Raw genomic sequence first — 57671 nt, 5'->3', positions numbered from 1 at the left:
TTGCCGTCGCCACCTCGACCTGCGTCATGATCGTCAACGCCCTGGTCGCCACCGGAAAACACCAGCGTGCCGGTCAACTGATTCGTCATTACCTGTGGCCGTTCGGCGTTTTCATTGCGCTGGGGGCGGTTTTCGGCGCAGCGGCCGCCACTTGGCTCAATGGCGAGATTATCCGCTACGCCTTCATGGCTTACCTGGGCCTGACCATCCTGGACTGCCTGCTGCGGCGAGGTTTTCTGACACGCGCCAGCGATGCCGTCCTACGACCTTTGGCGCCAATGGAGACCGCGTTGGGCGGCACAACCATCGGAATCATCGCCACAATGCTGGGCGTCGGCGGCAGCGTCATGACCGTGCCACTGCTGCGCCGTTGTGGCCTGAGCATGTCCCAGGCCACGTCGATGGCCAATCCACTGAGCGTGCCCGTCGCGTTGGCCGGCACCGTCACCTACATGGCCTTGGCCAGCTTCACCGGGACAGACTTCGGCCCGTGGTTTGTCGGTTACGTAGACTTGCTGGCCTTTGTTGTGCTCACACTCGGCGCGCTACTGGGCATCCGTCTGGCAACACCATGGATCGGGCGGATACCGGATCGGCTGCATGCGCGGGTGTATGTAGGGTTGTTGATGTTTGTGATGGTTGGGATGTGGCTGGGGTAGGGTAGCTATTGACCAGCCAACCCCGGCGCTTCCCGAATAATGAAGTGATCCAGGTTCTCGATATTGGCGCTGAACACCCCGAACGTCTGCTCGGGGTTTTTCTTGCTCGGCACTTGTTTCAGCTCCGGCGTCACGCCATAAAAGAAGCAATACAACGGCGCGTCACTCTCGATGGCGTGCTTGATCTCTTCCAGAAACGCTTTGCGTTTGCGGTAGTTGTCGATCAGCTTCTTGCTCAGGTAAACGTTCACCGAGTAAGGCTTCTTCTTCGCCTCGTCCGGTTGCTTGAACCAGACCTTTACTTCGAAGTCGATGCGAAAGCTCTGGGTGTAATCCTTGATCTGCTTGATCTTGCCCCAGTAAATCAGCCCCTTGTTGTCCAGCAGGTACTCGATCTTCTTGAAGAACGATCCATAGGGCGCCGTGTGCTCGCCAATTTTCAGCGGCATGCGCTTGAGCAGTTCCCTGTCCGCGAAGTTCGACACAAAACACTCCACCGGATGGGCGAAGACGCTGGTCTTGTCCGGCGCTGAATCACGGCTCGGGTGCTCGACATGGCTGGCGGCTGAAGGCTCTCGCTCATCGCGCAGAACGTCCGCCACCACCGTCGGGCTGGATGGCTTGCGCACATACTCACGCCGAGTCAGCAATAATTCCGACGGAAAATGCTCCTCCGGACCGTCATCCGTTTCCCCGCCCTCCGTCTCCAGGCCTGATGCCGGAGTCTTCAGGCTGACATAAGGACAACCCTCGATATGCCGCGTGCTGGGGATGTTCTTGAAGTGCGGCGTGCGCACGTAATTCACGTTCTTGGCGTTGAACGTCCCCAACACATTCGCCGCATCAAACGCCACCCGACAGGCATCGTTGGGGCACTGGAACTGTTCCTTCGCGGAATCGAATGCCACTGTCTCGTCGAAATTCAAATCGCGCACGTCATAGATCGACAGCTTGTCGTCGAGGCTGAGGCAGTAGGCGAGGTCGAATTTCATCGGGGCTCGGGTCCAGGAGGGGGAAATGTATTAATAGCGAAGGGCAGGGCCGGTTGCACTCAAAGTTTCAGCACACCACCAAAAACTGTGGGAGCGAGCCTGCTCGCGATGCCCAAAATCCCCCGGCCATCAAGCCTGCCGATAACCTGTGACCTGACACCAACCCGTGGCGAGGGAGCTTGCTCCCGCTGGCTGCGTAGCAGCCCCAATTCCATATCACCAACAAAAAACCGCCGCCTGAACAACGGACAACGGACGACGGCTTCTGATGGAATCTCAAAACCCTCGCAAAATCCGAGAAGCTTTCCGCCACCAATGCGCAACGATTCTGAGTTTTTCCTAGGGCAAAGGTTGCTTGGCTGCCCTGAGTTAAACTCGATATCGGCTCTTATAGAAAACAAAAAACCCCGTTTTCACGGGGTTTTTATTTAAGCGTGCAGCCTAAGATTTTTCTTTCGAATCAATCCCAGCTCAAAGCCCCACCCGTCTGATACTCAATCACCCGAGTCTCAAAGAAGTTCTTCTCTTTCTTCAAGTCCATGATCTCGCTCATCCAAGGGAACGGGTTCGTCGTCCCTGGATACTCTTCCTTCAGACCAATCTGCGACAGGCGACGGTTAGCGATGAACTTGAGGTAGTCCTCCATCATCGCCGCGTTCATGCCCAGCACGCCGCGAGGCATGGTGTCGCGCGCGTATTCGATCTCCAGCTGAGTCCCTTGCAGGATCATCTGGGTCGCTTCTTCCTTCATCTCGGCATCCCACAAGTGCGGGTTTTCGATTTTGATCTGGTTGATCACGTCGATGCCGAAGTTCAGGTGCATGGATTCGTCGCGCAGGATGTATTGGAACTGCTCGGCGACGCCGGTCATTTTGTTGCGGCGGCCCATGGAGAGGATCTGGGTGAAGCCGCAGTAGAAGAAGATGCCTTCCAGAACGCAGTAGTAGGCGATCAGGTTGCGCAGCAATTCCTTGTCGGTGTCCGGGGTGCCGGTTTCGAACTTCGGATCGGAGATCGAACGGGTGTATTTCAGGCCCCAGGCGGCTTTTTTCGCGACCGATGGGATCTCGTGGTACATGTTGAAGATTTCGCCTTCATCCATGGCCAGCGATTCGATGCAGTACTGGTAGGCGTGGGTGTGGATCGCCTCTTCGAACGCCTGGCGCAGGATGTACTGGCGGCATTCGGGGTTGGTGATCAGGCGGTACACGGCCAAGACCAGGTTGTTGGCAACCAGGGAGTCGGCGGTGGAGAAGAAGCCCAGGTTGCGCATCACGATGCGGCGCTCGTCGTCGGTCAGGCCTTCCGGGGTTTTCCAGAGGGCGATGTCGGCGGTCATGTTGACTTCTTGCGGCATCCAGTGGTTTGCGCAGCCGTCCAGGTACTTCTGCCAGGCCCAGTCGTATTTGAATGGCACGAGCTGGTTGAGGTCGGCGCGGCAGTTGATCATGCGCTTTTCATCGACGGCGACACGGGCGGAGGCGCCTTCGAGTTCGGCGAGGCCTTCGGCGACGTCGAGTTTGTCGAGGGCGGCCTTGGCGCGAATGATCGCGGCCGAGTCGCTGGCCGTCACGGCCCGGGCTTCGAGGGCGGCGGCACCGCCGGCGCTGTCGAGGCGGTCCATGTTGGCTTCAGAAGCGTGGCCGGCGTTGGCGCCTTTTACAGCGACTTCGCCGTCTTCTTTGTCGAATTCGTCCCAGCTCAGCATGACGTGTTGTCTCCTGCGTGAGGGCCAGATGCCCGTTGAAGGCCTACTGGCCGCGGTGGATCTTGGAAAATCGTTTGTTGCAGCAGCTGACGCAGGCAATAAACAGAAAAATGTACGGGTCGTTCTGAAGCGGCTGTGAGCGCGAGGAGGCAATGGGCCTCTGCGTGGGCTTCAGGCTGGTTTGACTCCCTGTAAGGGAATATTGCAGGCCCGTTTAAGGCGGCATTATAAGGACTTTTTTGCCTACGTGCTGCGGCGAAATAGCCCACGGAGGAGGTCGCGGGCGGTATATCCGCGTGGGAGCAAGGGTTTACAAGGCTTTGGCCGCTGAAGATTTTTTTTGCATGGGTCGGGTGACGGTATTTTTTGATCAAAAAAACGAGCGTTTTTTGAGGTTTTGCACTACATGTTGTGTTTGCAAGGGCTTTTTGATGGTTACAGACACAACCAAGCCCGATCAAAATCGGGCTATGGAAAATGCCATTTATGATCAACCGATATGTGCCGAACCGGTGTGGTCATAGCCATCTTCAGCGACAGTAGCGGAGCCGGTGCGGTCGTAGCCATCCTCGGCAACGGTGGCCGAACCGGTTCGGTCGTAACCGTCTTCAGCGACAGCGGAGCCGGTGCGGTCATAACCGTCGGCGGCAAAGGTCTGGGCGGCCAGGACGGACAGGGTCAAGGCAAGGATCAGTTTGGTTTTCATGGAGGTTGCTCCTGGTTCGTTTAAGTTGATCAGCCGTTGGAGCAGCCGGTGCCCATGACGCTGTAGCGCAGGATGTGGCGCTGGCCTTTGGAGTCGTCGTATTCCATCTTGGCCGGGACCACTTCGCAGACGTTCGGGATGTCGCTCATGGAGATGACTTTGGCGATGTCCAGGTGGGTGGAGTAGGTGTACTCCTCAATGGCTGGTTTTTGCTGTGCAACGTCGGTCGGGGCCTCATCTGCCATCGCGGTGACGCTAAGGCCAGCGAGGACCAGAACCCATAAAGCTTTCATCTGTTTCACCTTTTTTGAGGTCGAGTGGGGTCACGCAACCTTTTTGGGGCTGCGTGTGGAACAGGTTTTGGGAGTTGGATTAACGGCCTTCGTGGGGGCTGTGTTGCGTTAATCGTGTTTGCCGGTTGGCGAGGTGGATTTTAGGGGGTGGGGGTAATCGCAAAAAGACCGGGTTTTGATAAACACTGTTGGTTGATCTGGTAATAATCGTTGCAGAGTCCGGTGGCTGTCTGTGCCATCGATGTTGGATGTGCCGCCGCTATCGCGAGCAGGCTCGCTCCCACAGGGGAGCGGCGTTGGACACAAAGCAAGCGTTCAGTGGAGATCAATTGTGGGAGTGAGCCTGCTCGCGATGGCGGTGTGTCAGTCAATATCAATGCAAACTGATCCACCACCCTCAGGAGCAAGCCCACTCCCACACAGGAAAAGGCCTGCTGGCAGGGGGTTGCACGTTAGTACCGACATTTTGTAGGGACTTGTTACTACCATCGTCGAATGGTTCTATAGGCTCGCCCCGGCTACAACGGGTACATACAAAAACAACTATGTCACCGAGGTAAGAAAGATGAGTGCGGCTTCTCTGTATCCCGTTCGTCCCGAGGTAGCGGCTAACACGCTGACTGACGAGGCGACCTACAAGGCCATGTACCAGCAGTCGGTGGTCAACCCGGATGGTTTCTGGCGCGAGCAGGCCAAGCGCCTCGACTGGATCAAGCCTTTCACCACGGTGAAGCAGACGTCCTTCGACGATCACCATGTCGACATCAAGTGGTTTGCCGATGGCACCTTGAACGTTTCCTACAACTGCCTCGACCGTCATCTGGCCGAGCGCGGCGATCAGATTGCGATCATCTGGGAGGGCGATGACCCTGCCGAGAGCCGCAATATCACCTATCGCGAGCTGCATGAAGAAGTCTGCAAGTTCGCCAACGCCCTGCGCGGCCAGGACGTGCATCGCGGCGACGTGGTGACGATCTACATGCCGATGATCCCCGAAGCCGTGGTCGCCATGCTGGCCTGCACCCGGATCGGCGCGATTCACTCGGTAGTGTTCGGCGGTTTCTCGCCGGAAGCACTGGCCGGTCGGATTATCGACTGCAAATCCAAAGTGGTGATCACTGCTGACGAAGGTATTCGTGCAGGCAAGAAGATCCCGCTCAAGGCCAACGTCGATGATGCGTTGACCAACCCGGAAACCAGCAGCATCCAGAAAGTCATCGTGTGCAAGCGCACGGCTGGCAACATCAAGTGGAACCAGCACCGTGACATCTGGTACGAAGACCTGATGAAAGTGGCCGGTACCGTTTGTGCGCCGAAGGAAATGGGCGCTGAAGAGGCGCTGTTCATCCTCTACACCTCCGGTTCCACCGGTAAGCCAAAGGGCGTGCAGCACACCACCGCCGGTTACCTGCTCTATGCGGCCCTGACCCATGAGCGCGTGTTCGACTACAAGCCGGGCGAAGTCTACTGGTGCACCGCCGACGTCGGCTGGGTCACCGGCCACAGCTACATCGTCTACGGCCCGTTGGCCAATGGCGCGACCACGCTGCTGTTCGAAGGCGTGCCGAACTACCCGGACATCACCCGTGTGGCCCAGGTCATCGACAAGCACAAGGTCAATATTCTCTACACCGCGCCGACCGCCATCCGCGCGATGATGGCCTCGGGCACCGCCGCTGTCGAAGGTGCCGATGGCAGCAGCCTGCGCCTGCTGGGTTCGGTGGGCGAGCCGATCAACCCGGAAGCCTGGGACTGGTACTACAAGAATGTCGGCAAGGAACGTTGCCCGATCGTCGACACCTGGTGGCAGACCGAAACCGGTGGCGTGCTGATCAGCCCATTGCCGGGTGCCACGGCGTTGAAGCCGGGTTCGGCCACGCGTCCGTTCTTCGGCGTGGTGCCAGCGTTGGTGGACAACCTTGGCAACCTGGTGGAAGGCGCGGCCGAAGGCAACCTGGTGATCCTCGATTCGTGGCCAGGCCAGGCGCGCACGCTGTACGGCGACCACGACCGCTTTGTCGATACCTACTTCAAGACCTTCAGCGGCATGTACTTCACCGGCGACGGTGCGCGTCGTGACGAGGACGGCTACTACTGGATCACCGGTCGGGTGGATGACGTGCTTAACGTCTCCGGCCACCGCATGGGCACGGCCGAGATCGAAAGCGCCATGGTTGCCCACCCGAAAGTCGCCGAAGCGGCGGTGGTGGGTGTGCCGCACGACATCAAGGGGCAGGGCATTTATGTCTACGTGACCCTCAATGCCGGCGAAGAAACCAGCGAGGCCTTGCGTCTGGAACTGAAGAACTGGGTGCGCAAGGAGATCGGTCCGATTGCCTCGCCAGACGTGATCCAGTGGGCCCCGGGCCTGCCGAAAACCCGTTCCGGCAAGATCATGCGCCGCATCCTGCGCAAGATCGCCACGGCGGAATACGATGGGTTGGGTGATATCTCTACCTTGGCTGATCCGGGTGTGGTGGCGCATCTGATCGAGACGCACAAGACCATGAACGTCGCCTGACGGTAGCCCGTAACACCGAAAAGCCCCGCCCGGTTTTGCCGAGCGGGTTTTTTTTATGGTCGCTAACGCCAGAAGAGTTTGACGTGTGGTGCCTTTGTGGCGAGGGAGCTTGCTCCCGCTCGGCTGCGCAGCAGTCGTAAACCGGCCAATGCGGTATGACTGAACGACCGCTGTGCCTGGCTTTGGGGCTGCTGCGCAGCCCAGCGGGAGCAAGCTCCCTCGCCACGGGTTCGATGGATGAATAAATATCGGCGTTTAAAGTAGGAGGGGGCTGAACGTTACCGGTGTTTCGGAATGTGTAACCAAAGGCGCCACAACGGGGCGATGTGAAACGCGAAGCCCCGTTATAGGGCGGTTCCAGGCGTCTTGGAAAACAAGGCGACACGCTGTGCTTGCCGGATTAGAAGGGTTTGCGAATAATGGGCCCGCAATTTGCAGCATAGATCGGTTTCCTTTCTTTTGCTCTTGCATGAATTTGCGGGGCTGTCAATGCGCTCAGGTCGCGTTTTCTGTGCTTCTGTAATTTGTTGTCGCATTGAAGAAATATCGGCTTCGGGCCTGTCGTTAGAATGCCGATCACTCGCTCGTCGTGAGCTGCGTTGAATTGACGCACGCTTTCTTAGGACGCAGCACTAAAGTTCGTTCCACCCATTCGCATATTGGGCTGTTGCTCACTCTGCCGTTTTTGCCCTTTCCCGATGGAGTCCCAAGATGAAGAAACTTGTGCTGCTTGGCGCCCTGGCACTGTCCGTGCTGTCCCTGTCGACATTCGCCGCAGAAAAGCCCCTGAAAATCGGTATCGAAGCGGCTTACCCTCCGTTCGCCTCGAAGGCCCCGGACGGCAGTATCGTCGGTTTCGACTACGACATCGGCAATGCACTGTGCGAAGAGATGAAGGTCAAGTGCGTGTGGGTCGAGCAGGAATTCGACGGCCTGATCCCGGCGCTCAAGGTGCGCAAGATCGACGCGATTCTGTCGTCCATGTCGATCACTGAAGATCGCAAGAAGTCTGTTGATTTCACCAACAAGTATTACAACACCCCGGCTCGTCTGGTGATGAAGGCCGGCACTCAGATCAGCGAGGGCCTGACCGAGCTCAAGGGCAAGAACGTCGGCGTGCAGCGCGGTTCGATCCACGAGCGCTTCGCCCGTGAAGTCCTGGCCCCGCTGGGTGCCGAGATCAAGCCGTACGGTTCGCAGAATGAAATCTACCTGGACCTGTCCGCCGGCCGTCTCGACGGCACCGTGGCAGACGCTACCCTGTTGGATGACGGTTTCCTCAAGACCGACGCCGGCAAGGGCTTTGCGTTCGTGGGCCCGGCCTTCACCGACGTCAAATACTTCGGTGACGGCGTAGGCATCGCGGTTCGCAAGGGTGATGCCCTCAAGGACAAGATCAACGGCGCGATTGCCGCCATTCGCGAGAACGGCAAATACAAGCAAATCCAGGACAAGTACTTCGCCTTCGATATCTACGGCCAGTAACAACGTCCCGCCACTCGTGCGAAATGGCGCAAGCAACAGGATCTCTGCGGTTTGCGCCATTTTTTCATCCCACTCTCGAGGACCTGAATCATGTTGAAAGGCTACGGGGCTGTCATCCTCGATGGCGCATGGTTGACGCTTGAGCTCGCCTTGTCGTCCATGGCCCTGGCCATTGTCCTGGGGCTGATCGGCGTCGCGTTGCGCCTCTCGCCAGTGCGCTGGCTGGCGTGGCTGGGTGACCTGTATTCCACGGTCATTCGCGGCATTCCCGACCTTGTGCTGATCCTGCTGATTTTCTATGGCGGCCAGGACCTGCTCAATCGCGTGGCGCCGATGCTCGGTTATGACGATTACATCGACCTGAACCCGCTGGCGGCCGGCATCGGTACCCTGGGGTTTATTTTCGGTGCGTACCTGTCGGAAACCTTTCGCGGCGCGTTCATGGCCATCCCCAAGGGGCAGGCCGAGGCGGGCATGGCGTATGGCATGAGTGGGTTCCAGGTGTTTTTCCGGGTGATGGTGCCGCAGATGATTCGCCTGGCGATCCCGGGGTTCACCAACAACTGGCTGGTGTTGACCAAGGCCACGGCGCTGATTTCGGTGGTGGGCCTGCAAGACATGATGTTCAAGGCCAAGCAGGCGGCGGATGCCACCCGCGAGCCTTTCACCTTCTTCCTGGCAGTGGCGGCAATGTATCTGGTGATTACCAGTGTCTCGCTGCTGGCATTGCGTCAACTCGAGAAGCGCTACTCGGTAGGCATAAGGGCGGCTGATCTATGATCTTCGACTACAACGTCATCTACGAAGCCTTGCCGCTGTACTTCAGCGGCCTGCTGACCACCTTGAAGCTGCTGGCCCTGTCGCTGTTCTTCGGTCTGCTGGCGGCGTTGCCCCTGGGGCTGATGCGGGTGTCCAAGCAGCCGGTCATCAACATGACCGCCTGGCTCTATACCTATGTGATTCGCGGCACGCCGATGCTGGTGCAGCTGTTTTTGATCTACTACGGATTGGCGCAGTTCGAAGCCGTACGCGAGAGCTTCCTCTGGCCGTGGCTGTCCAGCGCGACCTTCTGTGCCTGCCTGGCCTTTGCCATCAATACCAGCGCCTACACCGCCGAAATCATCGCCGGCAGCCTGCGCGCCACGCCTAACGGTGAGATCGAGGCGGCCAAGGCCATGGGCATGTCACGCTACAAGTTGTATCGCCGGATCCTGCTGCCATCGGCCCTGCGCCGGGCACTGCCGCAGTACAGCAACGAAGTGATCATGATGTTGCAGACCACCAGCCTGGCCTCCATCGTGACCCTGATCGACATCACCGGTGCCGCGCGCACGGTGAATGCGCAGTACTACTTGCCGTTCGAGGCTTACATCACGGCCGGCGTTTTCTACCTGTGCCTGACTTTTATCCTGGTGCGCCTGTTCAAGCTGGCCGAGCGCCGCTGGCTGGGTTACCTGGCCCCGCGCAAGCACTGATAACGCATCGATCCGATCGACTGCTCAACGACTGACGTTTTGTGAGAACCGACCGCATGTACAAGCTCGAAGTCCAAGACCTGCATAAACGCTATGGCAGTCACGAAGTGCTCAAGGGTGTGTCCCTCAAGGCCGCCGCCGGCGATGTGATCAGCATCATCGGCTCCAGTGGTTCGGGCAAAAGTACCTTCCTGCGTTGCATCAACCTGCTTGAGCAGCCCCATGCCGGCAAGATTCTGCTCAACAACGAAGAGCTGAAACTGGTGGCTGGCAAGGATGGCGCCTTGAAGGCCGCCGACCCCAAGCAACTGCAGCGCATGCGTTCGCGGCTGTCGATGGTGTTCCAGCATTTCAACCTGTGGTCCCACATGACCGCGCTGGAAAACATCATGGAAGCGCCGGTGCATGTACTGGGCGTGGCCAAGGCCGAGGCGCGCGAAAAGGCCGAGCACTACCTGAACAAGGTCGGCGTGGCGCATCGCAAGGACGCCTACCCGGGCCATATGTCCGGCGGTGAACAGCAGCGCGTGGCGATTGCCCGGGCGCTGGCGATGGAACCGGAAGTCATGCTGTTCGACGAGCCGACTTCGGCCCTTGATCCGGAACTGGTGGGTGATGTGCTCAAAGTGATGCAGGCCCTGGCGCTGGAAGGCCGGACCATGGTGGTGGTGACCCACGAAATGGGCTTTGCCCGGGAAGTGTCGAACCAACTGATCTTCCTGCACAAAGGCATCGTTGAAGAAAGCGGCAACCCGCGCGAAGTGCTGGTCAATCCGCAATCGGAGCGGCTGCAACAATTTCTTTCGGGCAGCCTCAAGTAATCGCTCCCGTTACGCACCTGATTCAGGTCATGCTGCGCATCGCGCGCCAGATGGTCTAATTTGGTTGCAGCCGCTTTTGGCTTTAACACTGTTTTCGCTTCGGATTGCCCACCATGACTGCCCATCGAATTGGTTTCCTGATTTGGCCCAGCACTAAAGCCTTGACGCTGGCGCTGGCCGAGGAGGCCTTGCGTGTTGCTCAGCGGGTGCATCCGGATGTCGTCTACGAATTGTCGTTTTTGCAGGCCGAGCCGCAGACCGAAGGCGCCTGGCAGCTACCGGGCGAACCCTGGGCCGGCAAGCTTGAAGGTTTCCAGAAGCTGTTTCTGCTGGCTGACGAACCCCCGACCGCTCTTGCGCCACCCCTGAGCAGCGCGCTCAAACAGCTGGTGCGTGCCGGTTGTGTGATTGGCGGTTTGTCCGCCGGTGTCTACCCGTTGGCCCAACTGGGTCTTCTCGATGGTTTCCGCGCCGCCGTGCATTGGCGCTGGCAGGACGACTTTTCCGAGCGTTTCCCCAAGGTCATTGCCACCAGCCATCTGTTTGACTGGGACCGCGATCGCCTGACCGCTTGCGGTGGCATGTCGGTGCTCGATCTGCTGCTGGCTGTGTTGGCGCGCGATCACGGCGCGGAACTGGCCGGCGCGGTCTCGGAAGAACTGGTGGTCGAGCGCATCCGCGAGGGGGGCGAGCGCCAGCGCATCCCGTTGCAGAACCGTCTGGGCTCCAGCCATCCGAAGCTCACCCAGGCCGTACTGTTGATGGAAGCCAACATCGAAGAGCCGCTGACCACCGACGAAATTGCCCAGCATGTGTGCGTGTCCCGTCGCCAGTTGGAGCGGATTTTCAAGCAATACCTCAATCGCGTGCCGAGCCAGTACTACCTGGAACTGCGTCTGAACAAGGCGCGGCAGATGCTGATGCAGACCAGCAAATCGATCATTCAGATCGGCCTGTCCTGCGGCTTCTCCTCGGGGCCGCATTTTTCCAGCGCCTATCGCAACTTCTTCGGCGCCACGCCCCGGGAAGACCGCAACCAGCGGCGCAGCAGCAGCCCATTCGAATTGTCGTCGGTGCCGTCCGAACGGGGCTAGGGCCGGCGCCTCCTCTGTAAGGACGGGGGTATGTAACCCTGTGGCGAGGGGATTTATCCCCGTTGGGTTGCGAAGCAACCCCAAGACAGTCAACCCAATCTATCTGGCACACCGAATTGCCTGCTTTAGGGTTGTTTCGCAACCCAGCGGGGATAAATCCCCTCGCCACAAGGTTTTGCATGCCCAGGGAAATGTAGAAGCCAACGCCTAAAATCCCGCGACAACGTTTAAACTGCGCCTTTGCGACGCTATTTGTCGCATTGCCATAAACCCGCTAAAAACGGGGGTTGGCGCTATAAGAAGTTGTCGCTTGGCGACAAGGCCGGGCTGAAAACTGTCCTTACAATCCCCTCATCGCTCGCCAGTTCCAGGCGGGTGTTCCTCTTCAGGAGACTCCGATGTCCGTTGAGCAAGCCGCCGTACAACGCGCCGATTTCGATCAGGTTATGGTCCCCAACTATGCGCCTGCTGCTTTCATCCCTGTGCGTGGCGCCGGTTCCCACGTGTGGGACCAGTCCGGTCGCGAACTGATCGACTTCGCCGGCGGTATCGCGGTCAACGTATTGGGACACGCCCATCCGAAACTGGTCGCCGCCCTGACCGAACAAGCGAACAAGCTGTGGCATGTGTCCAACGTCTTTACCAATGAGCCGGCCCTGCGCCTGGCCCATAAACTGGTCAATGCAACCTTTGCCGAGCGGGCTTTCTTCTGCAACTCCGGCGCCGAAGCCAACGAGGCCGCCTTCAAGCTGGCCCGTCGCGTCGCGTTCGATCGTTTCGGGAGCGAGAAGTACGAAATCATTGCCGCGCTCAACAGCTTCCACGGCCGTACGCTGTTCACCGTGAACGTGGGCGGACAATCGAAGTATTCCGACGGTTTCGGTCCTAAAATCACCGGTATTACCCACGTCCCTTACAACGACCTGGCGGCTTTGAAAGCGGCCATTTCGGACAAGACGTGCGCCGTGGTGCTGGAGCCGATCCAGGGCGAGGGCGGCGTATTGCCGGCCGAGCTGGGTTACCTGCAAGGTGCCCGTGATTTGTGCGATGCCCACGACGCGCTGCTGGTATTCGACGAAGTGCAGACCGGCATGGGCCGTAGCGGCCACCTGTTCGCCTACATGCATTACGGCGTGGTCCCGGACATCCTCACCAGCGCCAAGAGCCTGGGCGGTGGTTTCCCGATCGCGGCAATGCTCACCACCGAAGCGTTGGCCAAGCATCTGGTGGTCGGCACCCACGGCACCACTTATGGCGGCAACCCGCTGGCGTGTGCGGTGGCCGAAGCGGTGATCGATACCGTCAATACGCCTGAAGTGCTCGAAGGCGTCAAAGCCAAGCACCGCAAGTTCAAGACCCGCTTGGAGCAGATTGGCGAGAAATACGGCCTGTTCACCCAGGTGCGTGGTTTGGGGCTGCTGATCGGCTGTGTGCTGAACGACGCCTGGAAAGGCAAGGCCAAGGACATTTTCAACGCCGCCGAACAGGAAGGCCTGATGATCCTGCAGGCAGGTCCGGACGTGATTCGTTTCGCGCCGAGCCTGGTGGTCGAAGATGCCGACATCGATGCCGGCCTGGACCGCTTCGAGCGGGCCGCGGCGAAGCTGACGCAAGCCTGATTTTTAAAGGCCGGACCTGATCCATTGTGGGAGCGAGCCTGCTCGCGATGCAGGCGACTCGATCTGCCTGATGGGCTGAGGCGATCCTGATCGCGAGCAGGCTCGCTCCCACAGCAAGACCGTTTTACACGTGCGTTGAAGCGCTTGCCGGTCCGGTATTTTTTCTTTGTGTCGACCAATGGGTCGAACCATTTATTTCAAGTAAAGGAGTGACACCATGCTGGTGATGCGCCCCGCACAAATGGCGGATCTGGGCGAGGTACAGCGTCTGGCTGCGGACAGTCCGATCGGTGTCACTTCCTTGCCGGATGACGTGGAACGCCTGAGCGACAAGATCGCCGCGAGCGAAGCCTCGTTTGCCGCCGAAGTCAGCTTCAACGGTGAAGAAAGCTATTTCTTCGTCCTTGAAGACACCGCGACCGGCAAGCTGGCGGGCTGTTCGGCCATCGTTGCCTCGGCCGGTTATTCCGAGCCGTTCTACAGTTTCCGCAACGAAACGTTTGTTCACGCCTCCCGTGAGCTGAAGATCCACAACAAGATCCACGTGCTTTCCCAGTGCCACGACCTGACCGGCAACAGCTTGCTGACCAGCTTCTATGTGGTGCCGGAATTGGTCGGTTCGCCCTGGTCGGAGCTCAATTCGCGTGGGCGCCTGCTGTTCGTCGCCAGCCATCCGGAGCGCTTTGCCGATTCGGTGGTGACCGAGATCGTCGGCTACAGCGATGAAAATGGCGACTCGCCGTTCTGGGACGCCATCGGTCGCAACTTTTTCGACCTCAACTACGCTGCCGCCGAGCGCCTGTGCGGGCTGAAGAGCCGCACCTTCCTCGCCGAGCTGATGCCGCATTACCCGATCTACGTGCCGCTGTTGCCGGACGCCGCCCAGGAAGCCATGGGCCAGGTCCATCCGCGTGCGCAGATCACTTTCGACATCCTCATGCGCGAGGGTTTCGAGACCGATCATTACATCGACATCTTTGACGGTGGCCCGACTCTGCATGCCCGTGTCTCGGGGATCCGCTCGATTGCCCAGAGCCGGGTGGTGCCGGTCAAGCTCGGCGAGCCCGTCAAGGGTGCCGGCCGGCAATACCTGGTGGCCAACGCCCAGTTGCAGGATTACCGCGCCGTTCTGTTGGAGCTTGACTACGCGCCCGGCAAACCGGTGACCCTGGATATGGAAGCGGCCGAAGCCTTGGGCGTCGGTGAGGGTGCCAGCGTGCGCCTGGTGGCGGTTTAACGCCTTACAGCGAAGTTTCGCGGGTGGCGCAAGCGGCCCGTTTGAGGAGATAGCATGATCGTTCGTCCCGTACGCAGCAGCGACTTACCCGCTCTGATTGCCCTGGCCCGCAGCACCGGCACCGGCCTGACCACCTTGCCGGCCAACGAGGAGCGCCTGGCTCATCGGGTCGGCTGGGCCGAGAAGACTTTTCGCGGCGAAGCCGGACGTGGCGATGCTGACTACCTGTTCGTGCTCGAAGACGACGACGGTCGTGTGGTGGGCATCTCAGCCATCGCCGGGGCCGTTGGGCTGCGCGAGCCCTGGTACAACTTCCGGGTCGGCCTGACGGTCAGCGCCTCCCAGGAGCTGAACATCTATCGGGAAATCCCGACGCTGTTTTTGGCCAACGACCTGACCGGCAACTCCGAGCTGTGTTCGCTGTTCCTGCATGCCGACTACCGCACTGGCCTCAATGGCCGCATGTTGGCCAAGGCGCGGCTGCTGTTCATCGCCGAATTCCCGAACCTGTTTGGCAACAAGATCATCGCCGAGATGCGTGGCATGTCCGATGACCGAGGCCGCTCGCCGTTCTGGGAAAGCCTGGGGCGACACTTTTTCAAGATGGAGTTCAGCCAGGCCGACTACCTGACCGGCGTGGGCAACAAGGCCTTCATCGCTGAGCTGATGCCCAAGTTCCCGCTGTACACCTGTTTCCTGTCGGAGGATGCCCGGGCGGTGATCGGCCAGGTTCATCCCGACACGGAGCCAGCGCTGTCGATGCTCAAGAGCGAAGGTTTCAGTTACCAGGGTTACGTCGACATCTTCGACGCCGGCCCGGCCGTTGAATGTGAAACCGGCAAGATCCGCGCGATCCGCGACAGCCAGGCACTGGTATTGGCCATCGGCACGCCGGGCGACGACGCCACGCCGTTCATCATGCATAACCGCAAACGCGAAGACTGCCGCATCACTGCTGCACCGGCGCGCTTGGCCGCGGGCACCCTGGTGGTTGATCCGCTGACTGCCAAACGTCTTCAACTCAACGCCGGCGATCAGGTGCGCGCCGTTGCGTTGTCCGCTGCTCGGGAGTCGAAATAATGAAGTCGCTGTACATCGCTGGAAGCTGGCTGGAAGGTCAGGGTGATCTCTTTGAGTCGTTGAACCCGGTGACCCAGCAAGTGCTGTGGTCTGGCAATGGCGCCACGGCGGCGCAGGTGGAGTCGGCGGTGCAGGCCGCGCGTCAGGCCTTCCCGGACTGGGCCCGCCGTTCGCTGGATGAGCGTATCCAGGTGCTGGAAGCGTTTGCCGCTGCCTTGAAGAGCCACGCCGATGAACTGGCCCACTGCATCGGTGAAGAAACCGGCAAGCCGTTGTGGGAAGCGACCACCGAAGTCACCAGCATGGTCAACAAGGTCGCCATTTCGATTCAGAGCTACCGTGAGCGGACCGGCGAAAAAAGCGGCCCCCTGGGTGACGCCATCGCTGTGCTGCGGCACAAGCCCCACGGTGTGGTGGCAGTGTTCGGCCCTTACAACTTCCCCGGCCATTTGCCCAACGGTCACATCGTACCGGCCTTGTTGGCGGGCAACACCGTGTTGTTCAAACCCAGCGAACTGACCCCGAAGGTCGCTGAGCTGACGGTCAAGTGCTGGGTCGAGGCCGGCCTGCCGGCGGGCGTGCTGAACCTGCTGCAAGGTGCGCGGGAAACCGGTATCGGCCTGGCGGCCAATCCGGGCATCGACGGGTTGTTTTTCACCGGCTCCAGCCGCACCGGCAACCTGTTGCATCAACAGTTTTCCGGGCGCCCGGATAAGATCCTGGCGCTGGAAATGGGCGGTAATAATCCGCTGGTGGTGGATGAGGTGGCGGACGTCGACGCGGCGGTCTACACCATCATTCAGTCGGCCTTCATTTCTGCCGGGCAGCGCTGTACCTGCGCGCGCCGCCTGTTGGTGCCCGAAGGGGCGTGGGGCGATGCCTTGCTGGCGCGCCTGGTGGCGGTCAGCTCGACGCTGGAAGTCGGCGCCTTTGATCAGCAACCGGCGCCATTCATGGGCTCGGTGATTTCCCTGGCCGCAGCGAAGGCGCTGATGGATGCGCAGAACCATTTGCTGGGCCTGGGCGCCGTGCCGCTGTTGACCATGACCCAACCGCAAGCCCAGGCGGCGTTGCTGACACCGGGCATCCTGGATGTGACGACGGTAGCCGAGCGTCCTGATGAAGAACTGTTCGGGCCGTTGTTGCAGGTGATTCGCTACGCGGATTTCGCTGCGGCAATCACCGAGGCCAACAACACCCAATATGGCTTGGCTGCGGGTCTGCTGTCGGATTCCCAGGAGCGCTACCAGCAGTTTTGGCTGCAGAGCCGTGCCGGCATCGTCAACTGGAACAAACAACTGACGGGAGCGGCCAGCAGCGCGCCGTTCGGCGGTGTTGGGGCCTCGGGCAACCACCGCGCCAGTGCCTATTACGCAGCCGACTATTGTGCGTATCCGGTGGCGTCTCTGGAAACCCCAAGCCTTGTCATGCCGGCTGCCCTCACTCCCGGCGTGAGCATGGTGTGAACCCCAATCGCGAGCAAGCTCGCTCCCACAAAGGATTGCGCAAAACCCTGTGGGAGCGAGCTTGCTCGCGATGGCCGCGCTGCGGTTGTTACTTGATGCCTATAAAAAACAGATTCTCGTGGAGCCTCGCTGATGAAATCCTATGAAGTCAACTTTGACGGTCTAGTGGGGCCGACCCACAACTACGGCGGGCTCTCGTACGGCAACGTCGCGTCCCAGAGCAATAGCCAGCAGTCTTCCAACCCCAAGGAAGCGGCGTTGCAGGGGCTGGCGAAAATGAAAGCGCTGATGGACATGGGCTTCCAGCAAGGTGTGCTGGCGCCACAGGAACGTCCCGACGTGGCGGCCCTGCGTCGGTTGGGTTTTGCCGGCAGCGATGCCCAGGTCATTCAGCAGGCTGCCAAAGAAGCGATGCCGCTGCTGGTCGCCAGTTGCTCGGCCTCCAGCATGTGGGTGGCCAACGCCGCCACTGTCAGCCCAAGCGCCGACACGGCTGACGGCCGCGTGCATTTCACTGCCGCCAACCTGAACTGCAAATACCACCGCAGCATTGAACACCCGACCACCAGTCGCGTACTGGGGGCGATGTTTGCCGATCAGCAGCACTTCGCCCACCACGCCGCGCTGCCGGCGGTGGCGCAGTTCGGCGACGAAGGCGCGGCCAACCACACGCGTTTCTGCCGGACCTACGGCGAGGCCGGTGTTGAATTCTTCGTGTTCGGCCGCAGCGCCTTCGATACCCGTTTTCCCGCGCCGCAGAAGTACCCTGCGCGCCAGACCCTGGAAGCTTCTCAAGCGGTCGCTCGTCTGCATGGTCTGAGGGAGGAGGGCGTGGTCTACGCCCAACAGAACCCATCGGTGATCGACCAGGGCGTGTTCCACAATGATGTGATCGCGGTGGGCAACGGCGAAGTGTTGTTCTATCACGAGGATGCGTTTCTCGAGACCGACCGGATGCTGGCCGAGCTGAGCAGCAAACTCGCCAAGGTCGGTGGGAAATTTCAGTCGGTGTGCGTGCCGCGTTCGGCGGTTACCGTCGATGACGCGGTACGTTCCTACCTGTTCAATAGCCAGTTGCTGTCGCGTCCCGACGGCTCGATGCTGTTGATCGTGCCGGAGGAGTGCCGCGGCAACGAACGCGTCTGGCAGTACCTGCAAGGCCTGACGGGCTCTGGCGGGGTGATCGGCGAAGTGAAGGTCTTCGACCTCAAGCAAAGCATGCAGAACGGCGGTGGCCCGGCTTGCCTGAGGCTGCGCGTGGCCCTCAATGAAACCGAACTGGCCGCCGTCAACCCAGGGGTTATCATGACCGCGCCGTTGTACGATTCGCTGACCCAATGGGTCGAGCGTCACTACCGCGATCGCATGACCGAAAACGACCTGGCGGACCCGCAGTTGCTGCTCGAATGCCGGGCGGCACTGGATGAGCTGACACAAATCCTTAAACTTGGCGCGGTTTATCCTTTCCAGATCAATTGAAAGCGCGCGCGACCTGACTACAGTCAAAGCAGGGCGCGTTGCCTTTTTCCCCCGACGAGAACGTAAAAACATGAGCGATACCTTGCAACTGATCCTTGAAGACACCGACGGCACCCAACTGGAAACCTCCTGCACCCGCGTTGCGGTCATGTGGCAGGGCAAAGAGCTGTGGATCCAGCAGGACGGCCGCGGTCAGTTGCTGATCGGTGTCGATGTCGAAGAAGGCGATGAGGAATACGCCAACCTGTTGTTGCGCCCATTGGCGACCAACCTGGTGAGCCTGCAACTGGAAATGGAACCGGCCGACATGGGCGACGATGATCATGTCCATGGCCCGGATTGCGGCCACGACCATTAAGGAGCCGCGCTATGCTCGCCCTCGGCAAATTGCTTGAACTGACCCTCGCCGGCCGTGAACCGGCGGAGAAGACTCAACTGACTGTCGAGGGCGTACGGATGCGCTGGCTGAGCGAGGGCGCGCTGGAGGTCAAGCCGCCCCAGGCCCGGGACAATGGCCAGGACCTGTTGCTGTCAGCCGGTATCCACGGCAACGAAACCGCACCGATCGAATTGCTTGATCGGTTGCTGCACGACATCGCCCGTGGGGATCTCAAGCCACGGGCACGCATTCTGTTTCTGTTCGGCAATCCCGAGGCCATTCGTCGCGGAGAGCGTTTTGTCGAGCAGGACGTCAATCGGTTGTTCAATGGTCGCCATGAGTTGAGCGGCGGCGCCGAGGCGTTGCGGGCGTGCGAATTGGAGCGGTTGGCCGCCAGTTTCTTCAGCGTGCCGGACCGCAGTCGCTTGCATTACGACCTGCACACCGCCATCCGGGGTTCGAAGATTGAGCAATTCGCCCTGTATCCGTGGAAGGAAGGTCGCCAGCATTCACGCCGTGAACTGGCGCGGCTGCGCGCCGCCGGCATGGAAGCGGTGCTGCTGCAGAACAAACCGTCCATTGTGTTCAGCGCCTACACCTATGACCAGTTGGGTGCCGAGTCTTTCACCCTGGAACTGGGCAAGGCCCGGCCGTTCGGGGAAAACGACGGTGTCAACGTCAGCCTGCTGGAAACCCGTCTGCAACAGATCATCGAAGGCAGCGAACCCGAATCGGACGAAAGTCTGGACGGCCTGCAACTGTTCAGCGTCGCGCGGGAAATCATCAAGCACAGCGACAGTTTCCGCCTGAACCTGCCGGCGGACATCGAGAACTTCTCGGAACTTGGAAAAGGTTATGTGCTGGCCGAAGACATTGCCCAGACCCGCTGGGTGATCGAAGAAGAGGGCGCCCGGATCATCTTCCCCAACCCCAAGGTGAAGAATGGTTTGCGGGCCGGGATCCTGATTGTGCCGGCGACGGACGAAAACCTGGCCTGACCTGAATCCCAAACTGATACAAGCCTTTTGTGGGAGCGAGCTTGCTCGCGATGACGGAGTGCCAGTCGCCATTGCTGTCGACTGCTACATTGCTATCGCGAGCAGGCTCGCTCCCACATTTGGATCTGTGTCTGGATTTAGACCGCTACCGCCCGCTGCTCACTGCGCCGCAACGCCCGGGTCTTGTGCAGGGTATCGGCACAGGTCTTCGCCGCTTCCTGGCCCTTGTGCACGAAATGCTCAAAGAAGAACTTCTGATGTTCTTCCCCAGCGTGGAAGTGATGGGGAGTGAGTACGACCGAGAACACCGGCACCTCGGTTTCCAGCTGAACCTGCATCAGGCCGCTGATCACCGATTGGGCGACGAATTCGTGACGGTAGATGCCACCGTCCACCACCAGGCCAGCGGCGACGATGCCGGCGTAGCGGCCAGATTTGGCCAGCAGCTTGGCATGCAGCGGGATCTCGAAGGCGCCGCCGACTTCGAAGAAGTCGATATCGCTTTCCTGATAACCCTGATTGATCATTTCGGCGACGAAGCCTTTACGGCTCTGGTCGACGATTTCCTTGTGCCAGCAGGCCTGGATGAACGCGACGCGCTCGCCCGGATGATGTTTGCTTTTGCTGTCGATTGCGGTGGGTTGCATGTTCTGGTTCCTGTTTGTGTAAAAAACAGGGCGTCATGAATCGAAGGGGATTCGAGGGTGCGTCGCGCGCAGACAGTCGCAGACGGCCCCTGGGTGCCGATCCCGTTCTCTCTTCATCCGGACTATGACCGTCGGCCCCGGAATCACACCGGGTCTGCTGACCTTGACGCTACACCGCAAAAGCCGTGTATCGCCAAGCGCTCGCGGGCTATGCACCTTGCGTGCAATTACCGCCGGTGGGGAATTGCACCCCGCCCTGAGAACGTTTCGCCGCCATGGTTTTTGGCGGCGCAGGATTTTTAACACATAACCCCGGTGGGAGCGAGCTTGCTCGCGATAGCGGTGGTTCAGATTGCATTGATGTTGGATGCGCTGGCGCCATCGCGAGCAAGCTCGCTCCCACAGGTGTTCTGAGTGATCTTCAGGTGCAGGTGATCTTTTCCTTCGACTGGTCTTGATTAATCGTCGCCATGACCGCAGTAATTGACCTTCGAAAGGGAATTCCCCCCACCCGCACCCGAGGCCAGATTCATGAGCGTTATCGATCTTCGCAGCGACACCGTCACCCAACCTTCCGCCGCCATGCTGGATGCGATGGCCAGCGCGCCGACCGGCGACGATGTGTATGGCGAAGATCCGACCATCAATCGCCTCGAGGCCGAACTGGCCGGGCGCCTGGGCTTTGTCGCGGCGCTGTTCGTACCCACCGGCACCATGAGCAACTTGCTGGGGCTGATGGCCCATTGCGAGCGTGGTGATGAATACATCGTTGGCCAGCAGGCTCACACCTATAAATACGAAGGCGGCGGGGCGGCGGTACTGGGTTCAATCCAGCCGCAACCCCTTGACGTGCAAGCGGACGGCTCTCTGGACCTGGAGCAAGTTGCTGCCGCGATCAAAGCCGATGACTTCCACTTCGCCCGTACTCGCCTGCTGGCGCTGGAAAACACCATGCAAGGCAAGGTCCTGCCGCTGGACTATCTGGCCCGGGCCCGGCGTTTCACGCGCGAGCACGGCCTGGCGTTGCACCTTGACGGCGCGCGGCTGTACAACGCCGCGGTCAAGTTGAACGTCGATGCCCGGGAGATCACCCAACATTTCGATTCGGTGTCGGTGTGCCTGTCCAAGGGCCTTGGCGCTCCCGTTGGCTCGGTCCTCTGCGGCAGCGCCGAACTGATCGGCAAGGCGCGCCGGCTGCGCAAGATGGTGGGCGGGGGTATGCGCCAGGCCGGGATCCTGGCTGCGGCGGGGTTGTATGCCCTGGATCATCAGGTCCAGCGCCTGGCCGATGACCACGCCAATGCCCAGCGGCTTGCCGAGGGCTTGCGTGGGGCGGGTTACGAGGTCGAGCCGGTGCAGACCAACATGGTCTACGTGCAGATGGGCGAGCGGGCCGAGGCCATCAGGGCGTTTGCCGCCGAGCGTGGTATCAAGCTCAGCGCCGCGCCGCGCCTGCGAATGGTGACCCACATGGATGTCAGCGCCGCGCAAATCGACGAAGTGATCCGCTCTTTCGTCGACTTTTCCCGTAACTGACCCGCCAAGCGGCCCAATTGACAGTTTCTATCGCATAAACACGCTGTACCCCACGCGAAGGGCCGATATAATGCGGCCCTTTGCCGTTGCTTCGTCTGTTGACGTTTTGCACAGGCCTTTGGCCGCAGCCTCCGTGGAAGAACCTAATGAAAAGCGCAGAAATCCGTGAAGCCTTCCTTCGCTTCTTCGAAGAGCAAGGCCACACCCGAGTAGCCTCCAGCTCTTTGATTCCGGGCAACGACCCGACCCTGCTGTTCACCAACGCGGGGATGAACCAGTTCAAGGACTGCTTCCTGGGCCAGGAAAAACGTGCCTACACCCGTGCCGTCAGCAGCCAGAAATGCGTGCGCGCCGGCGGCAAGCACAACGACCTGGAAAACGTCGGCTATACCGCTCGTCACCACACCTTCTTCGAAATGCTGGGTAACTTCAGCTTCGGTGATTATTTCAAGCGCGACGCCATCACCTTTGCCTGGACCTTCCTGACCTCCGACAAGTGGCTGAACCTGCCCAAGGAGAAGCTCTGGGTAACGGTCTACGCCAGCGATGACGAGGCTTATGACATCTGGACCAAAGAGGTCGGTGTCCCGGCTGAACGCATGGTGCGCATTGGCGACAACAAGGGCGCGCCATACGCTTCCGATAACTTCTGGACCATGGGCGACACCGGCCCGTGCGGCCCTTGCACCGAGATTTTCTACGATCACGGCGCCGACATCTGGGGCGGCCCACCCGGCTCGCCGGAAGAAGATGGCGACCGCTACATCGAGATCTGGAACAACGTCTTCATGCAGTTCAACCGCACCGCCGATGGCGTGTTGCATCCGTTGCCAGCGCCGTCGGTCGACACCGGCATGGGCCTGGAGCGGATCAGTGCGGTGTTGCAGCACGTTCACTCCAACTACGAAATCGACCTGTTCCAGAGCCTGTTGAGTGCTTCGGCCAAGGCCATCGGTTGCAGTAACGACAACCAGGCTTCGCTCAAAGTGGTGGCCGACCATATCCGTTCCTGCGGCTTCCTGATTGCCGATGGTGTGTTGCCGTCCAACGAAGGCCGCGGCTATGTGTTGCGTCGGATCATTCGTCGCGCCTGCCGTCACGGCAACAAGCTGGGCGCCAAGGGCAGCTTCTTCTATCAGATCGTCGCGGCCCTGGTGGCCGAAATGGGCGAGGCCTTCCCGGAACTCAAATCCCAGCAGGCCCACATCGAGCGCGTGCTCAAGGGTGAGGAAGAGCAGTTCGCCAAAACCCTGGAGCAGGGGTTGAAGATCCTCGAGCAGGATTTGGCCGAGCTCAAGGGCAGCGTGGTACCGGGCGATGTCGTGTTCAAGTTGTACGACACATACGGTTTCCCGATGGACCTGACGGGCGACATCGCCCGCGAACGCAACCTGACCCTCGACGAGGAAGGTTTCGAGCGCGAGATGGAAGCCCAGCGAGTGCGCGCGCGTTCCGCCAGCTCCTTCGGCATGGACTACAACAGCCTGGTCAAGGTTGACGTGGCCACCGAATTCACCGGCTACGCCGCCACGACCGGTTCGGCCAAGATCGTGGCTATCTATAAGGACGGGCAGTCGGTCGACATCCTGAGCGAAGGCCAGGAAGGGGTGATCGTGCTGGACCAGACGCCGTTCTACGCCGAATCCGGCGGACAGATCGGTGACAGCGGTTACCTGCAGGCCGGCAACTCGCGTTTCGATGTGCGAGACACCACCAAGACCGGCGGCGCATTCCTGCACCACGGCGTATTGGCCTCGGGCAGCCTGATGATTGCCGCTCCGGTAGCCGCGCATGTCGACGCCGAGGTTCGTCACGCCACCTCGCTGAACCACTCGGCTACGCACTTGCTGCATGCCGCGTTGCGTCAGGTACTGGGCGAGCATGTTCAGCAGAAAGGCTCTTTGGTGGACAGTCAGCGCTTGCGCTTTGACTTCAGCCATTTCGAGGCTATCAAGCCTGAGCAACTCAAGGCGCTGGAAGACATCGTCAACGCCGAGATCCGCAAGAACTCACCGGTCGAGACCGAAGAAACCGACATCGAGACCGCCAAGCGCAAGGGCGCCATGGCGCTGTTTGGCGAGAAGTACGGCGACAGCGTCCGTGTGCTGAGCATGGGCGGCGATTTCTCCGTGGAGCTGTGCGGTGGTATCCATGCCAACCGGACCGGTGACATCGGCCTACTGAAGATCATCAGCGAAGGCGGTGTGGCTTCTGGTGTGCGTCGCATCGAAGCGGTCACCGGCGCGGCGGCCCTGGCGTACCTCAACGCCGCCGAAGAACAACTCAAGGAAGCGGCGAACCTGATCAAGGGCAGCCGTGACAACCTGATCGACAAGCTCTCGGCTGTGCTGGAGCGCAACCGTCAGCTGGAAAAGCAACTCGAGCAGTTGCAGGCCAAGGCTGCCAGCGCCGCGGGCGACGATCTGTCGGCCCAGGCCGTGGACGTCAAGGGCGTGAAAGTGCTGGCCGCGCGCCTGGATGGCCAGGACGGCAAGGCACTGTTGGCGCTGGTCGATCAACTGAAAAACAAACTCGGCCGCGCAGTGATCCTGCTCGGCAGTGTCCATGAGGAAAAGGTCGTTCTCGTCGCAGGCGTGACCAAAGACCTGACTGGCCAACTCAAAGCCGGTGATTTGATGAAGCAGGCCGCTGCGGCAGTGGGCGGCAAGGGTGGTGGTCGTCCGGACATGGCGCAAGGCGGCGGCACCGACGCCGGCGCGCTGGACGCAGCACTGGCCCAAACCGTTGCATTTGTAGAGCAGGGTATTTAAGGCAGTGCTCCGGGGTCGTCGTCTAGTGACGACTCCGGTCGCTGTTGAGTGATTATTGGGCGCCCTTCATGGGCAGAGGCGGCTTTGAAATGGCTTTGATCGTACAGAAATTTGGAGGCACCTCGGTCGGTACTGTCGAGAGAATCGAACAAGTCGCCGACAAGGTTAAGAAATTCCGTGAAGCGGGCGATGACCTGGTGGTTGTGCTGTCGGCAATGAGCGGCGAGACCAACCGTCTGATCGATCTGGCCAAGCAAATCAGCGGCGACCAACAGCCGGTTCCGCGCGAACTGGATGTGATCGTTTCCACTGGCGAGCAGGTGACCATCGCCTTGCTGGCCATGGCGCTGATCAAGCGGGGTGTGCCGGCGGTGTCCTACACCGGCAACCAGGTTCGTATCCTGACGGACAGCGCGCACAATAAAGCGCGTATTCTGCAGATCGACGATCAGAAAATTCGCGGCGACCTGAAGGCCGGTCGCGTCGTGGTGGTCGCCGGTTTCCAGGGTGTGGACGAGCACGGCAATATCACCACTCTCGGCCGTGGCGGTTCCGATACCACGGGCGTGGCGCTGGCGGCGGCACTCAAGGCTGACGAATGCCAGATCTACACCGATGTGGATGGTGTCTACACCACCGACCCACGGGTGGTGCCTGTGGCTCAGCGCCTGGACAAGATCACCTTCGAAGAGATGCTGGAAATGGCCAGCCTCGGTTCCAAGGTGCTGCAGATCCGGGCCGTCGAATTCGCTGGCAAGTACAACGTTCCGCTGCGCGTTCTGCACAGCTTCAAAGAGGGTCCGGGCACCCTCATTACTATTGATGAAGAGGAATCCATGGAACAGCCGATCATTTCCGGCATCGCTTTCAACCGCGATGAAGCCAAGCTGACCATCCGTGGCGTGCCAGACACCCCCGGCGTGGCGTTCAAGATTCTCGGCCCGATCAGTGCCGCGAACATCGAAGTCGACATGATCGTGCAGAACGTCGCGCACGATAACACCACCGACTTCACCTTCACCGTGCACCGCAACGACTACCAGGCCGCTGAAGCGGTGCTGAAAAAGACTGCTGACGAGATTGGTGCCCGGGAAGTGGTGGGTGATACCAAGATCGCCAAGGTCTCGATCGTCGGTGTCGGCATGCGCTCTCACGCAGGCGTGGCCAGCCGTATGTTCGAATCCCTGGCCAAGGAAAGCATCAACATCCAGATGATCTCTACTTCGGAAATCAAGGTTTCCGTGGTCATCGAAGAGAAGTACCTGGAGCTGGCCGTGCGCGCCCTGCACACGGCTTTCGAACTCGACGCTGCTGCCCGACAGGGCGAGTAAGGCGTTGTCTTGGGGCGCGGTTTACCGCGCCCTTTGTTTTTCTGAAAGGCGCGCTCCAAAACTGTTCTTTTGCTCGCGCTGGTCAATACTAGGCTTGTAGGCTGCGACCGTTTCGGTTCGTAGGGCCTACGCCTTTTTTTGCAGACTGTTGTCCCTGAACTGAATTGCGTGAGGAGAAAGGTATGCTGATTCTGACTCGTCGGTGCGCAGAGAGCCTGATTATTGGCGATGGCGAAATCACCGTGACCGTGCTCGGCGTCAAAGGAAATCAAGTGCGTATTGGCGTCAACGCCCCGAAAGAGGTCGCGGTGCACCGAGAGGAAATTTACCTGCGTATCAAGAAAGAGAAGGACGACGAACCAAGCCATTAATTTTTATCGTTTTTTATGTTTGCAAACGGGGATGAAGGTGGTTAATATACGCCCCGTGTTGCGGAGAGCTGGCCGAGTGGCCGAAGGCGCTCCCCTGCTAAGGGAGTACACCTCAAAAGGGTGTCGGGGGTTCGAATCCCCCGTTCTCCGCCATTATTTATTTAGTGCGACGTAATCTGGCTTTATCGGTAAGTTATTGAAATTACTGAAAAAAAGCGCTTTACAAAAAGATTCGGCGACCTATAATGCGCGGCAACAAATGCACTCGTAGCTCAGCTGGATAGAGTACTCGGCTACGAACCGAGCGGTCACAGGTTCGAATCCTGTCGAGTGCACCATTTAAGAGTTTTTTGCAGTGATGCAAATAACTTGGCTTCAACCAGTTGTGATCTGGTATAAAACCACAACTTGCACTCGTAGCTCAGCTGGATAGAGTACTCGGCTACGAACCGAGCGGTCACAGGTTCGAATCCTGTCGAGTGCACCAAACACCAAAAAGCCCGCGTTTAACGCGGGCTTTTTGCTGTCTACGATTTGCCTTTCACGCACCCTTTCTCATCGAACACGATCTCTGCGCTGCGACCTTTTTTCGCTTTGTAGGTATATCGCGTGCTCGAATTCCTGATTTTGACCGAGTCGGGTCTGCCCAGGGCGCTTTCCACGTCCTGCTGGCTCATGCCACTGACGACTCGCTGGTTCATGATCGCTTCGCGGCGTTGCCTGGCATTGAGCAGGTTGCCACAGCGGTCTTCGAGTTGGCCGACAACAGTCGGTTCCTTGCGGTTGGCTTTGTTGCCGAATGTTTGCCGAAACTCTGCTTCGGGCAGCATGGCCTCTGTCATTGGCTCGGCCCTGCCCGGGCTGGTCGGATGGATCTGCTGAAGTGACAGGGTTTCTTCCTGTCGGCAACTCAGGGTGGTAAAGGTCACGTGCCCGGCGGTATTTTCGCAGCGATGCACGCTTTGCCCGGCAGCCCCCAAAGGCAGGCAGGGCAGGGCAGCGAGTAAAAACAGGTAGCGACTGACGAGCATCCTGACGTCCTCCTTGACGGTGAAGAAAAGAAGGTTAGCCGCTACATTTTTACCGGGGCGTGTGTTTTCTTTTCAGGATAAGTCGTCGTAGGCATAGAGGTTCAATCTGCGTTCAGGTATGTCTCGCAAGCGCTTGTTCTTGCCATGATTTTTTAACGTTTTAAAGCGTCAAGCGGTGTATGATTGCGCCCGTCAGCCCCGCCGGGGCTTGTGGAATATCCCATGGACTTACCCAGTAGTTACTCAATATCTCGTTTTACCAATCATGAACTGACTGATTGATCCTTCCGGCGTGCTCCACTGCTGGGAGTGGAGTTCGCCTATGACCGAAATAGAAGTAAAGAAAACGCAGGAAAGCCTTCAGGATCGCCTTGCTCAAGTCGTTGAGCTGCTGCATCGCCAGCGGGTGGTCGAAGACCTGACGCATCGCCAGGAAGGCCCGCATCACGACCTGGTCGAGAACCTGGTCCACCGGCAGAATCTCGTCGAGCTGCAACGCAAGCTCGATGACCTGCACTCCGCCGACGTCGCCTACATCCTTGAAGCCTTGCCGCTGGAAGAGCGTCTGACGGTCTGGCAGTTGGTCCAGGCGGATCGTGACGGTGACATCCTGCTTGAAGTGTCCGACTCGGTTCGTGAAACCCTGATCGCTGACATGGATGATCACGAGCTGCTGGCAGCGGCCAAGGAAATGGACGCCGACGAACTTGCCGACCTTGCGCCCGAACTGCCACGGGACGTTATCCACGAACTGATGGAAACCCTCGACGGCCAACAGCGCGAGCGCGTGCGTTCGGCGTTGTCCTATGACGAGGAGCAGGTCGGTGCGCTGATGGACTTCGAGATGGTGACCATCCGTGAGGATGTCAGTCTTGAAGTGGTATTGCGTTATCTGCGCCGTCTCAAGGAGTTGCCGGGGCATACCGACAAGCTCTTTGTGGTGGACTACGACGGTGTGCTTAAGGGCGTGCTGCCTATCAAGCGATTGCTCGTCAATGATCCGGAAAAGCAGGTAGCCGAGGTCATGGCCAGTGATCCGGTGAGTTTTCATCCGGACGAAGATGCCTACGATGCGGCCCAGGCGTTCGAACGTTACGATTTGATTTCTGCGCCCGTTGTCGACAAGAACGGCAAGTTGATCGGCCGTCTGACCATCGACGAAATGGTCGACCTGATTCGTGAGGAGAGCGAAAGCGAAGTCCTCAACATGGCCGGTCTGCGCGAAGAGGAAGACATCTTCGCCTCGGTCTGGAAGTCCCTGCGTAACCGTTGGGCCTGGCTGGCGGTCAATTTGATCACGGCTTTCATCGCGTCCCGGGTGATCGGCTTGTTCGAAGGCTCCATCGAAAAACTGGTGGCCCTTGCGGCGCTGATGCCTATCGTTGCGGGGATTGGCGGCAACTCCGGCAACCAGACCATTACCATGATCGTCCGCGCCATGGCGCTGGACCAGGTCAGTACCGGCAATACATCGCGATTGATGCGCAAGGAACTGGCCGTGGGCTTGATCAACGGTCTGGTCTGGGGTGGGGTGATCGGCGTGGTGGCGTACTTGCTATACGGCAGTTGGTCGCTGGGAGTGGTGATGACCGCCGCCATGACGCTCAACTTGTTGTTGGCGGCCTTGATGGGGGTATTGATTCCCATGACCCTGGCTCGAATGGGGCGTGACCCCGCCATGGGGGCCAGCGTGATGATTACCGCCATGACCGACAGCGGCGGATTTTTCATCTTCCTGGGGTTGGCGACGATTTTCCTGCTCTGATTCGCGCTTCAAGAAAGCCCGCCAATTTGGCGGGCTTTTTCGTGGGCGCCGGAAATCTCTGTCACCAAATGCCAGGCAAAAAAAAGCCAGCACAAGGCTGGCTTCAATATCTTGGATGCTATCAGGACGCGTCTGCGGTCATTTCTGCGTCATGGGCAATCAGCGAAACGAGAGCGTTTTGCTGGCGATGAGAGAGTTGTCGGAATCGTTGAAGCAGCTCGCGTTCATGCAGTGACAGCTCTGGGCTGTCCAGTCGCATGCTGAGCTCTTCACCCAACGCACCTTCCTGAATAAGGCTTTGCTCAAGGCGCGCGATGATTTCGGAGTTCATGCTGCGGTGATGATTGCGAGCCACCTCGGCAATGCGTTCCCGCATTCCGTCTGGCAGACGTACGACGAACTTGTCAGCCGTACGGCTGGAATAAATTGCCTGTTTCATTGGGCGCATATATTTAACCGGTTAGTTCAGGGGAGCGGTTCTCGGGATTGGCCGCAGGATGTCGATAGGACAAGCCCCTTAGCCAAATGTTCAACCTGAATTGTTAAGAGGCCCGCATCATGCCTCAAAATTGCCAGATCATTGGCGCCAATTCTGTGACAAATATTGATCCGCGTAAAGGCGTTATGCCAGTACCCTTCGTCAAAAATGCGGACTGGTTGGAAAAATTTCCAGGTCCGCATCTTGTGACCACTGCATCGTGTCGATGTGCCATACCGTCTGGCGGATAACCATGACGCAGGCGGCGGCGCGATGCTGTCCTTGTATTGTATAGGATAGTGGCGATTTGCCGATTTACTAGAATGAGCAGGGTGGGGCCAGATGAGCGGCGGTCCGGTCCGGGGGCTACGATGGGAGACTTGGCGAGCGGTACATTTGCCTACACTTAAAAAGCCATGGACGACATGACAAACGCCAGGCTGACCGTTAACATGCACGCCGTCCAACGCACCGCGTTTCTCGTGGTCGACTTGTGTCTCAGTAGCTCAATTGGATAGAGCATCCCCCTCCTAAGGGGAAGGTTGGCAGTTCGAACCTGCCCTGGGACACCACCTTCCAATCCCATGATTCAGCGAAATCAAGGCTTCCTCTCTTGCAGGCCTTTGCGCAAATTATCAATGGCTTGAACTCGCAGGTCAGGCCTTAGGTGGCCGCCTCAACCAATCCCATTTCCTCATTGTTGTGACTGATTCCCCATTTTTCTACGAATCTGTATCAACTAATCCGGCAGTGTGAAACTTATCCCCCCCTTTGCTATCTGACCGTCTCGGTAGTTTGTAGGACTTTTCCTTCGCTACGAGCGGGACGCGTATCTCTTTTTTATTTGAGTCAGTGCACTGCTGTCCCGGCGGGCTGACCCACCGTGCCTTTTATTCCGGCCACAAGGATGTGACATGCACCCAGCAGCATTCTGTCGAACGCTTAAGCCGAGCGCTGCTCGCCGTCTTGAGGGCGCGCCCCGTTCGTTTCCATGTAACCCCAGGAATCTCTCGTTGTTTTTCCTGGCGGCGTGGATGTTGGGGGCGGGGGGCGTTGCACAGGCGGCAGGGCCTGAAGAGGAGTTGCTGCGCCAGCGCGAGCGCGAGCGCGTTCTGCGTGACCAATTGGAGTCTCGGCCGGACGTACGCCTTCAGGCGGCGCCGGTGACCGAGGGGGCCGAACGTTTGCCGGACAAGGAAAGCCCTTGCTTTGCCATCGACGATATCCGTCTGATAGGCGAGGCGTCGGAAAAATTTCAGTGGGCGCTGCGCGCCGCCAACCCCAAGCATGATCCCGCCCTGGGTCGGTGTTTGGGCGGCGCCGGGATCAATCTGACGATGAAGCGCATGCAGAATGCGATCATCGAAGCCGGCTACGTCACCACCCGTGTGCTTGCTGAAGCCCAGGATCTGAACAGTGGAGTTCTGGTACTGACCCTGGTGCCGGGGCGCATTCGCGAGATTCGTTTTGACGAGGGCACCAGCTCCCGCGCCAATGCCTGGAACGCGATGCCCGCCCGCCCCGGTGATCTGCTCAACCTGCGCGATATCGAACAGGCACTGGAGAACTTCAAGCGCGTACCCACCGCCGAGGCCGACATCCAGATCGCACCTGCCCGCGCTGCCGACGCCAAGCCTGGTGAAAGCGACGTAGTGATCGCTTGGAGTCAGCGGTTTCCGGCTCGCGTGAGCTTGTCGGTGGATAACTCGGGCAGCAAGACCACCGGCAAGTACCAAGGTAACGTCTCGTTGTCCCTCGACAATCTGCTGTCGCTCAACGACCTGTTCTACGCCAGCGTCAACCATGACCTGGGCGGTGGCGAGTCCGGGCAGCGCGGCTCCGACGGCAATACCCTGCATTACTCGCTGCCGTTCGGTTATTGGCAGCTGGGTTTTACCACGAGTGAATATGACTACGAACAGTCTGTCGCCGGTGCCACCCAGACCTATCTGTACCGTGGCGAAAGTCGCAACAACGAGTTGCGCCTGTCACGTCTGCTTTACCGCGATGCCGTTCGCAAGACCTCCGCCTGGGGCAGTCTGTGGACGCGTTCGTCGGAGAACTTCATCGACGACACCCAAATCGGCAACCAGAAACGGCGCATGGCCGGCTGGCAGTTCGGGCTGAACCATCGCGAGTTTATCGGCGCCTCGACCCTTGACCTGGGGGCCGCCTATCGTCGCGGCACGGGTGCCCATAACGCGCTCAAGGCCCCTGAGGAAGATTTTGATGCCGGCACTTCGCGCTCGCAGATCATCACCGCCGATGCTCAATTGCAAGTGCCGTTCGTGGCGGGTAACCAGCGCCTGCGCTACATCGGCGGCTGGCGTGCGCAGTGGAATCGTACGTCCCTGGTGCCCCAGGACCGTTTCTCGATCGGTGGGCGCTACAGCGTGCGCGGCTTCGATGGTGAAAACATTCTTTCCGCCGACCGTGGCTGGACATTACGCAACGAAGTCGGCCTGTCGTTGGGGCAGACCGGCCAGGAGCTTTATGCCGGTATCGACTACGGCGAGGTCAGCGGTCAAGCCAGTGAGTTCCTGATTGGCCAGCGCCTGGCGGGGGCCGTGGTGGGCATCCGTGGCGGCTACAAAGGCCTGTCATACGACTGGTCATTCGGCACACCGCTGAAAAAGCCCGATGGCTTCGAGACAGCAAACGTGACCAGTGCCTTCAATGTCATCTGGTCATTCTGAGGTGATCCCATGCAGTTCGAGACGCTAGACATCACGGCCCCCGGCCTGATCGATGAACCCTGGAACGAAGCCGCGGTGTTCGGCTCGGCCACATGGCTGTGGATGCACTCCAAAGCCCATCGCGATGCACCATTACACACTTTGCCAACGCTGTTGTTGCCAGCTCTCAAGCATCGCCAGTTCGTGCTCGGCAGTGAACAGGGCAAACCGGTGTTCTACCTGTCCTGGCTCAACTTCGACGAGGCCGCCGAACAGCGCTATTTGCAGCAGTCGCCGCTGGCGCTGACCGAAGCGGACTGGAATAGCGGCGAGCGTCTCTGGTTGAACGACTGGGTTGCTCCTTTTGGCCATACCGCTGCATTGAGCCGGTTGCTGCAGCGTCATTTGTTCCCCAATCGTTGCGCGCGCGCCCTCTATCACCGAGGTGAAGAGCGCGGCCTGCAGGTCAAGACCTTCCAAGGGATCGGCGTCATCCCTGAACAGGCCAAGGCCTGGTTTGCCGCTCATCCGCTGGCAATTGCACCGTAACCCCAACCTCAGGACTTGCGGGCAGTCACCGCAAATGGAATTGCAATGAACAAGCATCTGTACCGAATCGTATTCAACAAGGCCCGCGGACTGCTGATGGTGGTTGCGGAAAATGTCACGAGCCAGGTCAAGGCACCGGGAACCCGTTCCGGCCCGATCGCAGGCGCGCCGGTGTGCACGGCGACGCTCGGGGCATTGCGCTTTGCGCTGATGACGGCGCTCGGGCTGGTGTCCTTGAGCGTAGCGCCGGCCTGGGCCGGCACCATCGTCGCCGACCCCGGTGCTCCGGCCGGTCAACGCCCTATGGTGATAGAAAGCGCCAACGGCACCCCGCAGGTGAACATCCGCGCGCCTAGCGCGGCTGGTGTTTCGCGTAACACCTACAACCAGTTCGACGTCGACAACCGTGGCGTGATCCTCAACAACGCTGCAGCCAACAGTCAGACGAAGCTGGGCGGCTGGATTGAAGGCAATCCCATGTTGGGCAATGGTGGTGCACGGGTGATCCTCAACGAGGTCAACGCCAGCAATCCCAGTCAGTTGCGTGGCTACGTTGAAGTCGCAGGCCAACGCGCCGAAGTGGTGATCGCCAACCCGTCCGGCATCACCTGCAACGGTTGCGGCTTCATCAACGCCGATCGTACGACCCTCAGCACGGGGCGGGCGCAACTGGAGAATGGTCGTATCACCGGTTATACCGTGCAGGGCGGGACCATCAACATTGAAGGCAAAGGCCTGGATGCCCGAGAGGCTGACTATACGGATCTGATCGCCCGCACCGTGCAGGTCAACGCCGGTGTCTGGGCCAACGACCTGAAGGTCACCGCTGGACGTAATCAGGTCAATGCCGACAACACCCAGGCCACGCCGCTGCCAGGCACCGAGGAAGACAAACCCACCGTTGCCATCGACGTTGCCAAGCTCGGCGGCATGTATGCCGGGAAGATCATGCTGGTGGGCACCGAATCCGGTGTCGGTGTGCGCAACGCCGGGCAGATCGGCGCCATGGCTGGCGAGGTGGTGATCAGCGCCGACGGAAAGTTGCAAAACCAGGGCGCGATCAGCAGCGCAACGGCGACCCGAATCAATGCCACCAGCGTTGACAACAGCGGCACGCTCTACGCCAAGGGCGACCTGAAGCTCGACAGCACCGGTGACATCGACAACAGCGGCACCGTTGCCAGCCAGAACCACACCACGCTCACCGCCAAGACCATTCGCAGCACCACCGCCTCGAGCCTGGCGGCGGGCGTCGGGGCGGACGGCAAGCTGCGCAGCAGTGGCAACCTCGCGCTACGGGCCGCTACGGTCAAGGCGCAAGGCCAGAACCTTGCTGGCGGCGATGTCAGCGTCGAGGCCGCTGACCTGGACTTGAGCAGCAGCCAGACCCTGGGCCGCAACGTTACCCTGACGGCCAGCACTGGCGATGCCAATCTCAGTGGCAGTCAAGTCGATGCGACCCAGGTACTGAATGCCAAAGCGGCCAAGACCCTGCGCACCGATGCGGCCAAGGTCACCGCTGGCAACCTGCGGGTAGGCGCCCGCGATGTTTCCAATGCCGGCGGCGAGCTGGTGCAGACCGGCACCGCCGACACGTCGATCACTGCCGTCGCCACGCTCGACAACAGCGGTGGCCGTATTGCCTCCAACGCCAACAACCTGAAGCTTGGCGCCAATCGTCTCGACAATAGCAAGGGCAAGGTCGAGCACGCCGGCAAAGGCACCCTGGACATCCAGGTCACCCAGTTGGCCGGCAGCAAAGGCACCCTGGCAAGCAATGGCGCGCTGAGCGTCAAGGGCCGTGAGGTGGTGGTCGATGATGGCCTGACCCAAGGCCAACAGATCACGCTCGACACCACGACCCTGTCCAACCAGCGTGGACGCATTCTCCAGACCGGCGCACAACCCCTGCAGGTCACCGCCCGTGAACGCTTCGACAATCAGGCCGGGCAAGTCAGCAGTCCTGGTGCGGTGAACTTGAAGGTCGGCACGTTGAACAACCAGGGCGGCAAAGTCCTCGCCACCGATAACGGTGCGTTGACCGTCACGGCCGACACAGAGGTCAATAACGGCGGTGGGACGCTAGCCGCCAGCGGTACGACTAAGGTCAGCGGCGAGGCACTGGATAACACCCAAGGCACGGTGAGTGCCGGCGGTGAGCTGCACGCAACGTTCGATCGCTTGAACAATATCGGTGGCACACTCGCGGCCACCCAGCGTATGGAGATCATCGCTGGGCAGTTGAACAACACCAATGGCGTGCTGGGTTCGGTGAAGTCCGGCTTGCTGGTCAGTGTCTCGGCCGATGCATTGAACAACAGCGGCGGGCGCCTTGAAGCGCTGGGCGATATCGATCTGTCGGCCCAGGGCCTGAATAACCAGGGCGGGGTGATCAGTGGCCAGGCCCTGGACCTGGACAGCCACGGCCTGCTGATGGACAACAGCCAAGGCACGTTGAATGCCGGTGCGACCCTCGACCTGCGCAGCGGTGAACTGCGCAACGCGGCGGGCCTGATCCAGGCCAAGGGCAAGCTGTTCATCGACACCGGCAGCCAGGCGCTGAACAACCTTCAGTCCGGCACCACCCAAGGCATCAGCGGCCAGGGTGCGGTGGAAATCCACAGCGCCCATTTCAACAACAATGCCGGCTTCCTCGGCGCCAAAGGCGCGCTGGTGCTCAAGGCCACCAACCTTACCAACGGCAGCGGCGGCCAGATCATTGGCGAGAAAACCGTACAGGTCGAAGGCGCCCGGGTGGATAACCGCGGTGGTCAGTTGCAGGGCCTAGGCGATGTCCAGTTGGTGCTGGGGGATACGCTCAACAACCAGGGCGGACTGGTGCGCAGCGCGGGAACGCTGGGCGTGATTGCCGGCGTGCTCGACAACAGCGCCACCCAAGGTGCCAACCAGGGCCTTGAAGGGCGTGCCATGAGCCTGGCGCTCGACACCTTCGGCAACCAGGCCGGTGCCGTGCGCGCCGACCAAGGATTGTCCATCGGTGTCAGCCAAACGCTGGATAACCAGGGCGGCCTGATTTCCGCGGGGGCCGGCCTGACCATCACTGATCGCGATCCGGCGCAACGTCGCCAGGCGGTGCACAACCTCGACGGAACCTTGCTCGCCGGCAGCCTGTTGTCCCTCAACGCCGCCTATTACGCGGGCACCGGCCGGGCGCTGAGCCTGGGCGACCTGACGTTCAGCCTGCAAAGTGGCCTGGACCTGAGTGGCCAGATCCAAGCCAATAACAAGGTGGACCTGAGCACCGAGGGGGCATTCAACAACAGCGGAAAACTACTGGCAGGCAATCTCCTGCTGGTGCGCTCGCAGACCCTGGACAACGCCGTCAACGGCGAGATCAGCGCCGGCCAGGTTCGCCTGACCGTCAACGACAGCTTGACCAACCGTGGCCTGATTGACGGCCAGCAAGTGCGTGTGCAAGCGCTATCGCTCAACAACCTGGGCACCGGGCGTTTGTACGGTGATCGATTGGCGATTGCCACTTCGACACTGAGCAACCACGATGAAAACGGTTTCGCCGCCACCATCGCCGCCCGCGAGTCGCTGGACATCGGCGCTGGCACCCTGGACAACCGCGAACAGGCGCTGATCTTCAGCGCCGGCAACCTGGCCATCGGCGGCGCGCTGGATGCCAATGACAAAGCCCAGAATCGCGCCCAGTTGTTGACCAACGCCAGTGCGACCATCGAGGCCCTTGGCAATCTGTCCCTGAACGTACAGAGCGTGCGCAACACCAATGAACACTTCAGTACCCAGGAGGTGGAAGTCAGCCGCACCGCCCAACAGGAGTTCCAACTCACCGGTTCGACGAACCGTTATCAGGGCGATCAGATATCCCTGAGCCGCGACGAGGTGCTTTACCTGAACACCCCCGAGGGCAGGCGGGACAACTGGAACCGCTACGACTACACCCGCGTGGTGCGCGAAACCCAGATCGCCTCCTCGGCGCCGGCACAGATCCTGTCTGGCGGGACGATGCAGATCAGTGCAGGCGATGTCCTCAACGACAAGAGCCGCATCATTGCCGGTGGACTGTTGCAGGCCGACATCGCCAGCCTGACCAATACCGAATTGTCGGGCCAGCGCACCACTTCCGACAGCGGCACCGCCAGCCACTTCTATCGCATGCAGCGCAAGGGCCGCGACAGGCAGGGAACGACCGTCACGGCCTACACGCCTGCACCTTTGATTCAGGACATCTCCCTGCTGCCCACCGTGTTTGCCCAGAACGCCGCCGGCAACGGTAGCGGCACTCAGATCAGCGCGCGCGCCACTCAGAGCGTCAGTGAGCAGATCGCCGCAACGGGCGCAGTCAGCGCCCCTGTCGGCAGAACCCATCAAGTGGCGCCCATCGTTCAGGTCGCCGCGCAAACCACACTGAACACCAAAGGCGTGGCCGAGCAAATCCGCAGCGGCGGGCCGTCCCTTGAATTGCCGAACAACAGCCTGTTCAGCACCACGCCTAAGAACAGCAACGGCTACCTGATCGAAACCGACCCGCGTTTCGCCAGTTATCGCACCTGGTTGTCTTCGGACTACATGTTGCAACGCTTGCAAGTCGACCCGGCACTGACCCAGCAACGTCTGGGCGACGGGTTCTACGAGCAGAAGCTGATTCGTGAACAGATCGCGCAACTCACCGGTCGCCGCTTCCTCGACGGCTACGCTAACGACGAAATGCAGTACCGGGCGCTGATCGACAACGCTGTCACCGTCGCCAGCCAGTGGCAATTGGTGCCGGGCGTGGCCCTGACCTCCGAGCAGATGGCGCAGTTGACCAGCGACATCGTCTGGCTGGTGCAAAAGCAGGTCACCCTCGCCAACGGTGAAACCCGCAACGTGCTGGTGCCGCAAGTGTACGTACGGGTTCAGGAAGGCGACCTCAATGGTTCCGGCGCTCTGATTGCCGGGCAACAACTGAACCTGAACATCGCCGGCGACCTGATCAACAGCGGCAGCCTGGCCGGGCGCAGCGTCATGGCGATCACGGCGCAGAACATCGAGAACCTCGGCGGACGCATCCAGGCCGACAAGGTATCGCTCGCCGCGCGGGAAAATCTCAACAACCTCGGTGGCCTGATCGGTGCCGTGGACAGCCTGTCGGTCAAGGCCGGGCAGGACATCAACGTCATCTCCAGCAGCCGGGACAGCAGCAGCGCCCAAGGCACCCGCACCAACCTGTCGCGGGTGGCGGGGCTGTTCGTCAGCGGCGCCCAGGGCACGATGGGCGTGAGCGCCGGCAACGACCTCAACCTCACCGGGGCCCAGGTGGTCAATGCCGGCAAGGGCGGCAGTACGTTGCTGGAGGCAGGCAAGAACATCAACCTGGCCACCGTCGGCGAAGCCCACGAGCAAGCGCTGACCTGGAACAGCAGCAACTGGCGCAAGGACGCCAGCCAGACCGAAGTCGGCTCCCTGATTCAAGGGCAGGGCGACGTGCGCTTGAGCGCGGGCCAGGACCTCAACGCTCGCGCCGCCCATGTCACCAGCGAGCAAGGCGCGGTATTTGCCGAGGCCCGTCGTGACGTCAACCTGACCACTGGCCAGAACTACCAATTCGCCGATGAAGCGCACAAGGTCAAAGGCAGCAGCGGGTGGCTCTCCAGCAAAACCACGACGACCCGCGACACCGTCAGCCAGACCCAGGCCGAAGGCACCACGCTGAGTGGCGAGCAGACCTACGTGCAGGCCGGTCGCGACATCAACTTGAAAGGCAGCAATGTCGTATCCACCACCCAGACCGTTCTGGTGGCGGACAACAACGTCAACATTGAAGCGGCCACCGACAGCAGCAACGAACGCCACGACAAGTCGGTGAAGAAAAGCGGCCTGTTCAGCGGCGGTGGTATCGCCGTCACCATGGGCAGCCAGCAACAAAGCGTCAAGGACCTCACCACGCAACACACGGCGGTGGCGAGCACCATCGGCTCGACCACTGGCGATGTACTGATCGAAGCCGGCAAGGGCTATCGTCAGGTCGGCAGTCAGGTGTCGGCCCCGCAAGGTGACATCGACATCACGGCGCAGACCCTCGACATTGTTGAAGCGCGCAACACCAGCCAGCGCGAGCGTGAAACCCTGTTCAAACAAACCGGGTTCACCCTGACCGTGACCAACCCGGTGATCAGCGCCATCCAGACCAACCAGCAAATGAAACAGGCGTCGGAGAAAACCGACGACGGGCGAATGAAGGCCCTGGCTGCCGCCACCGCCGTGCTGGCGACCCACAACGCCGCCACCGCCGTGGCGATGGACCCCGGTGCGGCGGGCGGTATCAATATCAGCCTGTCGCTGGGCACCAAGAAGAACGAAAGCACCACCACCTACACCAGCGATAACGCCGCCAGCTCGACCCTGACCGCCGGCAACGACATCCGTCTGCGCGCGACGGGCGCCGGCGCCGCCAGTGACATCACCGTACAAGGCAGCGATATCAAGGCCGGACGTAACGCCAGCCTGCTTGCGGACGGTGACATCAACCTGCTCGCCGCCCGCAACACCGACAAGCAGGACACCGACAGCAAAGGCAGCAGCGCCAGCATTGGTATCGGCTTTTCCCTCGGTGCTCGCAATGGTTTCACCCTGGACCTGGGCGCGTCCGGCAGCCGTGGCCAGGCGGACGGCGATGGACTCACCCACACCAACACCCACGTCGAGGCGGGCAACCAGTTGCTGTTGTCCTCGGGCGGCGACACCAACCTCAAAGGCGCGGTGGCCAGCGGCAAACAGGTCTTGGCTGATATCGGCGGTGACCTGAACATCGAAAGCCTGCAAGACACCAACACCTACGAGGTCGATGAACAGAGCCTGGGTGTCGGCATCAGCCTGTGCATTCCGCCGTTCTGCTATGGCCTGAGTACGATCAGTGGCGCCAGCGGCAGCTTCGGCGCCACGGATATCGATTCCAACTACGCCAGCGTCACCGAGCAATCGGGCATCAAGGCCGGGGACGATGGTTTCGATATTCGTGTCGGTGGCAACACCGACCTGGTCGGCGGCGTCATCGCCAGCAGCGACAAGGCCGTGCAGGACGGCAAAAATCGCCTGGTCACCGCCAGCCTCACCAGTCGCGACATCAAGAACAAAGCCGAGTACGACGCCAGCACTGTCAGCGTCGGCGGCGGTTATCGCGAAGTCGGCAAGGACCAGCAGGGCAACGCCACCAGCGGCGGCACGCAAACCCCTGGCACCGACCTGCCGAAGAATGAAAATGAGTTCGGCGCCACGATGCCGATCGCCATCAGCGCCAGCGATGACGCCAGCAGCGTCACCCGCAGCGGTATCAGTGGCGGCACGCTTGTCATCACCAACGACGCCGAGCAGCAGAAGCGCACCGACAAGAATGGCGAGCAAACCGTCGCCAGCCTCAATCGCGATGTCTCCAGCGACCGCGACACCAGCAACACGCTCAAGCCGATCTTCGACGAAGACGAAATCCGTGCCGGTTTCGAGATCGTCGGGGCGTTCTCCAACGAAGCCAGCACCTTGCTTGCCAACAAGGCCAAGGAAGTCGATCTCAAGCGCAAACAGGCTGAAGCCGCCGAGGCCAAGGCTCTGGACCCCAACGCCCAGCTCACTGACACCGAACGCCTGGCGCTGATCAACAGCTCCCAGCAGTTGAAGGCTCAAGCCCGCGACATCGCCGACAACTGGGGCGCGGGCGGCACCTACCGGCAGATCACCACCGCGCTGGTGGGGGCGGCCAGCGGCAACATCAGCGGCAGCAATGGCGCCTTCGTTCAGGGGCTGGTCGTCAATTACGTGCAACAGCGGGGCGCCGGTTACATCGGCGACCTGGTGGCGGAGGGCAAACTCACCGAAGGCTCGCCGCTGCACGCCGCCTTGCACGGCATCGTCGCCTGCGCGGGTGCCGCGGCCAGCAGCCAGAGCTGCGGCAGCGGTGCCGCGGGCGCGGCAGCGTCGAGCCTGCTCACCGGCCTATTCTCCGAAGCCAGCCCCGATGAAAGCGAATCCCAGCGCGAAGCCAAGCGCAACCTGATCGTCAGTATCGTCACTGGGCTGGCCGCCAACAGCGCTTCAGTGGACGCCACTACCGCCAACACCGCAGCGGGCGCAGCGGTGGACAACAACTGGCTGGCGACCCAGCAGTTGGTCCAGGCGGAGAAGGAGTACAGCGAGGCTGACCTGGGGGGCAAAGTTCAGGTGGTTGCCAAGTGGGCGTACGTTTACCAAAAACAAGAAGTACTGACCCGATTCGGCATCGGCAAGGGTTTGGCGCAGGCGGGTTGGAGCGATGTCGAAGGCTTGGCGCAATTCCTCCTTAATCCGGTTGAAGGGATCAAAGGTATCAAAGCCTTGATCGACAACCCCGAGGCCCGCCAGAAACTGGGCGACGCCCTGGTCAATGACGCCAACGCCAAAATCGAGCGCATCCAAGACGCCCTGGAACACGGCGGCGACGACCGTGCCGTGCAACTGGGCCAGGATATTGGCGAACTGGTCTGGCAAGTCGGCACCATCGCCACGGGCGTGGGTACGGCGGCCAAGGGCGGCGTGACCCTGGCGAAAGCCGGGATCAGGGTGGGGGCGGAAAGGCTTGAAAAGATGGCCGATATGGCCAAAATTGCCAAAGCTGAAGCGTCGGCTGGTAAGCCGATGGACTGGACCAGCGTGGAGGGGGCGTATAGCAAAAAACTTGAGGGGGGGTATGGCCCTGGGACGACGATCGTTAATGGGAAGGTTGTCGAGAATCCAGCGGATTATAGTGCTGGGATAAAAAAACCTAGTAAAGTGCTACGCGAAGTAGAAATTAACTCCGGTGGTAAGGGCGCATGGTCCAAAGAGCTCAATAAACCTGAACCCAATACAATTTATAGAGTGGATGGGAACAAAATTTATCAAACAGATAGTTTGGGTCGCGTTGAAAAGGTTGAATCTGAACTTTTGCTTGTGAAAAATGACAGGAATACATATCAGCAGTGTGTCGCTGGTAAGTGCGGAGTTGCTGGTGATGAGGGGGGGCATCTAATTGCAAGCATTTTTAACGGTCCTGGTGAAAAGTTAAATTTACTTCCCATGAATGGGAATTTAAACAAAGGTGAGTGGAAGGTGATGGAGAATACATGGGCTTCTGCACTCAAGGAGGGTAAGAGCGTCAGCGTGAAAATCGAGCCTGTCTATACAGATGCTGGCCTCAGACCGGATAGATTCAATGTTAGATACTCGATTGATGGTGGGCGTCCTGTGATTGTTGATTTTAAAAATACACCTAAAGGTGGGAACTGATGAGCGAGCAGGGGCTGTATCAAAAAATTGGCCAGCTTCTATTGGATGCTGGTCCCTCGGAGGCTCAGAAAATAGTTGTTAGAGCTAGGCTTTTTGCCGAGGGCGATGGCGGAAGCTATGAGTTTGATTATTTCGATAAAACAAACCGCTCAAGCTGGTTTGATCCAGACAGCAGGGCTGTGGGAGATTTGACAGAGTTATTGGTTGAGCTCCGGCGCTACTATGTTGAAAATGGATTGTGCCAAAATGGAAAATCTTGGTCTTCGTGTGCAGTTACTTTGGATGTAGAGAAGATGAAAATTAGTATTGACTACAATTATGATGATTAATTTTTTTGCGGGGGTAGGGCTAGGATGTTGCGTCTTAGGAAAAAAGGGGGTTATTTAATTGCTCTGTTCTTAAATAAATCTGTCCCTTTTTCTCGTCAAGCACGCCATTGGAACTGAATACAGTGATCCCGTGGAGATGACGGTTGATCTGGTTGGTGGTCGTACCTATGGTCTTTATGGCACGTCTTCGATGAAGTGGTGGTACTACGAGGTTCGGGATCTTGAGACAGGGCGTTCTGCGAAGGTTATGGATCCGGCTGCTACGGCTGCGCCCAACTAGGCCACTCGGTTTTCAGGATAGCGAAAAAGGGGACAGATTTATTTGTTTGCTCAGTTCTTTAGGGGAAAGGGGGGCGATTTATTTAAATGCTCTGTGCTTAAATAAATCTGTCCCCTTTTCTTTTCTTTTGTCCCTTTTCTTTTTTTCTACTGATTTATTGCCGTCTCTACCAAAAGCTGGAGGGAAGTAAGTATGAGGTCTTTATTGTTCGACTGGTGTGCCTTCTGTGAAGGCAGCGCAGTTTTCGATAAATCTCATTTTTTGGGATTGTTGAAGGTGCACAGTGGTTCCGAGGAGATTCGACGTATACTCAGCTATTTTCCGTTTTCGGATGAGCTGGTTGATAGAACTGAACGCGTTCTTGCTTCTGGAGATATGGAGAGGTCTCTGTATCTCTTGCCAAGACTTAAAGTCGGAGAGGGCGAATTAATTCAGCTAGGCCGCGAGTGGCTCAAGGAGCAAGAAAGAGTATGTGGGGTGCTCGGTGATTCTGAAGTTCTAAAAATTTGTGAAGATGCTCGAGTGCTTTTTGTTGATAGTCACGATATGGATTACTGGTTTCAGCAAGATATTCCTCATTATTGGTTGTTTGATGAGGTTGGGGATGCGATCAGGGGGGGCAAAACTTCTGATAGCGACCAAACTTATGCTCTGTTTGAGGCGTTTTATGGGTTGGCTGCGGATTATTATCTTGCTTGGTACGTTGGGCGGCCATTGTTTGAATTTGATATTGATTTGGAGTCTTATTTCAGGTTCTGGCGAGCTGGAGGGAGGTGTGCTCTCACCGAGAGTGGGTTCTTAGTGGCTAACTAAAGCAGAGCGGAAAAGTGGGGCGGATTTATTTAATTGATCTGTTCTTAACTAAATCTGTCCCCTTTTCTCCAGGTTGTTGGAGGTATTAAATGATTCGGGCACCACTGGGAGACTCCCGCTATTGGTCGGAATGGGTGGAGTATGGTGATGAACGTATCGTAAAAGCGTTCGAGACCGCGCGTACACCTGCAGGCGATCCCGACTACGCACCACAGTACGTCTTTATCATCGCCCAGAACCACTGGCACCAGATGCTAAGTCGCTACTCTGCCGGATGTCCTATTGCCGACCTGTCGCGTTATTTCCCTGGGTTACTCGATGCCTGGGAGGAGGCTGAGCGTCTCGGCGCGTCAGTCTGGACTCCGGAGCAGCAAATCACCCGTCACAGTTGGCGCGTCAACTACGATCATTACATTGTCTGTTTTTGGTTGGTCGGCTTGGGGTTGGCGCTGGAAATACCCGATGATCAATGGCAAAGGCTGCTAGTCCTTATCGGCAACGAAGGAGAGGACGTGCTGCTCGACCGAATAATCGCGAGTCGCAGCCCTGAGCGCAAACTGGGTTCCGTGCTTCTTTACCCAAAACCCTACGCTCGGTTGCTGGCGGCGGTAGACGCTCCGGCGGATTCGCAAGCATCGCTGTCGAATGCATTCGTCAAACATTGGTACACGGAGGTGCGTACCGGTGCCAAGTCTGGCTCTGATCCCCAGGCCGTCAGTTACAGACATCCCTATTGGTACACCTACGGCGATGAAAACTTCGACGGCGGCGCGTATTTCGGTCGTTGGTGCGTAGAGGCGGTGGCGGCGGTCAAGGCTTTTGATATGGACGATTCACAGTGTTTGGGGCTTGAGCATTACCCAGGGGACTTATTGAGGCCCAACGGTCCGAGTACGCACCCGGTAACGCGGCAGGAAGCCGAGCCGCCTGCAACGGTGGCTGCGGAAAGTAAAGTTGGATTTTGGGCGAGGTTGTTGGGGCGGCGTTAGTGATTTCAGGGGCTGCTGCGCAGCCCAGCGGGGATAAATCCCCTCGCCACAGGTTCTGTGTCCGGCAGGTAGCCGATCTGTCCGGCATGAACCACCTCACACAATCTCTTAACGGAACGCCATTTCCTGCCGATACCCTGACGAGCCCTGTTTTCTATCGCGTTTCGGCGCGCGAAAACGGCTAGCAATGCGCGCCACACCGGGCGGTGACACGGCGTCTCGTTGTTTTGCCATTGGGTGCATCTTTTTACTTGCCTGGACATCCTCGATGCTGGCGTACCACCAAAAAAGTTTTCTGATCGTCGATGATTTCTCGGATTTCCGCAGTTCCGTCCGGTCCATGTTGCGTGAGCTGGGCGTCAAGGACGTGGACACCGCTGACACCGGTGAAGTGGCGCTGCGCATGTGCTCGCAGAAGCGCTATGACTTTATTTTGCAGGATTATCACCTGGGCGACGGTCGCAAGAACGGTCAGCAGGTGCTGGAAGACCTGATGGTCGAGAAGCTGATCAGCCATGAAAGTGTGTTTCTCATGGTGACGGCTGAAAGCAGCCAGGCGATGGTGCTCAGTGCCTTGGAGCATGAGCCGGATGCGTACCTGACCAAACCGTTCAACCGCTCCGGCCTGGCCCAGCGGCTGGAACGGCTCGAGCAGCGCAAGACCCTGCTCAAGCCGATCCTGCAAGCCCTGGATCGTGGCAAGCCGATGGAAGTGCTCAATGCCTGTATCGCCCTGTGCAAGCAGGACCCGCGCTACGGGCCGTTGTGTCTGCGTTATCGGGCCGATGCGCTGCGGGACCTGAATCAGAATGAAGCCCTTGAGCGTCTGTACAACACCATCCTGGCTGACCGTCCTTTGCCGTGGGCCTATGCGGGGCTGGGGAAGTTGTTGTTCAAGCGTGGCCAGGTGGGGCAGGCCAAGGATGTTTATGAGAAGGCCTTGAAAGTATTCCCGATGATGCCGGCGTTGTATGACGGCATGGCTGAAGTGTTGGTGGCCGAAGGCGATACGAAGCAGGCGCAACACGTGCTGGAAGAGGCGGTTCGTCTATCGCCACTGGCGGTGCGACGGCAGTCGCTGCTGGGCAAGCTGGCAATGACCAACGAAGATTTCGAGACCGCGTCCAAGGCCTATCGCCAAGCGGTGGGGCAGGGCGCACAGTCGCGCTTCAAGGACCCGGAAAGCAACCTGGGCCTGGCTCATGCACTGATCAGCAAGGGCAGCGAAAAAGGCCTGGATACCCGCACCCGGCTGGAAATCAACACCACCCTCAGCGCCGTGGCCAAGGAAAATCTCAACGATCCTGGGTTGCAGGTGCGTGCGCGGTTGATGAAGGCCACGAGCCTGTTGCTCAACGATGCCGAAACCGCCGAAAAGCTCACCGAGCAGGCCTTGCAGCGCCTCGACGGCATGGAGCAGTTCATGAGCGCCGAGGCCGCGTTGCTGGTGGCCAAGCAGTTGCAAATGCTCGGTCAGACCAGCGCCGGCGAGTCGATGCTCAAGAACTGCGCGGAGATCTATGGCGATGATCCGACGGTGATGCAAGGCATCGCCAAGTTGACCGACGATCCGAATATCCTCAATCAAGGCAATGCCGCCGCCGAGCTGAACCGTGAAGGTGTGCGCGTCTACAAGACCGGCGCGTTGCCCGAGGCGCGAGAGCTGTTCCGTCGAGCCCTGAAGATGCAACCGAAGAACATCAGTATTGCTTTGAACATGGCGCAGTCACTGTTGCATGGCACCGATACCAGTGTGGAGTCGGAGCTGCTGCAGGAGTGCCGCGCCTGCCTGAAACTGGTGGGCATGATGCCCGACACCGATGCGCGTTTTGCGCGTTATCAGAAACTGCGAAGCAAGGCATTTGGCGATGAATGACAGCGAACAGGCTCTCGATTTTTCCACGGTGATCGCGTCTACCGTGCACGACATGAAAAACTCCCTGACCTTGCTCATGCAGGCTCATACCCAGTGGCTTGAGCGTTTGCCCGAATCCGAGCGGCAGACCTCGGAGCAGGGCGTCATGGAGTTCGAGTTCGCCCACCTCAATGGCCTGTTGGTGCAGTTGCTGGGGTTGTACAAGCTGGGGGTCAACCAGTTGCCGCTGCATCCGGCCTATCACGAGCTGGATGACTTTATCGAGGCGCAACTGGCCGGTCATCAGGATGTGTTCCGCAGTCGCGGGATCATGGTCACCTACGAGGTCGACCCGCTGAGCCCCCTGGGTTTTTTCGATCGTGAGCTGATTGCGTCGGTGCTCGATAACAGCATCAACAATGCCATCCGCCACGCGCGCCAGGCGTTGCTGATCAGTGCGAGCGACGAGGCCGGGCAACTGGTGCTGACCATCAATGACGACGGCGAAGGCTACCCGGCCGAGATGATCGAGCGTCAGGCCGAGTATGTGCAGGGCATCAATCACAGCAGCGGTAGCACCGGACTGGGCTTGTACTTCGCCGCGCGGATTGCCGGGTTGCATCAGCGTGGCGGCCTGTGCGGGCGTACCGAGATTGCCAATGGCGGCGCGTTGGGCGGGGGCGTGTTCCGGATTTATCTGCCCTGAGCCTGCCCGGCACTCATAAATCAGTCGACACAACCCCCCTGTGGGAGCGTGCCTGCTCGCGATAGCGGTGTATCAGTCAACTCAGCATTGGCTGACCCGACGCCATCGCGCGCAGGCTCGCTCCCACCCAGTATTCCAGGGCTTGTTGTTTATTGTCTTGGGCCGCTTGATATTCCGAACACCCGAAGCCTATTTTGTACGGGTTGCCGTTAGCGGCTCGCACATAACAAGGATTGCGTCATGACGACCGATGGCCAGTGTTCACTCGCGCAGCGACTGACGGGCATTGATGAGATTGAGTGTGTCACCCCGGATTTGAATGGCGTGCCACGAGGCAAGGTGATGACTGCCGAGGGCTTCCTCGAGGGTCGACGGTTGCAGATGGCGCGGGGTGTGCTGTTGCAATGCATCATGGGCGGTTATCCGCCGTCGCGTTTTTATGGCAGCGACGACGGCGACCTGGCGCTGGTGGCCGACCCGAAACACATTCACCGCTTGCCCTGGAGCGAACAGCCGCGAGCCTTGGCGATTTGCGACGCTGATGAGCTGACTGGTGAAAGCTCCCGGCTCTCCACGCGCGGTCAGCTCAAACAGGTTATTGCTCGTTATGCCGCCCTCGGCCTGGCGCCCGTGGTGGCGACCGAGCTGGAATTTTTCGTGTTCGCCCCCAACCCGGACCCGACCCAGCCGTTCCAGCCGCCTGTGGGCCTGGACGGACGGCGTGAAGACGGTCACTCGGCGTTCAGCATCAGTTCCAATAATGGCCTGCGACCGTTCTTTAAAGAGGTCTATGCATGCATGGCGGCGCTGGGGTTGCCCCGCGACACCTTCATGCATGAAATGGGCGTGAGCCAGTTCGAGATCAATCTGCTTCACGGCGATCCTCTGTTGCTGGCCGACCAGACGTTCCTGTTCAAGCACCTGCTCAAGGAAGTTGCCCTCAAGCACGGCCTGACCGTGGTCTGCATGGCCAAGCCCCTGGCCCATACGCCGGGCAGTTCGATGCATATTCATCAGAGCGTCGTCGAGCTGGACAGCGGCCGCAATGTGTTCAGCGATGAAGCGGGCGAGCCGACGGCGGCGTTCCGGCATTTCATCGGCGGGCAACAGGCTGGCATGGCGGATTTCACTGCGCTGTTCGCGCCGAACGTGAATTCCTACCAGCGCCTGTGTCACCCGTTTGCGTCACCGAACAATGCCTGTTGGTCCCATGACAATCGTTCGGCCGGGTTGCGGATTCCCGCCAGTTCGCCAGCGGCCCGTCGGGTCGAGAATCGCTTGCCGGGTGCCGATGCCAACCCCTATCTGGCGATTGCCGCCAGTCTGGCTGCGGGGCTTTATGGCATCGAAAATCGCCTGGAGCCGAGCGCCGCGATCCAGGGCGAATTCCAAGTGCCGGACAATCTTTCGCTGCCATGTACCTTGCATGCAGCCCTGGAACGTCTGAAGCGTAGTCATCTGGCGAAGGAACTGTTCGGTACGGAGTTCATCGAAGGCTACATCGCTTCGAAGACCATGGAGCTGACCAGCTTCTTTGATGAAATTACTCCCTGGGAGCGGCGTGTTCTAGCGGCCCAGGCATAACCCAACGTCGCATTCGGGCTATCTTCTAAATAGCCCGTACTCATCTCAAGGAGCCGCTCGGAACGCCGATGCGCCAAATCTGGAAACCTTTTCGAGCGCTGTATTTCGCCTCGCTGATGATGTTGATCGGCTCGGGCCTGCTGAGTACCTACCTGGCCTTGCGCCTGGCTGCCGACAATGTCGACAGCCTGTGGGTCGGTGCGCTGATGGCCGCCAACTATTTCGGCCTGGTGCTGGGGGGCAAGATCGGCCACCGGCTGATCGCCCGCGTCGGGCACATCCGGGCTTATTCGGCCTGCGCCGGGATTGTCGGTGCGGCGGTGCTGGGCCATGGCCTGGTGGATTGGCTGCCGGCCTGGATCGTGCTGCGGGTAATTGTCGGCCTGGGCATGATGTGCCAGTACATGGTGATCGAGAGCTGGCTCAACGAGCAGGCCGATGCCAAGCAGCGTGGCGTGGTATTCAGTGGTTACATGATCGCTTCCTACCTGGGCCTGGTGCTGGGTCAGTTGATTCTGGTCATGCACCCGGCCTTGGGGCTTGAGTTGCTGATGCTGGTGGCGCTGTGCTTCGCCTTGTGCCTGGTGCCGGTGACACTCACCCGGCGGATTCACCCGGCGGCGCTGCACCCGGCGCCCATGGAGCCGCGCTTTTTCATCAAGCGAGTGCCGCAGTCATTGAGTACGGTGCTGGGCTCGGGGCTGATCGTCGGTTCGTTCTATGGCCTGGCGCCGCTGTACGCTTCTCAGCAGGGGCTGTCGACCGAGCAGGTTGGTCTGTTCATGGGTAGCTGCATCTTTGCCGGATTGCTGGTTCAGTGGCCCCTGGGCTGGCTCTCCGATCGATATGACCGGGCGCTGCTGATCCGCTGCTTTGCGCTGGTGCTGACAGTCTGTGCGCTGCCGTTGGCGATATTGCCCACGGTGCCGTTGGAGGTACTGTTCGTCGCGGGGTTCTTCTGTTCGCTGGTGCAGTTCTGCCTGTATCCGTTGGCGGTGGCGTTTTCCAACGACCACGTCGAAGCTGATCGAAGGGTATCCCTGACGGCCATGCTGCTGGTGACCTATGGGGTTGGCGCCAGTATCGGGCCGCTGGTAGCGGGGGTGCTGATGAAGATGTTCGGCAGCCAGATGCTCTATGCCTTTTTTGCCTTCTTCGCCCTGGTGCTGGTGTGGCGAATCCGGCCGAAGGCGGTGACCAACCTGCATCAGGTCGACGACGCACCGCTGCATCACGTGGCAATGCCGGACAGCATGTCGAGTTCGCCTCTGGTGGCGTGCCTCGATCCCCGGGTGGACGAACAAGTGGTGCAGGAGCAGATGCACGTCGATCCTGTGCCGACGGAAGAACCGGCCGACGAAGAGCCCGTCATGGAGGAAGTTGTCGCCGAAGAGGCCTGCGACGAGCCGTCGAGCCCCGATTTCACTCAGGCCAGGCCTTGAGCCAGTCATAAAAAAACGGGCAGTCACCGCAAGGGACTGCCCGTTTTTTTACGTGTCGAAAATCAGAGGTCGTCTTTGTCGAAACGACGGGCTTCGCGCTGTAGCTGATACACGAAACGCTCAACCTGCCGTTGCACCAGGCCGCTGATGTTGTGGAAACGTACGCCGGCGAAGGTGGTGTTGATCCTTTCTTCGAAATGCAGATAGCGCAGTTCGACCGGTGCGGTCATGTTGCCGAAGGGCAATGCCGCGATAAAGCGCTCGTAGACCTGGCCCAATTGCAGGCGTGCGGTAATGTCACCTTCGAAACGCAACTTGCAGCCTGTGGCGGAAATGTCCAGCAGCTTGCCGTCAACCGGTGACTTGAGTTTGTCACCGCCCAGCTCGACGCTTACCAGTTGCGCCAGCTTGAGGGCGGCGCGGAAGGCGTTGCGGCGTTGGTGGTAAACCACTTCATCAGGCAAGGCGCCGCGATAGCAGCGGCCGTCGCTGGACTCATCGATGGTCAAAGGGCCGTTGCTTTCCCACGCGATGCGCACGCCATCATGGAAACCCTCGACACGAAACGGCTCGCCCGCCAACAGGAAGCGTTCGCCGTCCCGGGGGATCATTTCGTCCAGGGCGAGGGCGTTACGCTCCCGGTCGACATCGACCAGATAGCTCTGGAAGCGCTGGCTGCGTTCGTGGAAGGTGATGATCAGCGGGTCATGGCTATCTTGCAGCATCCGCAGGTTGCCGGAAATTTCCAGGGGCGTGGCGAGGACCTTGGGCGGCTGCGGAGCATCATCCGCGTTTGAGGCATTGAACACGGTGGGTCAATCTCCAGGCAAAATACGACGAGTAGCCAGCATTTTGCCAGCATGTGTCGCGCGTTGATAGAGCGCCGGCACTGTTCGTTTCATGCCTGGCTGAGCGGGCGGTGCTTGACCATCTTGGCGGTCGAACCGCGAGCGTCATAGAGCGTCGGGATTTCACCGCCGTTGAGAATGCGCAACTGGTTGGCGGTGGCGGCTTGCTGAACCTGGATCGACTGTCCGTTGCGAATGTTGGCGGCCTGGCATTGAGCGAGCAGGTCGTTGAGCACTTCACTTTGGGACAACAGTTGATCGCCCACCGACGACTGGCTGGCCAGCTGCTCAAGGCCATCGCGATTGGCGGGCAGGTTGAGGCTGGCGAGGATCTCGCTGCGCTTGCGGCCATGCTGATCGAGCAGAATGATCAATGCCTGTTTCTGCGCCAGGATATTCTCCAGCGACGGCATGTCGCGACCGTGCAATGCCAGGGACTCGGCCTGCAATAGCTCCAGCAATTGTTGCGCCGGGGCAAAGTCGTCGGTGATCAGTTGCAACAAATTAGTGTCGTGCATGGCTGGCCTTAGGTCTTAAGCGTCCAAAAGCCTGGCGCAGGCGTTGGCCTAGCGCTGGGCTTCGAAGTTGAGCAGTTTGCTGGCTACACGGTTGCTGTCGACTTTATAGCTGCCATCGGCGATTGCTGCTTTCAACTCGGCCACGCGGGCGTTGTCGACGACAGGTTGATCGCGCAGCTTGTCAGTGACCTTCTGCAACTGCTGAGCCTCATTGCTGAGGTGTACCGACTCCCCGTTGCTGACAGTGGCGGCTTGTTCGGCCGGCGCGGATTTGTCGGTTTCGACGGTTTCCTTGCTGGCGTTAGGGCGCGTAGTGCCTGTTAGCGGTGAAGAGCTGTTTAAACGATTGAAATCGATGACCATGGTAAAAAACCTCTGGGTATTTGGACGCTTGCCATGTTTTCGGCCATCCCCAAAAAAACTTTAGGCTCATTTATTCAATGAACGTGCGCACGTCTGCGCTTGCCTTTGCGTAAGGCACAGTCTAGGGAACACCGTGGGCAAGCGCCAGCTCTCTACCCATTTCCACCGATCTCTACATAGCCACTTCCACATGGCCTGGGGCCATTACCTGCGCCTTGATAACACGTTGGGAATTAAGGTTTTTTACCCGAATCTGCTCTCGCATGCCGCCGTTGGACAAAGCCTCGCCCGGCATCCGCACGGCCAGGGTCCCGCTGCGGGCGGTGATGACCACCTGATCGCCCTTGCGCACCACTTCGGCTTGTTCCAGGTGGACCAGGGTAATGACCTGGTCGGCGACCATTGGTCGGACAAGTTTCTGACCGATGGCCTGATCGACGGAGGTGAGGAAACCCTGGTTGATCTGGCTGACATCCCGTTCACGCAGTGTCACGTCCTGAGGCTCGACGATCCCGGCCCGCTTGAGCGGACGGGTGGTGGTGACGATTTCGCGAAACAGGCGCACTTGAGCGGGCACGAACACCGTCCAGGGCGCGGCGCTGTCGCACCGCAGCTTTACCGTGACCCGGCCCAGTGGTCTGGCCGGGCTCTCCAGAGAAGCAGTCAATTCCTTGTCACACATGGGCATGCGCAGGCGCGGGTCGAGCTGGTTGACTTCGATTTCGTAGCGACCTTCGGTTTGACTGGTTGCCAGGTAGTCTTCTACGGTGAATTCAAGAAAGCCCTGAGTGACGCCGATAAGGAGATCAGGCAAGGTAACCGGAACAGCACCAAAGGCAGGGCCGCCCAAAGCGAGCAGGCAGGCAGCCAACAGTGCACCGAGCCAGTGGCGGCAGTGAGTGGTCAGGCGTCGAAAAAATGTCGTTTGTGCGTTCATGCCGGTTCAATAGCAAGCCCCGTGCCGTTTAGTGATGAATGCGCGTCGGACACATTAGCGTTAGGTAGGAGTCAGGGCATGGCGGGAGTAATGGATTCGGTAAACCAGCGCACTCAACTGGTCGGTCAGAATCGCCTGGAGCTGTTGTTGTTCCGTCTCGACGGCCAACAGATGTACGGGATCAACGTATTCAAGGTCCGCGAGGTGCTCCAGTGCCCGAAGCTGACCCTGATGCCCAAGTCCAGCCCCGTCGTGTGCGGTGTGGCCAATATCCGCGGAGCGACCATCCCGATTCTCGATCTGGCGATGGCGACCGGTTCGGGGCGGCTTCTGGATCAGAGCAATCCGTTCGTGATCATCACCGAGTACAACACCAAGACCCAGGGCTTCCTGGTGCGCTCGGTGGAGCGCATCGTCAACATGAACTGGGAAGAGATCCATCCGCCGCCCAAGGGCACCGGTCGCGATCACTACCTCACGGCGGTGACCCGGGTCGATAACCAGTTGGTGGAAATCATCGACGTGGAGAAAATCCTCGCCGAAGTGGCACCGACCCCGGAAACGATTTCCGTGGGGGTGGTCGACGCCGAAACCCAGCACAAGGCGATTTCGCTGCGGGTCCTGACGGTTGATGATTCTTCGGTGGCACGTAAGCAGGTGACCCGTTGTCTACAAACGGTCGGTGTCGAAGTGGTAGCGTTGAACGACGGACGCCAGGCCCTGGATTACCTGCGCAAGCTGGTGGAAGAGGGCAAGAAGCCGGAAGAGGAGTTTCTGATGATGATCTCCGACATTGAAATGCCGGAGATGGACGGGTACACCCTGACGTCGGAAATCCGCAACGACCCGCGCATGCAAAAGCTGCATATTGTCTTGCACACCTCGTTGTCCGGTGTTTTCAACCAGGCGATGGTCAAGAAGGTGGGGGCCGATGATTTCCTGGCCAAGTTCCGGCCCGATGACCTGGCTTCCCGGGTAGTCGAGCGCATCAAGGCTGCAGAATAAAGGTCGGGCGCGTTGTGCGCCCGGCAAGTCAATACGATGAAAGAGGCGGTATTTTGTCTACGGGTAATTTGGATTTCGAACAGTTCCGGGTCTTCCTGGAAAAAGCCTGTGGCATTTTGCTTGGTGAAAACAAGCAATACCTGGTGTCGAGCCGTCTCAATAAGTTGATGGAGCAACAGGGCCTGAAATCGTTGGGCGAACTGGTCCAGCGCATCCAGACCCAGCCGCGCAGTGGGTTGCGCGAGATGGTGGTGGATGCCATGACCACCAACGAAACCCTGTGGTTTCGCGACACCTATCCGTTCGAGGTGTTGAAGAACAGGGTGCTGCCGGCGGCCATCAAGGCCAGTCCGGGGCAACGCTTGCGGATCTGGTCGGCGGCCTGTTCGTCGGGACAGGAACCCTATTCGCTGTCGATGTCCATCGATGAGTTCGAGCGGACCAATATCGGCCAGCTGAAAATGGGCGTGCAAATCGTCGCCACCGATTTGTCCGGAACGATGCTCAACAACTGCAAGACCGGCGAATACGACAGCCTGGCCATCGGCCGCGGCCTGTCGCCTGATCGCCTGCAACGCTACTTCGACCCCAAAGGGCCGGGTAAATGGGTGGTCAAGGCGCCGATCAAGAGCCGCGTGGAGTTCCGTTCGTTCAACCTGCTGGACAGCTACGCCAGCCTGGGCAAGTTCGACATCGTGTTCTGCCGCAACGTGCTGATCTACTTCTCTGCCGAAGTGAAAAAAGACATCCTGCTGCGCATCCATAGCACGCTCAAACCGGGCGGCTACCTGTTCCTCGGCGCCTCCGAGGCATTGAACGGTTTGCCGGACCACTACCAGATGGTGCAGTGCAGTCCAGGGATCATCTATCAGGCGAAGTGATTTGCTTGGGTTGTCAAAAAAAAACGGGAGTCCGCAAAGGCTCCCGTTTTTTTTGCCTGCCGGTTTTTTCCAATGCACCACAGCCTCCTGTGGGAGCGAGCTTGCTCGCGATAGCGGTATTGCAGACGCCATCAATGTTGACTGACACACCGCTATCGCGAGCAAGCTCGCTCCCACATTTGATCCCCATTGCTTGGGTGGAAGCGGCAGAAAAGCGGCAGCCAGCGGAAACCGATTGCCGCTTTTCTGGCATTGCCGCTTTGCCGATGCCCGCAAAGCCCCGGTTTATGGGCTTTTTGAAAGTGGCACGACGCTTGCTATGTCCATCGTACGTAAATTCTGGTCACCCGAAGGTTTCCAACATGAGCATCAGTTTCGATAAAGCGCTCGGCATCCACGAAAAGGCCCTGAGCTTCCGCGCCCAGCGTGCCGAAGTCCTGGCCAACAACATCGCCAACGCCGACACCCCGAACTTCAAGGCTCGGGACCTGGACTTCTCCAAAGTGCTCGCCGAGCAGAACGAGAAGGCCAAGAACGGCCACTTCGCCCTGAACATGACCAACAGCCGTCACATCGAAGCCGAAGGCCTGGGCAATGCCGATGAGTCGCTGATGTACCGCACGCCGATGCAGCCTTCGATCGACCAGAACACCGTGGACGCTCAACTGGAACAGTCCAACTACACGGAAAACTCCGTGAACTTCCAGGCCAGCTTCACCCTGCTCAATAGCAAATTCAAAGGGCTGGTATCGGCCCTGCGCGGAGAGTAAGTCATGTCGATTGCGAGCGTATTCAACATTGCCGGCAGCGCCATGAGTGCCCAGACCACGCGTCTGAACACCGTCGCCAGTAACATCGCCAACGCCGAGACCGTGTCGTCGAGCATCGACCAGACCTACCGTGCCCGTCACCCGGTGTTCGCCACCATGTTCCAGGGCGGCCAATCCGGCGGCAGCGACTCGCTGTTCCAGGAGCAGGACGCCGCAGGGCAGGGTGTGCAGGTGCTCGGCGTGGTCGAAGACCAGAGCAACCTCGACGCACGCTACGAGCCGAACCACCCGGCCGCCGACGCCAAGGGCTACGTCTATTACCCGAACGTGAACGTCGTTGAAGAAATGGCCGACATGATTTCCGCCAGTCGTTCGTTCCAGACCAACGTCGAAATGATGAACACCGCCAAAACCATGATGCAGAAGGTCCTGACCCTCGGTCAGTGATAAGGGGCGAGTCACATGAGCGTCACCAACACCACCAGTGGTTTGAGCCTCAACGAGATTCTGGCCAACTCCTCGGTCAAGACCAACACCACCACCGATGGCCTGGCCTCGGCGACGAATGCGGCTACCGGTTCCAAGGAACTGGGCAAGGATGCGTTCCTGCAATTGCTGGTCACCCAGCTGAAAAACCAGAACCCGCTGGAGCCGCAGGATAACGGCGAGTTCGTTGCCCAGTTGGCGCAATTCAGCAGCCTGGAAGGCATCACCACACTCAACGAAACCGTGAGCGGTATTGCCGGCAACTACAACTCGTCCCAGGCCCTGCAAGCCTCGTCACTGGTGGGCCGTTCGGTCATAGCCCCGGGTAACAAGGCTGTGGTCGATACCTCCAAGAGCCTCAACGGCACGGTGGTGGTACCAGCCTCGGTGTCCTCGCTCGCGATCAAAATCGCGGACAAGGACGGCAAGACCGTTCGTACGATCGAGCTGGGTAGCCAGAATGCCGGTAATTCGGCCTTCATCTGGGATGGCAAGAACGATGCGGGCACCACCCTTGAGTCGGGTACTTACACCTTCACCGCTTCGACCACTATCGACGACAAGCCCGTGTCGCTGATCACCAACCTGCCGGCGACCGTCAGCAGCGTGACGATCAGCCAGACGGGCGGTGAGCTGATGCTCAACCTGGCCGGGCTGGGCAGCATCGCCCTGTCCAAAGTACAAACTATTGGTATGTAGAGCCGACTAAACCGGCAAAAGGAGTGCAACATGTCTTTCAACATCGGCCTTAGCGGTCTCTATGCAGCCAACAAGCACCTGGACGTGACCGGCAACAACATCGCCAACGTGGCGACCACCGGTTTCAAATCGTCCCGTGCGGAATTCGAAGACGTCTACTCGGCCACCAGGCTGGGCAGCGGCACCAAGACCGTCGGTAACGGCGTGCGCCTGGCCAACGTCTCCCAGCAGTTCAGCCAGGGTGACGTCAACAACACCGGCAACGTGCTGGACATGGGCATCCAGGGTTCGGGCTTCTTTGTCCTGAGCAACGACGGTTCCCTGAGCTACACCCGTGCCGGTACGTTCAAGACCGACAAGGAAGGTTTCATCACCAACAGCGATGGCACTGCGCGTTTGCAGGGCTATGGCGTGGATGCCAATGGCAACATCCTCAACGGTATTCTGACCGACCTGCGCATCGACACTTCCAACCTGCCGCCGCAAGCGACCAGCCTGGTTTCGTCGACGATTAACCTGAATTCGACGGCAACGCCGATTTCCCAGGCGGCTCCCTACGTATTCGATCCAACCGATACCGCCACGTTCACCAAGCAATTCACCACCCCTGTCTACGATACCCAGGGCAACCAGCACTCGATGGACCAGTACATGGTCAAGACTGGCGCCAACACGTGGGATGTCTACACCCTGATCGATGGCCGTAACCTCAATGGCAGTGCGCCGGTTGCGCCGA

46 protein-coding genes, 4 tRNA genes and 1 riboswitch (2 of these 51 only partly in view) are annotated in these 57671 nt (G+C 59.5%); of the genes, 39 read left to right on the top strand and 11 right to left on the bottom strand.

Annotation, left to right across the window (positions count from 1 at the left end; genetic code table 11):
* A protein-coding gene (locus tag PSH91_RS20360) for a sulfite exporter TauE/SafE family protein (protein ID WP_305466606.1) crosses the window boundary here: on the top strand, positions 1-659 show its 3' portion. Its footprint begins 154 nt before the window's first position; the window shows 659 of its 813 coding nt (coding positions 155-813); the start codon falls outside the window, past its left edge; it ends in the stop codon at positions 657-659.
* 5 nt (positions 660-664) lie between these two features.
* Here the strand turns inward: PSH91_RS20360 and PSH91_RS20355 are convergent, their stop codons facing one another.
* From PSH91_RS20355 to PSH91_RS20340, 4 genes are all read right to left on the bottom strand, one after another.
* Positions 665-1651 (bottom strand): hypothetical protein, encoded by a 987-nt coding sequence (locus PSH91_RS20355; RefSeq protein ID WP_305466604.1) that lies wholly within the window; start codon positions 1649-1651, stop codon positions 665-667.
* A 460-nt stretch (positions 1652-2111) separates the two neighbouring features.
* Entirely contained in the window at positions 2112-3359 is a 1248-nt protein-coding gene (locus PSH91_RS20350; protein WP_025215114.1) for a ribonucleotide-diphosphate reductase subunit beta, read from the bottom strand.
* Positions 3360-3849: 490 nt separating this feature from the next.
* Positions 3850-4065 (bottom strand): hypothetical protein, encoded by a 216-nt coding sequence (locus PSH91_RS20345; protein ID WP_047228793.1) that lies wholly within the window; start codon positions 4063-4065, stop codon positions 3850-3852.
* 29 nt (positions 4066-4094) lie between these two features.
* Positions 4095-4358 (bottom strand): DUF2790 domain-containing protein, encoded by a 264-nt coding sequence (locus PSH91_RS20340; RefSeq protein WP_047228792.1) that lies wholly within the window; start codon positions 4356-4358, stop codon positions 4095-4097.
* A 565-nt stretch (positions 4359-4923) separates the two neighbouring features.
* Here PSH91_RS20340 and acs point away from each other — a divergent pair.
* The 13 genes from acs (at position 4924) to astE (ending at position 20012) form a co-directional block, all read left to right on the top strand.
* Positions 4924-6879: an acetate--CoA ligase gene (acs, locus tag PSH91_RS20335; protein ID WP_047228791.1), complete on the top strand. Its 1956-nt coding sequence runs from the start codon at positions 4924-4926 to the stop codon at positions 6877-6879.
* Positions 6880-7590: 711 nt separating this feature from the next.
* Positions 7591-8364, top strand: a complete 774-nt coding sequence (locus PSH91_RS20330; protein ID WP_047228790.1) for an ABC transporter substrate-binding protein — start codon at positions 7591-7593, stop codon at positions 8362-8364.
* Positions 8365-8454: 90 nt separating this feature from the next.
* Positions 8455-9144 carry an ABC transporter permease gene (locus PSH91_RS20325; RefSeq protein ID WP_047228789.1) on the top strand — a complete coding sequence of 230 codons (690 nt, stop codon included), beginning with the start codon at positions 8455-8457 and terminating at the stop codon, positions 9142-9144.
* On the top strand, positions 9141-9839 hold the full coding sequence (locus PSH91_RS20320) for an ABC transporter permease (RefSeq protein ID WP_047228788.1): 699 nt from the start codon (positions 9141-9143) through the stop codon (positions 9837-9839). Before PSH91_RS20325 ends, PSH91_RS20320 begins: the two co-directional genes overlap by 4 nt.
* 56 nt (positions 9840-9895) lie before the next feature.
* Positions 9896-10660 carry an ABC transporter ATP-binding protein gene (locus PSH91_RS20315; RefSeq protein ID WP_047228787.1) on the top strand — a complete coding sequence of 255 codons (765 nt, stop codon included), beginning with the start codon at positions 9896-9898 and terminating at the stop codon, positions 10658-10660.
* Positions 10661-10773: 113 nt separating this feature from the next.
* On the top strand, positions 10774-11754 hold the full coding sequence (argR, locus tag PSH91_RS20310) for a transcriptional regulator ArgR (RefSeq protein WP_047228786.1): 981 nt from the start codon (positions 10774-10776) through the stop codon (positions 11752-11754).
* Positions 11755-12152: 398 nt separating this feature from the next.
* Entirely contained in the window at positions 12153-13373 is a 1221-nt protein-coding gene (locus PSH91_RS20305) for an aspartate aminotransferase family protein (RefSeq protein ID WP_047228785.1), read from the top strand.
* Positions 13374-13590: 217 nt separating this feature from the next.
* The gene (aruF, locus tag PSH91_RS20300) at positions 13591-14610 is read left to right on the top strand and encodes an arginine/ornithine succinyltransferase subunit alpha (protein WP_047228784.1); all 1020 of its coding nucleotides are present in this window, start codon (positions 13591-13593) and stop codon (positions 14608-14610) included.
* A gap of 54 nt (positions 14611-14664) precedes the next feature.
* A complete protein-coding gene (gene astA / locus PSH91_RS20295; RefSeq protein WP_076383737.1) occupies positions 14665-15690 on the top strand; it encodes an arginine N-succinyltransferase in 1026 nt (341 codons plus the stop codon).
* The gene (gene astD, locus PSH91_RS20290; protein ID WP_305468568.1) at positions 15687-17156 is read left to right on the top strand and encodes a succinylglutamate-semialdehyde dehydrogenase; all 1470 of its coding nucleotides are present in this window, start codon (positions 15687-15689) and stop codon (positions 17154-17156) included. The genes astA and astD overlap by 4 nt, the downstream gene beginning before the upstream one ends.
* Before the next feature lie 132 nt (positions 17157-17288).
* Entirely contained in the window at positions 17289-18635 is a 1347-nt protein-coding gene (astB, locus tag PSH91_RS20285; RefSeq protein WP_076383739.1) for an N-succinylarginine dihydrolase, read from the top strand.
* 70 nt (positions 18636-18705) lie between these two features.
* Positions 18706-18993 carry a hypothetical protein gene (locus tag PSH91_RS20280; protein WP_047228780.1) on the top strand — a complete coding sequence of 96 codons (288 nt, stop codon included), beginning with the start codon at positions 18706-18708 and terminating at the stop codon, positions 18991-18993.
* A gap of 11 nt (positions 18994-19004) precedes the next feature.
* Positions 19005-20012 carry a succinylglutamate desuccinylase gene (astE, locus tag PSH91_RS20275; RefSeq protein WP_047228779.1) on the top strand — a complete coding sequence of 336 codons (1008 nt, stop codon included), beginning with the start codon at positions 19005-19007 and terminating at the stop codon, positions 20010-20012.
* Between the two features lie 137 nt (positions 20013-20149).
* On the opposite strand, the gene PSH91_RS20270 is transcribed toward astE, so the two are convergent.
* Positions 20150-20659, bottom strand: coding sequence for a 6,7-dimethyl-8-ribityllumazine synthase (locus tag PSH91_RS20270; protein WP_047228778.1), 510 nt, complete (start codon positions 20657-20659; stop codon positions 20150-20152).
* Positions 20660-20759: 100 nt separating this feature from the next.
* Positions 20760-20927: riboswitch (FMN riboswitch) on the bottom strand.
* A gap of 263 nt (positions 20928-21190) precedes the next feature.
* On the opposite strand from PSH91_RS20270, the gene ltaE reads away from it, so the two are divergent.
* The 7 genes from ltaE (at position 21191) to PSH91_RS20235 (ending at position 27155) form a co-directional block, all read left to right on the top strand.
* On the top strand, positions 21191-22195 hold the full coding sequence (gene ltaE / locus PSH91_RS20265) for a low-specificity L-threonine aldolase (protein WP_305466595.1): 1005 nt from the start codon (positions 21191-21193) through the stop codon (positions 22193-22195).
* A gap of 146 nt (positions 22196-22341) precedes the next feature.
* The gene (gene alaS / locus PSH91_RS20260) at positions 22342-24966 is read left to right on the top strand and encodes an alanine--tRNA ligase (RefSeq protein WP_305466594.1); all 2625 of its coding nucleotides are present in this window, start codon (positions 22342-22344) and stop codon (positions 24964-24966) included.
* A gap of 89 nt (positions 24967-25055) precedes the next feature.
* The gene (locus PSH91_RS20255) at positions 25056-26297 is read left to right on the top strand and encodes an aspartate kinase (RefSeq protein WP_047228775.1); all 1242 of its coding nucleotides are present in this window, start codon (positions 25056-25058) and stop codon (positions 26295-26297) included.
* A gap of 182 nt (positions 26298-26479) precedes the next feature.
* Positions 26480-26668: a carbon storage regulator CsrA gene (gene csrA / locus PSH91_RS20250; RefSeq protein WP_003178872.1), complete on the top strand. Its 189-nt coding sequence runs from the start codon at positions 26480-26482 to the stop codon at positions 26666-26668.
* Between the two features lie 62 nt (positions 26669-26730).
* Positions 26731-26821 (top strand) — tRNA-Ser (locus PSH91_RS20245).
* 108 nt (positions 26822-26929) lie between these two features.
* A tRNA-Arg gene (locus PSH91_RS20240) sits at positions 26930-27006 on the top strand.
* 72 nt (positions 27007-27078) lie between these two features.
* Positions 27079-27155: transfer RNA gene (locus tag PSH91_RS20235), tRNA-Arg, on the top strand.
* A 40-nt stretch (positions 27156-27195) separates the two neighbouring features.
* On the opposite strand, the gene PSH91_RS20230 is transcribed toward PSH91_RS20235, so the two are convergent.
* The gene (locus PSH91_RS20230) at positions 27196-27699 is read right to left on the bottom strand and encodes a cell envelope protein SmpA (protein ID WP_107321726.1); all 504 of its coding nucleotides are present in this window, start codon (positions 27697-27699) and stop codon (positions 27196-27198) included.
* Between the two features lie 322 nt (positions 27700-28021).
* On the opposite strand from PSH91_RS20230, the gene mgtE reads away from it, so the two are divergent.
* Positions 28022-29464 (top strand): magnesium transporter, encoded by a 1443-nt coding sequence (gene mgtE / locus PSH91_RS20225; protein WP_047228773.1) that lies wholly within the window; start codon positions 28022-28024, stop codon positions 29462-29464.
* A 121-nt stretch (positions 29465-29585) separates the two neighbouring features.
* On the opposite strand, the gene PSH91_RS20220 is transcribed toward mgtE, so the two are convergent.
* Positions 29586-29912 (bottom strand): Arc family DNA-binding protein, encoded by a 327-nt coding sequence (locus PSH91_RS20220; RefSeq protein ID WP_160893181.1) that lies wholly within the window; start codon positions 29910-29912, stop codon positions 29586-29588.
* A gap of 525 nt (positions 29913-30437) precedes the next feature.
* On the opposite strand from PSH91_RS20220, the gene PSH91_RS20215 reads away from it, so the two are divergent.
* From PSH91_RS20215 to PSH91_RS20165, 11 genes are all read left to right on the top strand, one after another.
* Positions 30438-30514, top strand: a tRNA-Arg gene (locus tag PSH91_RS20215).
* A gap of 462 nt (positions 30515-30976) precedes the next feature.
* Complete coding sequence (locus PSH91_RS20210) at positions 30977-32638, top strand: ShlB/FhaC/HecB family hemolysin secretion/activation protein (RefSeq protein WP_370695206.1); 1662 nt, start codon at positions 30977-30979, stop codon at positions 32636-32638.
* A gap of 9 nt (positions 32639-32647) precedes the next feature.
* A complete protein-coding gene (locus tag PSH91_RS20205) occupies positions 32648-33166 on the top strand; it encodes a toxin-activating lysine-acyltransferase (RefSeq protein ID WP_160893179.1) in 519 nt (172 codons plus the stop codon).
* A gap of 45 nt (positions 33167-33211) precedes the next feature.
* A complete protein-coding gene (locus PSH91_RS20200) occupies positions 33212-42430 on the top strand; it encodes a hemagglutinin repeat-containing protein (RefSeq protein WP_305466589.1) in 9219 nt (3072 codons plus the stop codon).
* Positions 42430-42759, top strand: a complete 330-nt coding sequence (locus PSH91_RS20195) for a hypothetical protein (RefSeq protein ID WP_160893177.1) — start codon at positions 42430-42432, stop codon at positions 42757-42759. Before PSH91_RS20200 ends, PSH91_RS20195 begins: the two co-directional genes overlap by 1 nt.
* 472 nt (positions 42760-43231) lie before the next feature.
* Positions 43232-43852: a hypothetical protein gene (locus PSH91_RS20190; RefSeq protein WP_160893175.1), complete on the top strand. Its 621-nt coding sequence runs from the start codon at positions 43232-43234 to the stop codon at positions 43850-43852.
* An 89-nt stretch (positions 43853-43941) separates the two neighbouring features.
* On the top strand, positions 43942-44841 hold the full coding sequence (locus PSH91_RS20185; protein ID WP_305466586.1) for a PoNi-like cognate immunity protein: 900 nt from the start codon (positions 43942-43944) through the stop codon (positions 44839-44841).
* A 268-nt stretch (positions 44842-45109) separates the two neighbouring features.
* On the top strand, positions 45110-46717 hold the full coding sequence (locus PSH91_RS20180; RefSeq protein WP_047228768.1) for a tetratricopeptide repeat-containing response regulator: 1608 nt from the start codon (positions 45110-45112) through the stop codon (positions 46715-46717).
* Positions 46710-47402 (top strand): sensor histidine kinase KdpD, encoded by a 693-nt coding sequence (locus tag PSH91_RS20175; protein WP_047228767.1) that lies wholly within the window; start codon positions 46710-46712, stop codon positions 47400-47402. Before PSH91_RS20180 ends, PSH91_RS20175 begins: the two co-directional genes overlap by 8 nt.
* A 342-nt stretch (positions 47403-47744) precedes the next feature.
* On the top strand, positions 47745-48986 hold the full coding sequence (locus PSH91_RS20170; protein WP_281460141.1) for a glutamine synthetase family protein: 1242 nt from the start codon (positions 47745-47747) through the stop codon (positions 48984-48986).
* 68 nt (positions 48987-49054) lie between these two features.
* A complete protein-coding gene (locus tag PSH91_RS20165; protein ID WP_305466583.1) occupies positions 49055-50428 on the top strand; it encodes an MFS transporter in 1374 nt (457 codons plus the stop codon).
* A gap of 62 nt (positions 50429-50490) precedes the next feature.
* Here PSH91_RS20165 and PSH91_RS20160 read toward each other — a convergent pair whose 3' ends face one another.
* The 4 genes from PSH91_RS20160 to flgA form a co-directional block, all read right to left on the bottom strand.
* Complete coding sequence (locus tag PSH91_RS20160; RefSeq protein ID WP_047228764.1) at positions 50491-51237, bottom strand: flagellar brake protein; 747 nt, start codon at positions 51235-51237, stop codon at positions 50491-50493.
* An 89-nt stretch (positions 51238-51326) separates the two neighbouring features.
* Positions 51327-51794 carry a flagella synthesis protein FlgN gene (locus PSH91_RS20155; RefSeq protein WP_047228763.1) on the bottom strand — a complete coding sequence of 156 codons (468 nt, stop codon included), beginning with the start codon at positions 51792-51794 and terminating at the stop codon, positions 51327-51329.
* A gap of 48 nt (positions 51795-51842) precedes the next feature.
* Entirely contained in the window at positions 51843-52157 is a 315-nt protein-coding gene (gene flgM / locus PSH91_RS20150) for a flagellar biosynthesis anti-sigma factor FlgM (RefSeq protein ID WP_047228762.1), read from the bottom strand.
* A gap of 172 nt (positions 52158-52329) precedes the next feature.
* Positions 52330-53094, bottom strand: a complete 765-nt coding sequence (gene flgA, locus PSH91_RS20145; RefSeq protein WP_047228761.1) for a flagellar basal body P-ring formation chaperone FlgA — start codon at positions 53092-53094, stop codon at positions 52330-52332.
* A gap of 78 nt (positions 53095-53172) precedes the next feature.
* On the opposite strand from flgA, the gene PSH91_RS20140 reads away from it, so the two are divergent.
* The 6 genes from PSH91_RS20140 to flgE form a co-directional block, all read left to right on the top strand.
* On the top strand, positions 53173-54099 hold the full coding sequence (locus PSH91_RS20140; RefSeq protein WP_047228760.1) for a chemotaxis protein CheV: 927 nt from the start codon (positions 53173-53175) through the stop codon (positions 54097-54099).
* 53 nt (positions 54100-54152) lie between these two features.
* Positions 54153-54980, top strand: coding sequence for a protein-glutamate O-methyltransferase CheR (gene cheR / locus PSH91_RS20135; protein WP_047228759.1), 828 nt, complete (start codon positions 54153-54155; stop codon positions 54978-54980).
* Positions 54981-55342: 362 nt separating this feature from the next.
* Positions 55343-55750: a flagellar basal body rod protein FlgB gene (gene flgB / locus PSH91_RS20130; RefSeq protein WP_047228758.1), complete on the top strand. Its 408-nt coding sequence runs from the start codon at positions 55343-55345 to the stop codon at positions 55748-55750.
* A 3-nt stretch (positions 55751-55753) separates the two neighbouring features.
* Positions 55754-56197, top strand: coding sequence for a flagellar basal body rod protein FlgC (gene flgC / locus PSH91_RS20125; RefSeq protein ID WP_014339780.1), 444 nt, complete (start codon positions 55754-55756; stop codon positions 56195-56197).
* Between the two features lie 15 nt (positions 56198-56212).
* On the top strand, positions 56213-56935 hold the full coding sequence (flgD, locus tag PSH91_RS20120) for a flagellar hook assembly protein FlgD (protein WP_047228757.1): 723 nt from the start codon (positions 56213-56215) through the stop codon (positions 56933-56935).
* A gap of 30 nt (positions 56936-56965) precedes the next feature.
* Positions 56966-57671: the 5' portion of a flagellar hook protein FlgE gene (flgE, locus tag PSH91_RS20115; RefSeq protein ID WP_047228756.1), read on the top strand. It continues 596 nt past the right edge of the window; 706 of the gene's 1302 nt are visible here — the first part of the coding sequence; its start codon is at positions 56966-56968; its stop codon lies beyond the right edge, outside the window.

It is taken from the genome of Pseudomonas sp. FP1154, from assembly GCF_030687245.1.
Classification (GTDB): domain Bacteria; phylum Pseudomonadota; class Gammaproteobacteria; order Pseudomonadales; family Pseudomonadaceae; genus Aquipseudomonas; species Aquipseudomonas rhizophila.
Note: the sequence above shows the minus strand (reverse complement) of the source record. Positions and strands in the feature narration are given on the sequence as shown.

Excerpts from the sequence above, each read along its gene's own strand:
- PSH91_RS20355 (WP_305466604.1), bottom strand. The coding sequence starts at position 1,651 with ATGAAATTCGACCTCGCCTACTGCCTCAGCCTCGACGACAAGCTGTCG.
- PSH91_RS20350 (WP_025215114.1), bottom strand. The coding sequence starts at position 3,359 with ATGCTGAGCTGGGACGAATTCGACAAAGAAGACGGCGAAGTCGCTGTA.
- PSH91_RS20345 (WP_047228793.1), bottom strand. The coding sequence starts at position 4,065 with ATGAAAACCAAACTGATCCTTGCCTTGACCCTGTCCGTCCTGGCCGCC.
- PSH91_RS20340 (WP_047228792.1), bottom strand. The coding sequence starts at position 4,358 with ATGAAAGCTTTATGGGTTCTGGTCCTCGCTGGCCTTAGCGTCACCGCG.
- acs (WP_047228791.1), top strand. The coding sequence starts at position 4,924 with ATGAGTGCGGCTTCTCTGTATCCCGTTCGTCCCGAGGTAGCGGCTAAC.
- PSH91_RS20330 (WP_047228790.1), top strand. The coding sequence starts at position 7,591 with ATGAAGAAACTTGTGCTGCTTGGCGCCCTGGCACTGTCCGTGCTGTCC.
- PSH91_RS20325 (WP_047228789.1), top strand. The coding sequence starts at position 8,455 with ATGTTGAAAGGCTACGGGGCTGTCATCCTCGATGGCGCATGGTTGACG.
- PSH91_RS20320 (WP_047228788.1), top strand. The coding sequence starts at position 9,141 with ATGATCTTCGACTACAACGTCATCTACGAAGCCTTGCCGCTGTACTTC.
- PSH91_RS20315 (WP_047228787.1), top strand. The coding sequence starts at position 9,896 with ATGTACAAGCTCGAAGTCCAAGACCTGCATAAACGCTATGGCAGTCAC.
- argR (WP_047228786.1), top strand. The coding sequence starts at position 10,774 with ATGACTGCCCATCGAATTGGTTTCCTGATTTGGCCCAGCACTAAAGCC.
- PSH91_RS20305 (WP_047228785.1), top strand. The coding sequence starts at position 12,153 with ATGTCCGTTGAGCAAGCCGCCGTACAACGCGCCGATTTCGATCAGGTT.
- aruF (WP_047228784.1), top strand. The coding sequence starts at position 13,591 with ATGCTGGTGATGCGCCCCGCACAAATGGCGGATCTGGGCGAGGTACAG.
- astA (WP_076383737.1), top strand. The coding sequence starts at position 14,665 with ATGATCGTTCGTCCCGTACGCAGCAGCGACTTACCCGCTCTGATTGCC.
- astB (WP_076383739.1), top strand. The coding sequence starts at position 17,289 with ATGAAATCCTATGAAGTCAACTTTGACGGTCTAGTGGGGCCGACCCAC.
- PSH91_RS20280 (WP_047228780.1), top strand. The coding sequence starts at position 18,706 with ATGAGCGATACCTTGCAACTGATCCTTGAAGACACCGACGGCACCCAA.
- astE (WP_047228779.1), top strand. The coding sequence starts at position 19,005 with ATGCTCGCCCTCGGCAAATTGCTTGAACTGACCCTCGCCGGCCGTGAA.
- PSH91_RS20270 (WP_047228778.1), bottom strand. The coding sequence starts at position 20,659 with ATGCAACCCACCGCAATCGACAGCAAAAGCAAACATCATCCGGGCGAG.
- ltaE (WP_305466595.1), top strand. The coding sequence starts at position 21,191 with ATGAGCGTTATCGATCTTCGCAGCGACACCGTCACCCAACCTTCCGCC.
- alaS (WP_305466594.1), top strand. The coding sequence starts at position 22,342 with ATGAAAAGCGCAGAAATCCGTGAAGCCTTCCTTCGCTTCTTCGAAGAG.
- PSH91_RS20255 (WP_047228775.1), top strand. The coding sequence starts at position 25,056 with ATGGCTTTGATCGTACAGAAATTTGGAGGCACCTCGGTCGGTACTGTC.
- csrA (WP_003178872.1), top strand. The coding sequence starts at position 26,480 with ATGCTGATTCTGACTCGTCGGTGCGCAGAGAGCCTGATTATTGGCGAT.
- PSH91_RS20230 (WP_107321726.1), bottom strand. The coding sequence starts at position 27,699 with ATGCTCGTCAGTCGCTACCTGTTTTTACTCGCTGCCCTGCCCTGCCTG.
- mgtE (WP_047228773.1), top strand. The coding sequence starts at position 28,022 with ATGACCGAAATAGAAGTAAAGAAAACGCAGGAAAGCCTTCAGGATCGC.
- PSH91_RS20220 (WP_160893181.1), bottom strand. The coding sequence starts at position 29,912 with ATGCGCCCAATGAAACAGGCAATTTATTCCAGCCGTACGGCTGACAAG.
- PSH91_RS20210 (WP_370695206.1), top strand. The coding sequence starts at position 30,977 with ATGTTGGGGGCGGGGGGCGTTGCACAGGCGGCAGGGCCTGAAGAGGAG.
- PSH91_RS20205 (WP_160893179.1), top strand. The coding sequence starts at position 32,648 with ATGCAGTTCGAGACGCTAGACATCACGGCCCCCGGCCTGATCGATGAA.
- PSH91_RS20200 (WP_305466589.1), top strand. The coding sequence starts at position 33,212 with ATGAACAAGCATCTGTACCGAATCGTATTCAACAAGGCCCGCGGACTG.
- PSH91_RS20195 (WP_160893177.1), top strand. The coding sequence starts at position 42,430 with ATGAGCGAGCAGGGGCTGTATCAAAAAATTGGCCAGCTTCTATTGGAT.
- PSH91_RS20190 (WP_160893175.1), top strand. The coding sequence starts at position 43,232 with ATGAGGTCTTTATTGTTCGACTGGTGTGCCTTCTGTGAAGGCAGCGCA.
- PSH91_RS20185 (WP_305466586.1), top strand. The coding sequence starts at position 43,942 with ATGATTCGGGCACCACTGGGAGACTCCCGCTATTGGTCGGAATGGGTG.
- PSH91_RS20180 (WP_047228768.1), top strand. The coding sequence starts at position 45,110 with ATGCTGGCGTACCACCAAAAAAGTTTTCTGATCGTCGATGATTTCTCG.
- PSH91_RS20175 (WP_047228767.1), top strand. The coding sequence starts at position 46,710 with ATGAATGACAGCGAACAGGCTCTCGATTTTTCCACGGTGATCGCGTCT.
- PSH91_RS20170 (WP_281460141.1), top strand. The coding sequence starts at position 47,745 with ATGACTGCCGAGGGCTTCCTCGAGGGTCGACGGTTGCAGATGGCGCGG.
- PSH91_RS20165 (WP_305466583.1), top strand. The coding sequence starts at position 49,055 with ATGCGCCAAATCTGGAAACCTTTTCGAGCGCTGTATTTCGCCTCGCTG.
- PSH91_RS20155 (WP_047228763.1), bottom strand. The coding sequence starts at position 51,794 with ATGCACGACACTAATTTGTTGCAACTGATCACCGACGACTTTGCCCCG.
- flgM (WP_047228762.1), bottom strand. The coding sequence starts at position 52,157 with ATGGTCATCGATTTCAATCGTTTAAACAGCTCTTCACCGCTAACAGGC.
- flgA (WP_047228761.1), bottom strand. The coding sequence starts at position 53,094 with ATGAACGCACAAACGACATTTTTTCGACGCCTGACCACTCACTGCCGC.
- PSH91_RS20140 (WP_047228760.1), top strand. The coding sequence starts at position 53,173 with ATGGCGGGAGTAATGGATTCGGTAAACCAGCGCACTCAACTGGTCGGT.
- flgB (WP_047228758.1), top strand. The coding sequence starts at position 55,343 with ATGAGCATCAGTTTCGATAAAGCGCTCGGCATCCACGAAAAGGCCCTG.
- flgC (WP_014339780.1), top strand. The coding sequence starts at position 55,754 with ATGTCGATTGCGAGCGTATTCAACATTGCCGGCAGCGCCATGAGTGCC.
- flgD (WP_047228757.1), top strand. The coding sequence starts at position 56,213 with ATGAGCGTCACCAACACCACCAGTGGTTTGAGCCTCAACGAGATTCTG.